The 43,547-nt window shown below is 68.8% G+C and carries 41 protein-coding genes, 1 tRNA gene and 9 pseudogenes; 27 read left to right on the top strand and 24 right to left on the bottom strand.

The window, feature by feature from the left end; translation table 11 throughout:
* Window positions 1-605: 605 nt before the first annotated feature.
* Window positions 606-2,112 (bottom strand): annotated as a pseudogene (locus tag ACIPSA_RS49245) (DEAD/DEAH box helicase family protein); the annotation flags it as partial.
* 155 nt (window positions 2,113-2,267) lie between these two features.
* On the opposite strand from ACIPSA_RS49245, the gene ACIPSA_RS49240 reads away from it, so the two are divergent.
* Both ACIPSA_RS49240 and ACIPSA_RS49235 read left to right on the top strand, forming a co-directional pair.
* Window positions 2,268-2,864, top strand: a complete 597-nt coding sequence (locus tag ACIPSA_RS49240; protein WP_402648257.1) for a hypothetical protein — start codon at window positions 2,268-2,270, stop codon at window positions 2,862-2,864.
* A 310-nt stretch (window positions 2,865-3,174) separates the two neighbouring features.
* A tRNA-Gln gene (locus ACIPSA_RS49235) sits at window positions 3,175-3,249 on the top strand.
* Between the two features lie 121 nt (window positions 3,250-3,370).
* Here ACIPSA_RS49235 and ACIPSA_RS49230 read toward each other — a convergent pair.
* Window positions 3,371-4,843: a protein kinase gene (locus ACIPSA_RS49230; protein ID WP_402648255.1), complete on the bottom strand. Its 1,473-nt coding sequence runs from the start codon at window positions 4,841-4,843 to the stop codon at window positions 3,371-3,373.
* Between the two features lie 401 nt (window positions 4,844-5,244).
* On the opposite strand from ACIPSA_RS49230, the gene ACIPSA_RS49225 reads away from it, so the two are divergent.
* From ACIPSA_RS49225 to ACIPSA_RS49215, 3 genes and pseudogenes are all read left to right on the top strand, one after another.
* The gene (locus tag ACIPSA_RS49225; RefSeq protein ID WP_402648253.1) at window positions 5,245-5,454 is read left to right on the top strand and encodes a hypothetical protein; all 210 of its coding nucleotides are present in this window, start codon (window positions 5,245-5,247) and stop codon (window positions 5,452-5,454) included.
* Window positions 5,451-6,177: pseudogene (locus ACIPSA_RS49220) on the top strand (restriction endonuclease). Before ACIPSA_RS49225 ends, ACIPSA_RS49220 begins: the two are co-directional and overlap by 4 nt.
* Window positions 6,178-6,358: 181 nt before the next feature.
* A complete protein-coding gene (locus tag ACIPSA_RS49215; protein WP_402648250.1) occupies window positions 6,359-6,865 on the top strand; it encodes a suppressor of fused domain protein in 507 nt (168 codons plus the stop codon).
* An 18-nt stretch (window positions 6,866-6,883) separates the two neighbouring features.
* Here ACIPSA_RS49215 and ACIPSA_RS49210 read toward each other — a convergent pair whose 3' ends face one another.
* The 3 genes from ACIPSA_RS49210 to ACIPSA_RS49200 all read right to left on the bottom strand — a co-directional run bounded on the left by ACIPSA_RS49210 (window position 6,884) and on the right by ACIPSA_RS49200 (window position 9,030).
* Window positions 6,884-8,230, bottom strand: coding sequence for a hypothetical protein (locus ACIPSA_RS49210; protein WP_402648247.1), 1,347 nt, complete (start codon window positions 8,228-8,230; stop codon window positions 6,884-6,886).
* Window positions 8,231-8,353: 123 nt separating this feature from the next.
* Window positions 8,354-8,680, bottom strand: coding sequence for a helix-turn-helix domain-containing protein (locus tag ACIPSA_RS49205; protein ID WP_402648245.1), 327 nt, complete (start codon window positions 8,678-8,680; stop codon window positions 8,354-8,356).
* Window positions 8,680-9,030, bottom strand: coding sequence for a tyrosine-type recombinase/integrase (locus ACIPSA_RS49200; protein WP_402648242.1), 351 nt, complete (start codon window positions 9,028-9,030; stop codon window positions 8,680-8,682). The genes ACIPSA_RS49205 and ACIPSA_RS49200 overlap by 1 nt, the downstream gene beginning before the upstream one ends.
* A 487-nt stretch (window positions 9,031-9,517) precedes the next feature.
* Here ACIPSA_RS49200 and ACIPSA_RS49195 point away from each other — a divergent pair, with 487 nt between their 5' ends.
* From ACIPSA_RS49195 to ACIPSA_RS49180, 4 genes are all read left to right on the top strand, one after another.
* Window positions 9,518-10,105, top strand: a complete 588-nt coding sequence (locus ACIPSA_RS49195) for a hypothetical protein (protein WP_402648240.1) — start codon at window positions 9,518-9,520, stop codon at window positions 10,103-10,105.
* 389 nt (window positions 10,106-10,494) lie between these two features.
* Window positions 10,495-10,761 carry a hypothetical protein gene (locus ACIPSA_RS49190; RefSeq protein ID WP_402648238.1) on the top strand — a complete coding sequence of 89 codons (267 nt, stop codon included), beginning with the start codon at window positions 10,495-10,497 and terminating at the stop codon, window positions 10,759-10,761.
* A 419-nt stretch (window positions 10,762-11,180) separates the two neighbouring features.
* Entirely contained in the window at window positions 11,181-11,555 is a 375-nt protein-coding gene (locus tag ACIPSA_RS49185; RefSeq protein ID WP_402648235.1) for a PadR family transcriptional regulator, read from the top strand.
* 92 nt (window positions 11,556-11,647) lie between these two features.
* Window positions 11,648-12,373, top strand: a complete 726-nt coding sequence (locus ACIPSA_RS49180) for a hypothetical protein (protein ID WP_402648232.1) — start codon at window positions 11,648-11,650, stop codon at window positions 12,371-12,373.
* A 449-nt stretch (window positions 12,374-12,822) separates the two neighbouring features.
* Here ACIPSA_RS49180 and ACIPSA_RS49175 read toward each other — a convergent pair whose 3' ends face one another.
* A complete protein-coding gene (locus tag ACIPSA_RS49175) occupies window positions 12,823-13,101 on the bottom strand; it encodes a hypothetical protein (protein ID WP_402648229.1) in 279 nt (92 codons plus the stop codon).
* A 136-nt stretch (window positions 13,102-13,237) separates the two neighbouring features.
* Between ACIPSA_RS49175 and ACIPSA_RS49170 the strand changes: the two genes are divergently transcribed.
* Complete coding sequence (locus ACIPSA_RS49170; protein WP_402648226.1) at window positions 13,238-13,873, top strand: hypothetical protein; 636 nt, start codon at window positions 13,238-13,240, stop codon at window positions 13,871-13,873.
* A gap of 56 nt (window positions 13,874-13,929) precedes the next feature.
* On the opposite strand, the gene ACIPSA_RS49165 is transcribed toward ACIPSA_RS49170, so the two are convergent.
* A complete protein-coding gene (locus tag ACIPSA_RS49165) occupies window positions 13,930-14,379 on the bottom strand; it encodes a transposase (RefSeq protein WP_402648223.1) in 450 nt (149 codons plus the stop codon).
* Window positions 14,301-15,083 carry a transposase gene (locus ACIPSA_RS49160; protein ID WP_402648269.1) on the bottom strand — a complete coding sequence of 261 codons (783 nt, stop codon included), beginning with the start codon at window positions 15,081-15,083 and terminating at the stop codon, window positions 14,301-14,303. The genes ACIPSA_RS49165 and ACIPSA_RS49160 overlap by 79 nt, the downstream gene beginning before the upstream one ends.
* 46 nt (window positions 15,084-15,129) lie before the next feature.
* Here ACIPSA_RS49160 and ACIPSA_RS49155 point away from each other — a divergent pair, with 46 nt between their 5' ends.
* Window positions 15,130-15,279, top strand: coding sequence for a hypothetical protein (locus ACIPSA_RS49155; protein WP_402648274.1), 150 nt, complete (start codon window positions 15,130-15,132; stop codon window positions 15,277-15,279).
* 77 nt (window positions 15,280-15,356) lie between these two features.
* Here the strand turns inward: ACIPSA_RS49155 and ACIPSA_RS49150 are convergent.
* The 5 genes and pseudogenes from ACIPSA_RS49150 to ACIPSA_RS49130 form a co-directional block, all read right to left on the bottom strand.
* Window positions 15,357-16,177, bottom strand: a pseudogene (locus tag ACIPSA_RS49150) (YceI family protein).
* Between the two features lie 139 nt (window positions 16,178-16,316).
* Complete coding sequence (locus ACIPSA_RS49145) at window positions 16,317-18,695, bottom strand: MFS transporter (RefSeq protein ID WP_402648268.1); 2,379 nt, start codon at window positions 18,693-18,695, stop codon at window positions 16,317-16,319.
* A 464-nt stretch (window positions 18,696-19,159) separates the two neighbouring features.
* Window positions 19,160-19,417 (bottom strand): annotated as a pseudogene (locus ACIPSA_RS49140) (alpha/beta fold hydrolase); the annotation flags it as partial.
* A complete protein-coding gene (locus ACIPSA_RS49135; protein ID WP_402648221.1) occupies window positions 19,315-19,854 on the bottom strand; it encodes an alpha/beta fold hydrolase in 540 nt (179 codons plus the stop codon). The gene ACIPSA_RS49135 and the pseudogene ACIPSA_RS49140, both read right to left, overlap by 103 nt.
* Window positions 19,855-20,017: 163 nt before the next feature.
* Window positions 20,018-20,533 (bottom strand): alpha/beta hydrolase fold domain-containing protein, encoded by a 516-nt coding sequence (locus ACIPSA_RS49130; RefSeq protein ID WP_402648265.1) that lies wholly within the window; start codon window positions 20,531-20,533, stop codon window positions 20,018-20,020.
* Here ACIPSA_RS49130 and ACIPSA_RS49125 point away from each other — a divergent pair.
* Entirely contained in the window at window positions 20,416-20,964 is a 549-nt protein-coding gene (locus ACIPSA_RS49125; RefSeq protein ID WP_402648263.1) for a hypothetical protein, read from the top strand. The two genes, ACIPSA_RS49130 and ACIPSA_RS49125, sit on opposite strands and share 118 nt — an antisense overlap.
* On the opposite strand, the gene ACIPSA_RS49120 is transcribed toward ACIPSA_RS49125, so the two are convergent.
* Entirely contained in the window at window positions 20,921-21,562 is a 642-nt protein-coding gene (locus tag ACIPSA_RS49120) for an IS5 family transposase (RefSeq protein WP_402648218.1), read from the bottom strand. The two genes, ACIPSA_RS49125 and ACIPSA_RS49120, sit on opposite strands and share 44 nt — an antisense overlap.
* A gap of 102 nt (window positions 21,563-21,664) precedes the next feature.
* Here ACIPSA_RS49120 and ACIPSA_RS49115 point away from each other — a divergent pair, with 102 nt between their 5' ends.
* Window positions 21,665-23,020, top strand: coding sequence for an IS4 family transposase (locus ACIPSA_RS49115; RefSeq protein WP_402648215.1), 1,356 nt, complete (start codon window positions 21,665-21,667; stop codon window positions 23,018-23,020).
* Between the two features lie 17 nt (window positions 23,021-23,037).
* On the opposite strand, the pseudogene ACIPSA_RS49110 reads toward ACIPSA_RS49115, so the two are convergent.
* From ACIPSA_RS49110 to ACIPSA_RS49085, 6 genes and pseudogenes are all read right to left on the bottom strand, one after another.
* Window positions 23,038-23,199 (bottom strand): annotated as a pseudogene (locus ACIPSA_RS49110) (transposase); the annotation flags it as partial.
* 20 nt (window positions 23,200-23,219) lie between these two features.
* Window positions 23,220-23,357, bottom strand: coding sequence for a hypothetical protein (locus tag ACIPSA_RS49105; RefSeq protein WP_402648213.1), 138 nt, complete (start codon window positions 23,355-23,357; stop codon window positions 23,220-23,222).
* 201 nt (window positions 23,358-23,558) lie between these two features.
* Window positions 23,559-23,846: pseudogene (locus tag ACIPSA_RS49100) on the bottom strand (hypothetical protein); the annotation flags it as partial.
* Entirely contained in the window at window positions 23,834-24,130 is a 297-nt protein-coding gene (locus ACIPSA_RS49095) for a hypothetical protein (RefSeq protein WP_402648210.1), read from the bottom strand. The pseudogene ACIPSA_RS49100 and the gene ACIPSA_RS49095, both read right to left, overlap by 13 nt.
* A gap of 229 nt (window positions 24,131-24,359) precedes the next feature.
* Entirely contained in the window at window positions 24,360-25,004 is a 645-nt protein-coding gene (locus tag ACIPSA_RS49090; RefSeq protein WP_402648207.1) for a response regulator, read from the bottom strand.
* Window positions 24,992-26,248, bottom strand: a complete 1,257-nt coding sequence (locus ACIPSA_RS49085; protein ID WP_402648205.1) for a histidine kinase — start codon at window positions 26,246-26,248, stop codon at window positions 24,992-24,994. Before ACIPSA_RS49085 ends, ACIPSA_RS49090 begins: the two co-directional genes overlap by 13 nt.
* A gap of 103 nt (window positions 26,249-26,351) precedes the next feature.
* On the opposite strand from ACIPSA_RS49085, the gene ACIPSA_RS49080 reads away from it, so the two are divergent.
* Both ACIPSA_RS49080 and ACIPSA_RS49075 read left to right on the top strand, forming a co-directional pair.
* Window positions 26,352-26,858, top strand: coding sequence for a hypothetical protein (locus ACIPSA_RS49080; protein WP_402648202.1), 507 nt, complete (start codon window positions 26,352-26,354; stop codon window positions 26,856-26,858).
* Window positions 26,859-26,915: 57 nt separating this feature from the next.
* A complete protein-coding gene (locus ACIPSA_RS49075; RefSeq protein ID WP_402648199.1) occupies window positions 26,916-27,551 on the top strand; it encodes a class I SAM-dependent methyltransferase in 636 nt (211 codons plus the stop codon).
* Between the two features lie 65 nt (window positions 27,552-27,616).
* Here ACIPSA_RS49075 and ACIPSA_RS49070 read toward each other — a convergent pair.
* Window positions 27,617-27,721: pseudogene (locus tag ACIPSA_RS49070) on the bottom strand (helix-turn-helix domain-containing protein); the annotation flags it as partial.
* Window positions 27,722-27,748: 27 nt separating this feature from the next.
* On the opposite strand from ACIPSA_RS49070, the gene ACIPSA_RS49065 reads away from it, so the two are divergent.
* From ACIPSA_RS49065 to ACIPSA_RS49055, 3 genes are all read left to right on the top strand, one after another.
* On the top strand, window positions 27,749-28,651 hold the full coding sequence (locus ACIPSA_RS49065; protein ID WP_402648197.1) for a helicase associated domain-containing protein: 903 nt from the start codon (window positions 27,749-27,751) through the stop codon (window positions 28,649-28,651).
* A 1,258-nt stretch (window positions 28,652-29,909) separates the two neighbouring features.
* Complete coding sequence (locus tag ACIPSA_RS49060; RefSeq protein WP_402648195.1) at window positions 29,910-30,269, top strand: trypco2 family protein; 360 nt, start codon at window positions 29,910-29,912, stop codon at window positions 30,267-30,269.
* A gap of 41 nt (window positions 30,270-30,310) precedes the next feature.
* Window positions 30,311-34,249, top strand: a complete 3,939-nt coding sequence (locus ACIPSA_RS49055; protein WP_402648194.1) for a trypsin-like peptidase domain-containing protein — start codon at window positions 30,311-30,313, stop codon at window positions 34,247-34,249.
* A gap of 100 nt (window positions 34,250-34,349) precedes the next feature.
* Here ACIPSA_RS49055 and ACIPSA_RS49050 read toward each other — a convergent pair whose 3' ends face one another.
* Window positions 34,350-34,766, bottom strand: a complete 417-nt coding sequence (locus ACIPSA_RS49050) for a Wadjet anti-phage system protein JetD domain-containing protein (RefSeq protein ID WP_402648191.1) — start codon at window positions 34,764-34,766, stop codon at window positions 34,350-34,352.
* A gap of 296 nt (window positions 34,767-35,062) precedes the next feature.
* On the opposite strand from ACIPSA_RS49050, the gene ACIPSA_RS49045 reads away from it, so the two are divergent.
* From ACIPSA_RS49045 to ACIPSA_RS49020, 6 genes and pseudogenes are all read left to right on the top strand, one after another.
* On the top strand, window positions 35,063-35,533 hold the full coding sequence (locus ACIPSA_RS49045) for a carbamoyltransferase N-terminal domain-containing protein (RefSeq protein WP_402648188.1): 471 nt from the start codon (window positions 35,063-35,065) through the stop codon (window positions 35,531-35,533).
* 143 nt (window positions 35,534-35,676) lie between these two features.
* Entirely contained in the window at window positions 35,677-36,183 is a 507-nt protein-coding gene (locus ACIPSA_RS49040; RefSeq protein WP_402648186.1) for a carbamoyltransferase C-terminal domain-containing protein, read from the top strand.
* A gap of 31 nt (window positions 36,184-36,214) precedes the next feature.
* Window positions 36,215-36,688, top strand: a complete 474-nt coding sequence (locus tag ACIPSA_RS49035) for an NUDIX hydrolase (protein ID WP_402648184.1) — start codon at window positions 36,215-36,217, stop codon at window positions 36,686-36,688.
* A gap of 151 nt (window positions 36,689-36,839) precedes the next feature.
* Window positions 36,840-37,838, top strand: a complete 999-nt coding sequence (locus ACIPSA_RS49030; protein WP_402648260.1) for a hypothetical protein — start codon at window positions 36,840-36,842, stop codon at window positions 37,836-37,838.
* Window positions 37,835-38,086, top strand: coding sequence for an FAD-dependent oxidoreductase (locus ACIPSA_RS49025; RefSeq protein ID WP_402648182.1), 252 nt, complete (start codon window positions 37,835-37,837; stop codon window positions 38,084-38,086). Before ACIPSA_RS49030 ends, ACIPSA_RS49025 begins: the two co-directional genes overlap by 4 nt.
* Before the next feature lie 48 nt (window positions 38,087-38,134).
* Window positions 38,135-38,307, top strand: a pseudogene (locus tag ACIPSA_RS49020) (BRCT domain-containing protein); the annotation flags it as partial.
* A 194-nt stretch (window positions 38,308-38,501) separates the two neighbouring features.
* Here ACIPSA_RS49020 and ACIPSA_RS49015 read toward each other — a convergent pair.
* Window positions 38,502-41,438, bottom strand: a complete 2,937-nt coding sequence (locus tag ACIPSA_RS49015) for an AfsR/SARP family transcriptional regulator (protein ID WP_402648179.1) — start codon at window positions 41,436-41,438, stop codon at window positions 38,502-38,504.
* A 150-nt stretch (window positions 41,439-41,588) separates the two neighbouring features.
* On the opposite strand from ACIPSA_RS49015, the gene ACIPSA_RS49010 reads away from it, so the two are divergent.
* Window positions 41,589-41,999, top strand: a complete 411-nt coding sequence (locus ACIPSA_RS49010; RefSeq protein ID WP_402648177.1) for a hypothetical protein — start codon at window positions 41,589-41,591, stop codon at window positions 41,997-41,999.
* 216 nt (window positions 42,000-42,215) lie between these two features.
* Here ACIPSA_RS49010 and ACIPSA_RS49005 read toward each other — a convergent pair whose 3' ends face one another.
* Complete coding sequence (locus ACIPSA_RS49005; protein WP_402648271.1) at window positions 42,216-42,344, bottom strand: hypothetical protein; 129 nt, start codon at window positions 42,342-42,344, stop codon at window positions 42,216-42,218.
* On the opposite strand from ACIPSA_RS49005, the pseudogene ACIPSA_RS49000 reads away from it, so the two are divergent.
* Together ACIPSA_RS49000 and ACIPSA_RS48995 are read left to right on the top strand one after the other, a co-directional pair.
* Window positions 42,334-42,639: pseudogene (locus tag ACIPSA_RS49000) on the top strand (transposase); the annotation flags it as partial. The gene ACIPSA_RS49005 and the pseudogene ACIPSA_RS49000 overlap by 11 nt on opposite strands.
* A gap of 11 nt (window positions 42,640-42,650) precedes the next feature.
* Entirely contained in the window at window positions 42,651-43,355 is a 705-nt protein-coding gene (locus ACIPSA_RS48995; protein ID WP_402648175.1) for a transposase, read from the top strand.
* The last annotated feature ends 192 nt before the right edge of the window (window positions 43,356-43,547 follow it).

The following is a 43,547-nucleotide window of genomic DNA, read 5'->3' as shown; positions in this document are numbered from 1 at the left end:
AACCGACGACACCGCCCTGCCCACCGAACTCACTGCATAGCCTCAAAACGAGATCACCGAGTGGCCGTCGATACACCACTCCAACGGACGTGACCTGGCCGCGGACCTGGGGGTCGACGCGGAGCAGTTGGAGAAGATCCGCGAGGGTAAAGCGCGTGAGCGGGGCGGGTTCGCCCAACGGATCGTCTGGACGGGCAATCGCTGACCCACGGGGCCGCTTCGCCCGTTCTTTCGGCGTCGTACGCGAGCGGGGAGCTGCGCTGGCAGGGCTGCGGGTGTTCACGGGTGCGTGTCTGACGTCTGGGGCTTTGTCAGGACGGCGTGGCAGACCCCGTGCAGTGGCAGCACGGGTGCGTCAGTGGCGGGTACGAGTCCGGCCTGCCGGGCGAGTGCGGTGATCTCGCCCGGGCCGATGCCGCGTTGGAAGGTCCCCTTGCTCTGGCTGGACCAGAAGCCGTCGTGGTGGGCCATCCAGCCGCCGTCGGCGGCGGCCTTGGCGATCTCCTCCGGCGAGCGGGTGACGACCACGACATGCGCGCCGGGCCGGGCGAAGGACGCTGCGTCTCTGCGACGGGGGAGTGTCTAAATTGACACACCCAGCGGACGTCTGAGTGGCTGCGCAGGCCGTTGAGGACGGCGGCCAGCGGGGCGTAGCTGGCGCTGGCGACCATGTCGGTGGGGTTTTCGCCGGGTTGGAGGAAGACGGGGACGAGGATCCGCGCGGTCTTTGTCGTCCCGTCGGGGTTTGGCCGCAGGGCTCGGCCGATGTTCTGGATGATGTCGATTTGGGAGCCGCGCGTGTCGGCGAAGCAGATGGCTTCCACGCCGCGTTCGCCGACGATGTCGACGCCTTCTCCCAGGACGCGGACGGAGGCGAGGAAGGCGCGGTGTACCCGTCGCCCGTCGGTGTCGATGCCGTTGGCGAACTGGTGGATGGTCTCGCGGCGTTCGGCGACGAGGTGGTCGCCGCACAGCCACGCCGACCACACCCGCTGCGGCGGCACATGCCGGCCTTCGTCGAGGTCGTAGAAGCGGGCGTCGATCGAGGACGGCGGCATCCGCTCCGCCGCGGCCAGAGCGTGGTCGGGCACCTCCGCCCCATATGCCGCGGCAGCCGTCTTCGGCAGGCTGTCCGCGAACGCCGCGGCTTCCTCGACCCGGTGATGGAACGTCATGACGGTGCGCAGGTTGTGCTGCGCGGCGTGCTCGAGCAGCGCGGTCTGCAGCAGTGCCAGGCGCCGGCCGCGCACCGCCTCCTCCGAGCCCTCGGACGCTTCGGCAACTGGGTCGGGGTCGTGGATCTCGAGGACGTCGATCTCGAAGGGGGCGAGGATGCCCCGCTCGATTGCCTCCGACAGTCCCAGCTCGTAGATCCACTCGCCGTAGGTGCCGTAGGTGCCGTCGGGGTCGGAGGTCATGGAGGCGATCTCCAGCTCCTGGTCGTCTGCGCTACGTAGGGGCTGGGGGGAGGCGAGGATGCGGGGCGTGGCGGTCATGTACAGCCGGAACCCGGCCGGGATGCGGGCCTGGTCGTGGATCGCCGACCACGGCCGGCCGACGTCCCCGGCCGTACGGTGCGCCTCGTCGATCACGGCGAGGTCGAAGCCGTCCATTCGCTGCCCGTACAGCCGCGGTCCGCCCGCCAGAGCCGTCTCCAGCGGCCCCAGGACGGCTGGCTGGCCTTGTGGGGTCGTCGGGGTCGTTCCGGTCCACCAGGGAGGCGTACGTCGCCAGGACCACCACCGGCCCGGATCCCGCCCACAGCGCGAGCTGGATCGCATTGGTAGTCGTGCGCACCTCAAGTGCGTCCAGGACGGCGTCGCCCTCCAGGGAACACACCGCGACCATGGGCCCGTGGTGGCCGACCCTGCGCCACGCCTGCGCGGTCTGCACCAGCAGGTCGAGGGTGGGCACCGTCACGAGGGTCCGCCCGCCCCGAAAACAGTCGAGCGCGGCTGCGGCAGCCGTGATCGTCTTCCCCGACCCGGTCGCGGACACCAGCGTGGCCCGCCGCCCCTCCTCGCCGATGGCTGACCGCGCGGGAAAGCCCGCCCAGGCACGGACCCGCGCGACCGCGGCCACCTGGTGCTCCCGCAGCTGAATCCCCGGCATAGTGGAATTCTCCCAGACCGCGTCCCTCCCCTCGGGGAGTACCGGTTCATCGCCTGCTACAGAGTCCGCCTGCTTCGTACGGGTGGCACAGCTGCGTCGCGTCTTCGTGTTCTTGATCCGGATGACGGGCGGCTCCCGCTCCACGGTGATGCGGTGTGCCCAAGAGCGGCTCCTGGGTACACCGCATCACGCGCCGCGAGCAATCAGCCGATACCGAAAGGCTGACCCATCTGGCCGAAGCCAAAGCCAGGCTGCTGGTACTGCTGCTGGTACGGCTGGCCGAACGACTGCTGACCGAACCCGCCGCCCCACTGCTGCTGGCCCTGCTGGCCCTGCTGGCCCTGCTGGCTCTGCTGCACCAGCGTCAGGATCGCGGTCGGCAGCGCCTGCTGCACCGACTGCTCGACAGCGCTGCGCACGCCCTGGAGCAGCGTCCTGTGCAGCGCCACAGCCAGGTACGGGTGGGCCTGGTGGGCCAGGCCCTGCTGCTGCAGCTGCTGCTGGACCTGCTGGATCTGCTGCAGCGTCTGCTGCATGCGCTGCGCGATCTGCTGGCTCGCCTGCTGGCAGGCCTGCTGGATCGTCTGCTGGACGACCTGCGCGAGCTGCTGCTGCGGCCCGGCGATCTGCTGGCCGAACTGCTGCAGGGGCGGGGTACCAGTCATCACCGACATGAATGCTCCATTCGATGCCATGGGAAAGCCAACATAAGAGATGATGTTGACCTTTTCGGAACGATTCCGACGCGCTGAAGCTAAGTTGACGTCGTGCTGCCCGCAACCGGGCGAGCCGCTCAGGAGGAGGAATCCTCCCGATCGGATTCGTGCGCCGAGCCCGCCCAGCAACCCAACCCGGATGACCACTTCCCGGGACCGACTGGGTCATCGACATGCTCCAAGTGCTTCACCCCCATAAAGGCAACCCAAGAGTCTGATCGACACGCCTGGCACGCAGCTGAGCAGCACGGCCGAAAATGTATAGATTAGGTACATGTCCACACTGCGTTGCCGGACGCGGTAGGGCGCGCTTCGACTGGCCGTGGCTCCCGCGGTTCGGGGCAAATGGGATATGGGGTAATTGGCAGCCCGACGGTTTCTGGTTCCGTTAGTTCAGGTTCGAGTCCTGGTATCCCAGCCAACTGGATGCCGCCCATCACGGCAGGCATCGAGTCAGAAGGGGCTGCTGTTCGGTTGCTAAGAGCAGCTGTTTCTGAGCCCTGCATGCCAAATTGAACCTGCCTGTGCCGTGGCGTCTACTGTCATGTCTGCACCGCGTACAGGTTGTGGTCGTTGCTGCCGACGTAGACCACGCCGTCGGCCACCGTCGGCGACGAATCCAACTCGCCTTTGGTGGGGAAGGCCCAGAGTTGTATGCCGGGCGTGCGGGTGGGACTCGGGGTGGCGGAGGAGCTGCTCTTGCCGCTGGAGTGCGAGCCGGAAGAGCCGTTGTCGAGAAACCTCCAGGTGGTGAGGGTGGTTGCGGCGGCGAGGGTGGTGCCGGTCAGAGCGAGCAGGGCGCGGCGCCGGGATATGAGGGGCCGGCGTTCGGGCGTATGGCCGTGCGGCGGCGGGATGGGGTCTGCGTGATGTTCTGACGGGCCGGATTCGCTGGTGCCGGGGGCGGGTTGTTCTCCGGTCTGGGTGGCTGCCTGGTGCGCCTCGGGTGCCGCGGGGGCGGTGGGAGATGCGGGTGGTGGGGGTGGCTCGGCGGACGGCGGGAGGGGTGCCTCCGACGGGCGGGGGTTCGCGGCGTCGGGCTGGGTGGCCGGGCGTGGCGCGGAGAGCGTCTCCGGTGGTGTCGGGGATGGGGTGCGGGGCAGGTCGGTGGAGGTGTGTTCCCTGACGAGTTGGGCGATCTGGTCGGGCATCCAGCCGGGTTCGGCGAGGAGCAGCGTGGCGGCGCTCGTCTGCCCGTCTGTGTCGTATGCGGTGCTCAGCCGGTCGAACAGGTCGGCCACGGTGGGCCGCTGGTCGGGCTGTTTGGCAAGGCAGGCGGCTACCAGGTGGCGCAGTTCCGGCGGGAGGGAATCCAGGTTCGGTTGCTCGTACACCGTGCGGAAATGCAGCGCATGCGCGGAGCCGGTGCCAAACGGGCCGACTCCGGTTGTGGTGTAGGCCAGTACCGCGCCGAGTGCGAAGATGTCGCTGGCGGGTCCGACGGTGTGGCCGGTGAGCTGTTCGGGGGACATGAAGCCGGGGGTGCCGATCGTCATGCCGGTGTGGGTCAGCGCGCTCGCCTCGCTCGCGACCGAGATGCCGAAGTCGATCACGCGGGGGCCGTCGGCGGCCAGGAGCACGTTGGAGGGCTTGAGGTCGCGGTGGACGACTCCGGCGGTGTGGATCGCCTCCAGGGCCTCGGCCAGTGCGGCGCCGAGTGCCAGGACCGGTTGGGGCGGCCAGGGGCCGTGCCCGGCGACCGCCTCGCCCAGCGAGAGGCCGGGGATATAGACGGTGGCCAGCCAGGGCGGGGAGCCGTCCGGGTCGGCGTCGACCACGCCGGCGGTGAAGGCCCCGTTGACTCGCCGGGCGGCGGTGACTTCGCGGGCGAAGCGGCGTCGGAAGTCGAAATCCCGGGCCAGGTCGGGGCGCACCACCTTCACCGCGCGCGGTGATCCGCCGGGCGAGCGCGCCAGGAACACCTGGCCCATGCCGCCGGCGCCGAGTCGTGCCACGATCCGGTAGCGCCCCACCCGCCGCGGATCCTCTGGCTCCAGGGCTTCGAATAATGCCACCCCACGCCCCCCTTGCCCTGTTCTGCGGCCCCCGGCCGTTAGCGTAGATGCCGCATCATTCCTGACATTCCCCTTCTGCTCAAACCACAGGAACGCGGGCGCGGACCGAGGTGACTCGGGCCGGCCGGACGTCCAGTTGCCCAGAGTGCGACCCCTTCAGAAGGTTCGGATCAGAGAACGGCCCTGGGAAGTACGACGGTGCGCCCAGAGCCCTGTACGTGACCGTGCGCGTCGCCGACCGACAGTCCGACCGCGTGGTATCCGGCCCAGGTCCGACTGCTTTATGTCATTCGTCGCCAACCCGCCTCCGCCGTCATGGAGGCGCGGCTACACAAGAAGGCTGGGGCGCGCACTGTCGTCCCTGCGGGGTGGTGTCCGGTCGTTGGGGGAGGTCTGGACGGTTGCTGACCATCGACGTGGCGGTGCTGCTCGCGGTCATTGTCGTCCTGCGGTTGCGGCGGCGTACGGAGGCCCGCAGCCGCTTCGACGAGAAGCTGACCGTCGTCATCGTCCTGGCGCTGGGCGTCCTGATCGCACCCACCCCGGCAGGCCATGGAATCGTGAACCTCCTGGGGCAGCCTGCGAGCGGCGTCACGCAGGCCGGCCGATGAGCCCCCGTCCGCGCAAGGGGCGCGGGGCGACCAGGCGCTCGCCGGCGCGGCGGCGTACCCGGAGGCCGGGTAGGCGGCGGCAGCGGACAGACGACCGGTTGATCGGTCTCCTCATAGCGGTGGCCCTGGTCATTGCTCTGGTGGTGGCCGTCGTCAACTGGCTGCTTGCCCACTGGTGGGTCTGATCGTCATCGGGACACTCGCTGTGCTGGCCGGCGGCGGCTGGCTGTACCAGAAGCAGCAGCGCGCACGGTGGGCAGCCATCCGCGCGCAGGGCCTGCGGTACGGGCTGTCCCACCTGGACGCCCTGCACCACTCCCGCTCGAGGACGCGGTACGGGACCTGATGCGCCGTGACGGCTGCCAGGACGCGGTGCGCGTCGGGGGCGGCGGTGATCTGGGCGCCGATGTGAAGGCCACCGATCCCTATGGGCGGCGCTGGGTGATCCAGTGCAAGCACCGCCGCAATGGCCTCGCCGGTTCCGCGGTGGGCACACCGGACCTGCAGGTCCTCAACGGAACCGCCCGCCAGGTCCACGGCGCTGACGTCGCGGTGATCGTGACGAACGGCCGGGTCACCGCGCCGGCCACGGCCTTCGCCAGGCAGCAGCGCCTCCACGTGGTCCGGCCGTGGGGACCAATCGAGCAGCCATTAACGGTAGCGACAGTTCCGCTTGTTGGCCGAGCGGGCGGTGACGCGAGACGCCTCCAAATCGGCCCGTGAGACTGGTGGGCTCGCATGTTGAGGTGTCGCGTATTCGTAGCTGACGTCGGCAGCCCGTGACGCTGAGTGAGCCGCCAGAAGTGGTCGATCGCGGTGGGATGATCGCGTGGTGAGTGATGCGAGGGTGTTGGCCGCGGAGGCCGTTGAGTCACATGTCCGGGCGTTCTTCGAGGGGCACTCCGTGGAGGTCGTCGACTACGACCTCGGGCCGGAACGGCGAGAGGTGGTGCCCGATCTGCGAGTTCTCGTTGTGGGGCCCGGTCCCCGCAGCGACGGCTGGGCCTATGTGACCGCCGGGTGCTGGGCCGCGATGGAGAAGGACGGTCATGGACTTGAGTTCGTCATGACGGCCCACGTCCGCGACCAGCGGTTCATCGAGCTCATGGCGATGATCACCTACTACCACTGCGGAGGACATCAGCTCGACCTGGAGCACAGCATGCCGATCGGTGAACCGTGGGTGCCGGGGTCAACCTGCGATCACCTGCTGATCAGCCTGCCCTATCTCCACGGACCAGACCTTGAACACTGTCCCGTTCCCGGGGGCCACGCGCGCATCCTGTGGAGCCTGCCCGTAACGACAGCCGAGATCGAGTTCCGCAGGCGTCACGGGCACGAGGCGTTGGAGCAGCTCTTCGACGAGGCAGAAATCATCCCCACCGATCCTTTCAGGGCGTCGGTTGCCTGAGTTTCCGTCCTCCGGCGGTCACCGATTGTGGTCGCCAGGAGCGTATCGGCTCCAGGTTCCGCCAGCCTCGGTGACCAGCCGGGTGGCGGTCTTGTCGTGATAGCCCAGTGCCTTCGCGATGACGGGGGCCGGGGCCTGCAGGACGAGCTGGCGGATCGCGGAGGCCCTGCCACGCTGCGGCGGGACGCCGATCTCACGCAGATGGACCTGGAGGCTGACCGGGTTCATCGGCTGTCCGGGCTGGCGGCCGGGGAAGAGCCAGTGGGAGCTTCTGCTGCTGGCGTAGGGCAGATGCTGGCGGGACAGGATGTATGCCCGCATCAGGTCCGCAACGGGCTCGGGGAGCGGGGAAGGCGGATCACCCAGCCGGACAGTGACAGTGACTCCGTCGTCGGTGATGTCGTCGATGGTGAGGCGAACGATGCGGCTGACGGGCTGGGCATAGACGAGAACGAGTGCGGCAACGACGCGGCTCCGCAGAGGTAGGGAGTCGTCGTTGAGGACCCGTCGGAGCATGGCGAGTCGGCGGTGCTGGTGCAGTGGCGCCTGGTCCTGGGTGATGACCTGGGGTGAAAGGGTGAGACGGGGCATACGGCCCGTCTTCATGCACAAGCGGAGGAAGGTCTGGGCTGGGCGCCGGGTGGCGAGCTTCTCGGTGTGCCAGGCGTCGAGGTCGGCCTGCCGGCAGTGCTCGATGGTGCGGCCCCGGCCGGCGAGCCAGGTAAGGAAGGCGCCAGCCTGGGTGGTCTCCTGCTTGGCCTGGTGCGTCTGAGAACGTCCCAGCGGCCCCTTCTCCGCCGTGGCCCGTAGTCGGCGCATCTGGTGCCAGGTAGCGAAGTGCCGGACAAGCCGGTGGTGTTCGGGGTCCTCAATGGTGGCGAGCCGTTCGGTCAACCAGCGCTGGTAGAGCAGGAGCTGACGGTCGACGCGTGGGAGGACACTGCTGTCCATCAGCAGGTCGCGCAGGTGAGTAACGGTTCGCCAGGGTGCTTCCTGGTGCAGCCCTTCATGGGTGAGCGGGATGCTGCCGGTGGCCAGGCCCCGCAGGAGACGGACGACGTTGGGATTGCGAAGCCAGATCAGTCGGCTCTTGGGCCGGTCCATCTCCAGCAGGGAGGTGATCAGTGGTTGCAGTGAAGGGGCGACACGGCCGGTGCCGTCGTCGAGGAGTCCGCCGAGGGTGTCGGCTAGGGTGCAGCGTTCGCAGAGGCGCCCGCCGAGCAGGAGTCCTTCGAAGCCACACCGGTCGCAGAAGAAGTTGCGGGTAATGCCTGCGCAGTCGCGACAGATCGGTGTGCCTGCGGTGTCCAGTCCGGGCAGCAGCCGGTCGGCTCGGCAGCTTGGGCAGCGGCCGTGGACGCGCATCGCGCGTTCGTAGCAGGTCCGGCAGACCGGACCGTCCGACCACTCTGCAGACTTCGCCGCCCGACGTCCGCAGCGTGCGCAGTTCCGGACGTGCCACCGCTCGTATTCCTCGGGAGTCATCGCTCACGCCTCGGGCGTCAGCCGGACCCGTGTGGGTCGGCGGGCGGCCAGGTTGATGGGCGCCTCCTCGCCGACGGCCCGGCGGACCGGAAGGTTCTGAGCCGAGGTGGCGATCAGGTCGGCAGGCGTGCAGTCGAGGATGTCGCAGAGGGTGGCCAGCACCGGTAGGGACAGCCGTTCCGGGGTGCCTGAGACCAGACGGTGGACCTGGGAGGAGGACAGCGTGATGCCGCGTTCGGTCAGGTGCGGCATCAGCTCGGCGACGGTGAACATGCTGCGGGCGGCCATCAGTTCGCGCAGGCGCCACCGGTAGCTGATCTGGCGTGGCATCAGGAGGTCCTTTCCGGCCGCAGAGCGGCCTCGATGGTGGCGTCCAGGACGCGACGCAAGGAGCGGGTGCGAAAGTCGGAGGAGACGCAGGTGTAGATCGCAGTGGTCGAAGCATGGTCGTGGCCGACCTGCTGCTGGACGAACAGTGGATCGTGGCCGTCCTCGATCAGGTGGGTGATGTAGGACCTGCGCAGCGAGTGAAACTCCAGCGCGGGGTCCAGGCCAACGGCGTCCCGGTAGGCGGCGAAACGGGAGTCCAGCCGCTGGACCCCGGCCCGCGGGCCTCTCTCGGACGGCCAGAGGCCCGGCCGGTCGAATGCCGCATCCCAGGCCGCACCTCGCTGATCCATTCCTCGATCGTCCCGGGTGTCCACTGCCAGACGGTCAGCACGCTGCGACGCTTCGGTGGCGACCCCTTCTTGGCTTTGCCGTAGCGGACCAACACGGTGCCGTACTCACCGAACTCCCGGCCTAGTTCGAAGGTGACGAGCCCGGTGTCCTGCCAGGAGTCCTCAGAAGCTGTCCTACGTTTTAGGCGCGGGCCTCAGCCGGCTCCGTGCTGCCTTCGCTGTACGTGCCGGAGGCGCGGCGGTGGCTGTCGACCTCGACGGGCCGTATCGCGCTGGAGGGCTACTCGTGGATGCAGGCGGTCCACTGGGTCGCGGGGGCCGGCCTGTACGAGCCGCGTCGACACCGGTCGCACGGGCCGCGCAAGTTCGGCGTGACGACCGTGCGCGTTGCCCAGGAGCTCCCGCAGCTGTTCCCGTGCCGCCCGGGCATCGAGTACCTGGTGCGCCGCACTGGCCTGTCCGAGCGCTCGGTGGAGTACCACCTGGGATGCTGCGGGAGGCGGGGCTGCTCGCGTACATCGTGCGCGGGACCCGGGTGTCCGGTGAGACGGCGCAGGCGAGCGAGTTCGCGCGGATGATCCCGGTGGAGTTCGACCGGGCGCTGGGGATCCGTACGGCGCTGCGGGACGAGACCGCTCCCGTGTACACGCGCGCGATGACCGGTATCGCGGACGCCGGCCGGGAGTTGATGGCGAAGCTGTCGAAGATGGCGGCCCGCAAGGTCCGCAAGCCTCGGGCGAAGTCGTCCTCGAAGGCCCCTGCGAAGGGTGCCCGGAAGGGTGCTGATCAGGGCTCTGTGACGGCTGTTTCGGATGAGGTCCGTTGCACCCCAATGCGGGTCGGTTCCTCAGCTGTTTCCACTGCGGGTACTACTTCCTTCCCCCCTGAGAGCAAGCTCGCAAGCGGGGTCAGCAAGTCCCCCACCCCGAAGAAGTCCAAGGGCAAGGCCGGCGGTCGCCGGAAGCTGAACAAGACCGGCCCGCTTCCAGCTGGCGAGGGAGCTCACCCAGGAGCTGGGCTGGCTGCGCGGCTGCTCGGTGCCCCGGATCGCCTGGGTAGCACGGGAGGTCGCTGATGCGGGCTGGACGGTGACCGATGTCAGGGGCTGGCTGTACCTGCGGGGCGAGGCGGCCCACGTCCGTCGGGGGTCCGGTCTGCTCGCCGTGCTGCTGTCGTACGCGGTGACGGTCCTGGACACCCCCGCCAAGCGTGCCGCCGCGGTGGAGCAGTGGCGAGGCGCCCAGGAAGCCGCGCGCCGCCACCACATTCAGCGGGTCCGCGCTGAGCGCGAGCGGTACGAGGGCGACTGGGAGGCACCGTCCAGCCTCTCCGTCCGGCGCGAGGTAGAGGCCGCCTTCCGGGTCCTGCCGGCCGGCGCCGCGCCCGCGCCGCGCCCGCGCCCCGTACGACGGAGCCCGCCCGGCGGCCGCGGCCACGCCCGAAGCGCCGTTGAGGACAGGCGAGTTGGCGTCCGAGGGCTACCACCAGGCGCTCGCCGCGCACCAGGCCGTCGCGCCCGCGCGGCGGGTGGACCCGGGCATCGCCAAGGCAGTCGAACGGCAGACCAGGGCGATGCGCGAGCTGAGCAGACGCGCGTTCCCGCATCCGGAGACGTCCTCGCAGGAGCAGCCGGCCCCGATCGAGCAGGCCCGCCTCCAGCGCCGCCGCGAAGCCGAATCCACCCGCGCCCTGGCATTGCGGCGGGCCCGTGCCGAGCGAGCGGCCCGGTAGGACAGGCCTGCGGCCGGACAACTCGAGGGCGCAGGGGGCGCGGTGGGGTTGGAGCGCATGCTGCCTCAAAACACGTTGGTTGAGGCTGCTACGCCTGATTCGACCGATCCGAGTGCGCAGGATGCGCAGGAGCAGGGCGGACTGTGTCCACGAAGGAGACTGCGTCGGCACGGGGGTGGACGTGACATCGGCCCGTAAGCAACGTCCCCGGGGGTCAAGGCCCAGGCTCCATGGGGCTTCAGCCGGACGATCGTCCCCATGGGCTATAGGTGAGGCCGGGCAGACTGTCCCCTCCGTAACTGCCTACAGATGAACCGCACGTTGACCTGGCACGACTACAGGCCCTTCCCCTCCATGCGCCGGCCTGGGAGGTACACGTGCAAGGTTTATCTCTACCTAGCCCTTGGTAGAGATAGAGCATGGTTGGGAAGAAGGAAAAGGCCGAGGAGCCGCCGAGCCCGCGTGCGATGCGGATGACACCGCAGACGCAAGCAGTGCTGCGGGCGTTGCTGGTGAATCCAGCGGAGGAGTTGTACGGGTTGCAGATCTGTTCTGCGGCGGAGCTGCCGTCGGGCACGATCCATCCGATCCTGGTCAGGTTGGAGTCCGCGGGGTGGCTGGATTCCCGGTGGGAGGATGCCGATCCGAGTGAGCAGGGCCGGCCGCGGCGCCGGTACTACCGGCTCAACCCCGATGGCGTGGAGCGGGCGCGGAGCGCTCTTGCGTTGGCCTCTGCGAAGCGCAGTGCGTTGCGTGCCCTGCAGCCGGGGCTCGCCACAGGGACCGCCTCGTGAACCGCGCTCGTGGTGGTCTCGTTCTCTGTCTCTGTCTCTGTCTGGTCCCCTTTCTGGCCCTCTGGCTGAGTGTGGGACACACGGTCGTGGTCATGGCCATGATCGGTGGTTGGGTCGGCGGGCTGCGTCTTGCTCGTGGCCTCGGCGGGCTCGGTCTCACCCGCAGTCTCGGTTTTGTCCGCGGGTTCACTCTCTGCGCGGGTGTTGGCTTTGTCGGCGGGCTCGTTGGGGGCGGGGCCGTCGACTTTGGTGACAGCCTCAGCGATTTTGTTGGCGGCCTGATCTACTTCCTTGCCCTCAGCTTCGGCTTCGGGCTCGTTCTTGGCCTGGCCGGCGGTCTCACTCGCACCCGCACCTGCGGTCTCGGCCTCATGCGCAGCCTCGGCCTTGCCCCGGGCGTGGCCCTCGGTATCGGCTGCGTCTTCGGATCGTTCGGCGATATTGCCGCAGCCTCTTCCGCCCTTGGTCTGTTCCTCGCACTGTTCCACGGGCTTGTCCGTGGTTTTGATGGTGTTCGGCGTGGGGCCGCGAGGCTGTTCACGGCTCTTGAGGTGCAAGGAGCTGACCCGCAGCCCGGTGATGTGCTGGTACGAGTGGCGTGGTGCGCAGGATGGTTAGTGGGTTTGGCAGTGCGAGTGGTGCCAGTGGAGGAGCAGGCGCGGTACGGGGAGGAGTGGCGGGGGGAGTTGTGGGATCTCGCGGGCGATGCCGGTCGGCGACGCCACCAGACGGTGCACGCGATGCGGACACTCATGGGTGCATGGCCGGTCCGGCGCAGTATCGGTGAGGGACGTCGGAGCACGGCGGGCGGGAGCTGAGTGCGGTGAGTGCCAGGACTGCAATCAGTGCCGGGGTGGGGGCGGCCACGGGAGTGGGAGGGGCGGTAGTCGGCGGCTGGCCGGCTGTAGTAGTACTCGGTCTGCCGGTCGTGGCAGTTGCGGCGCTGCTGGTATGGGTACTGGTTGATACTGGCCGCACCCGCCGGATGATCGATCTGATCCAGGCAGCCCGTACCCCGGTTACCCAGCCCCCGCCGACATCTCCCGGGACTCCGGCGCTACCTCGTGCAAACGTCCGCGCGAGGGAGACGTCGTGGCATCTCTCCCGGGCCACCACCGGACTTGACCGCGATGTGCAACACCCTGGCGACGCCACCATCGACGGCCTCTCCTGACAGCGCACACGCCGTGAAGCCTCGTGGGCTTGATCCCCCGGAGCTCGCCTGATGGGGCTCCCTGAATTCGGCCACCCCGTGATCGGCCCCGCCTCAGAGTTGCTCGGCTTGATTCCCCATCCAGAACCGCGCTGACCTGCGGACGGGCGTCACAAAAGAGGAGCCGCCGCGGTCGGCTTCCAGGAGAGCCTTGTAGCCGACCGCGATCTCCTCGGCACTCAGGTGCGGATCGGAGCTGGTCAGCAGGTATGTGCCGTCGAGACGCTCCTCGGCTTTGACCTTGGCACGGTCGATGGCCAGCTGCCCGTTCTTCGACGTTCTCAACCACCGCTTCAGGGTGGGGTGTTCGATCAGCGCGCACTCGGCGCGCACGTGGGTCTCCGCCCGTTCGCGTGCCTTGGCTGTGGCCGCGCGTGTGGCATCGCGTTCACGCTGGACACGGATCCGCTCCAGTTCGACACCGCGTGATGCTGCAAGGAGGCCTGTCTGATCTCTCTGGAGCGTGAACATGCCCCGGCAGTCCCGTATCGCGCACACGGTGCTGCCGGAGCTGCGCGAGCGCGGCGTACTCGGCTCGACCGAGACGACCAGTGCGGCCGGGCGGATGACGGGCCTGGAGTGCGGGGTGATCCCGATGTACCGGGCGCAGCAGGCCGGGGACGGGCGGCATGTCCTGGCGCTGTCGCGGGTGGAGCTGGCGGTGCTGCTGAAGCTGATCGAGGTCCTGTTCGCGCCGGGCTGGACGCACAAGGACGGGCGGATGACTCCGGCCGGGATGCTCGCGGACCGTGCGGGGCGCGGGGCGGCCACGGACCGGCTCGGGATGCTGCTGATGGTGCTGTCGACGAACTCCAAGGTCTATGTGCCCTCCGACACGCATGATGCGCTGTGGAGCGGTCTGCTGCACAGCGACGACCGGGAAGCCACCATTGAACGGATCGTCGGCGTGCTCCCTGAGCTGCTCCCGGACGATGCGCGCATCGACGGAGTCGACTGCCTCACCGAAGTTCCGCCCGCAGGCGGGACGCTGCCTCGCTTCGCGTACCGCTACCGGATCCCGGTCTCGGGCGTGGTGGCTTTGTACACGAGAGCGGGAGTCGTTTGTCGACGGCTTCGGGAGTCACCGCGCGGGCCGGTCCCTTGATCAATGTCGACGAGTTTGGGGTTCTGGCACAGATCTTGGGGAGCGGTCGCGGAGCGTCACTGGAGCAGGATCATCTTGCGGAGTAGTTCGAATCCGGCGCGCCCGTAGAGCTGCCTCTTGATCTTCTTGATGCGGTTCACGGCGCCTTCGGTGCCGCCGGAGCTCCAGTGCAGGGTGAGGCCGGCGGTCACGGCGTCGAAGTCCCGGAGCAGGTGCAGTGCGAAGTTGGTGAGGCCGGGCAGGTGGCTGGCATCGACGGCATCTATCCAGGTGGGAAGCGTGGCACCGAGCCGGTTGGTGAGGATCTCGCCGAAGCCCCGGACATGTTCCGCCGTGGCGTCCAGTTTGGGGCAGCGCGCCAGGACGTCCTTCAACGCAGCGCGTTCGTCCTCGCTCAGGGCTGTGGGATGGCGGGTGAGCCAGCCGGTCACCTGCCGCACCGATGGCGGCGGGGGCGGTGCTTTTGGCGGTGTGGTGGGCGAGGTGGCGATGTAGGCGCGGACCATCTGGTAGGTGACGGGAGCATGCTCGGCGAGGAGTTCGCCGTGCAGGCGGGTGACGCTGGTGCAGCCCCGCGGCGAACCGTCGCTCGAGATAGGGCTTGTAGGGGTCCAGTCGACTGGGCCGTGGCCGGTTTTCGCAGGGTCTCTTGCCAGTTCGCGGCGCGGGCATACCGCAGCACGGTGTTGAGCCCCCATCCCAGATGCCGGGCGATGGCCCGACGTGAGTGTCCCTGCGCAAGCAGATCGTGGACCAGGGCGTGCGCGGCCTTCTTGCGCTGAGCCCTGCGTCCGTCAAGGTCTGGGCTGACACGCACTGCTCCGTCGTGCGGCGTGTCAACTCCTTCCGATAGAGGAAGAGTTGGGGCGCGTAGGCAGTCGCGGTGGGCGGCGACGCAGGTCTCCACGGCCCGGCCGATCCCCTGCCGCAGATGGAACCGGTCGGCGACCTGCAGGGCGTCGGGAGCGCCGAGCCGGGCGCCTTCGGCAGAGGCATAGGCACCGGCGCGGTCCCGGTAGATGATCTCCACACTCGGGTGGGTGGTGAGCCACGCAGCCAGCGGACCCGCCTCGCGGGTCGGGAGCACATCGATCACGCGGTGGGTTTCACCGCAGGTCAACACGGTGGAGTAGGTCTGTCCCCGGCGGGTTGCGAAATCGTCCACGCCCAGCACGCGCGGCGTGCTGGGCTGCGGGTCCGGCAGCGCCATGACCCTGCGCAGCAAAGTCATCCGTCCTGCATGGAAGCCCAGTTGAGTGGCCAGCCGGGCGCCGGCGGTCCTGTTCATGGAGTGGTCCGCCGACTCTGAGGCGAACACGGCCGAGCACGGCGTGGACACGTTCGTCTTCCGTGACGGCCTGATCCAGACCCAGACCAACCGCTACGCGCTCACCTCGAAGTCCTGAGCCCGCTGGAGTTCAAGTTCGCCTCCGTGTCGAGGGCATCGCACCTCGTACTGGCGGTGGACGGGGCGCGGATCGGGTCAGTGGGTCGGCAGTGAGGTGCCTTGTGCTGCTTGGATGTCCAGCTCCACCCGCAGTGTGGTGCCGATGCCTGCCTGCAGTACTTGCTTGTAGGTCATGGCGAAGTCCTCGCGCCGCAATTCAGTGGTGGCCCGGAACGCCGCGCGGGTGCCGCCCCAGGGGTCGGGGCCGGTGCCGAGGTAGGTCACATCGAGGTCCACCGGGCGGGTCAGCGCGTTCATCGTCAGCTCGCCGCGGATTGTCCAGCAGTCCGGGTCGGCCGGGGTGACGTCGCCTGTGCCGCGGTAGGTGATCTCCGGGTGCGTGTTCACGTGCAGGAAGTCCGCCGAGCGCAGGTGGTCGTCGCGCATCGTGTTGCCGGTGTTGATGCTGGCCGCGGTGATCGTGGCCTCGATCTGTGACTGCCGGACGTTCTCGGCGATCTCGATCCGGCCGCGAAATTGCGTGAAGTGCCCCGCACACTGGAGATTCCCAGGTACTGCACCGTCGCGCCGACCGCGGAGTGCGCCGGGTCGATGGTCCAGGTACCCGGTGGTGGCAGCTCGACGCCACCCTGCCGGGCCAGCACCAGATTGCCCAGATCCGCCCGGCCCGACGACGGGACGATGGCGGTGGAGGCGGTCGGCTGGTAACCGACTGCTGTGACGATCACCGTGTAGGTACCCGGCGGCAGCGGCTCCGTACGCACCACCCCGTCGTCATCGGCGCTCGCCCGAAGGACCTGACTACCCGTCATGTCTGTGACGGTGAGCATCGCGTGCTGGACCGCCCAGCCGTCCTGGGTCCGTACGCGGACACGAAGGCCGCTGTCAAAGGTCATTGCTGCTCCTGATCGTGCTCTTGGTTCCGGCCCGACGGCCTGGTCGTCCCGGCCGCCGGCGGCCGGCCGGAACCCGCTTTCTCCCGAAACCGGCCCCGGCATGTCCGCGTGGGAGTGCGCCGGCCGGTCCTCTGCCATCTCACTGGTCCGGGTGGGCCAGCTCCATGTCGTAACCGCTCCGCCCGGGGCCCTCCAGGGACAGCGAGGTGGCCACGGGCGCGTATCCGCCGGCGGTCAGTGTGTACTCGCCGCTGTCCAGATCGGTGAAGGCGTACGAGCCGTCGTCGTCGGTGATCGCCGTGCCCGCGACATTGCCCGCGGCGTCCACCAGCGTGACCCGCGCGTCGGGCAGCGGCCGACGGCCGGCCCCCGCCCGCACCGTGCCCCGCAGTACGACACCGCGGCTCAGGTCGACCTCGAGGTGGGTGACGCCCTGGTCACCCACCTCCACCGGCAGCGCGAGCGGCTGGTAGGAAGCGGCGCTGACCGCCACGGTGAAGGTGCCCGCGACCAGCTCGTCGAAGGTGAAGGCACCCGACTCCCCGGTCGTGTCCGCGGCCAGCACCTCGCCGCGGACATCAGTGACGACGACCATGGCTTGGGCCACCGGCTTCCCGTCGGCCGCATCGCGCACCAGGCCTTTGAGGCCGCCGGCACCCGACAGGACGACGTCGTAGCCGAGCGGTTCCTCCCCCACGACCAGGGTGGACGCCTGCGGCTGACGCCCGTCGGCCGCCGTGATCAGCACGTAGCTGCCGCCGGCCGGAGCGGTCAGTGCGTATCCGCCGTCCGGGCCCACATGGGCGCGGCCCAGCTGTGTGCCCTGCAACGAGATCAGGGTCAACGTGGCCGCTGTGACCGCGGTGCCCGTGCCGTCGCGCACGAATCCGTGAACGACCGTGCCGGTCATGTCGTTCAGGGGAGTCTCCCGGCCGGACGGACCCGAGAGCGCCGCGGTGTACCCGGTGGCCGGCTGCCCGACAGCGGCAGCGCCCGCATGCACGAGCTGCGGCTCGGAGCCCGGTTCCCGGACGGTGACCCGGGTGCTTCCTGCCGCGACGGGCGAGGCGGCCGGCTGTCCCGGCCGGTTGCGGATGAGGAGGACAGCGGCCGCGCCGCCTGCCAGGATCGCCGCACCCGGGATCAGCACGGCCAGGTGCAGTGCCCCGGAGAACGCCTCGCCGACGGCCGCGGTGATCGTCTCCCGCAGGGCGGCGGAGGCGTGGGATGCGGGCGCCCCGCTGCTGACCGCGGCGGTCAGCTTCTCGGCGACGGACCGCGGCAGGCCCCGGCCGGTCAGCTGGTCGGGCAGTCGGGACGTCAGCCCGCTGGTGAGGATCGTCCCGGTGACGGTCGCCCCCAGCGTGCCGCCGACCTGGCGGAACAGGTTCACGGTCCCGCTGGCCATGCCGCCGTCGGCGTGCGGCACGCTGATCACCGACACCGCGGTGACCAGGGGAAGGATCAGCCCTGCCCCGGCCCCGAACATCGCCATCAGGATCCCGGCGGTCACCAAGGACGTCGACGGGTCCTGGTTGATCATCAGCAGGTTGCCGGCCGCGGCGAGCAGCGCACCGATCCCCAGCGTCGCCTTGAAGCCGATCACACGTGCCAGCGGAGCGGCCACGAAGCTGAAGATCACATAGGCCAGCATCAGCGGCAGCAGCAGAAGACCCGCCTCGAGGATCGTCTCGTGCCGGATCCGCTCGAGGTAGAGCACCTGGGCGAACGCCGTGGCCACGAACCCGTACTGCGCGAACAGCGCGACCACGTTCGCCGTGGCGAACGACGGAATGCGGAACAGGCGGAGCTTCAGCATCGGCGTGCGTGTACGCGCCTCGACCAGGATGAATGCCACCAGCGCCAGCGCGGCCACGACGAACGCCCAAACGGCCCGGGCCGACCCGAAGCCCGAGTGGCCGCCGTCGATGACGCCGTAGTTGAGAGCGCCGATGGCTGCCACCGCGAGCACCAGGCCCGGGGGATCGAGATGGCGGCCGGGGTGCCTGCTTTCGGCGACGAAGCGGGGGGTGAGGAGCAGCACGATGGCCGCCAGGACCACATTGACCAGGAACACCGCGTGCCAGGAGTAACGCTCGAGGATCACTCCGGCGGCTATGGGGCCGAATCCCAGGCCGATGCCGGAGACCGCGGCCCAGATGCCGACTGCCCTGGTCCGCTCGTGCGTGTCGGTGAACAGGTGGGTGACGATCGACAGGCTGTTGGGAAGGACCGCCGCCCCGCCCAGACCCATGATCGCCTCCCCGGCGAGGACACCGGTCGAACCCTGCGACAGGGAGACGGTCAGGCTTCCCGCGCCCAGCAGCAACGCGCCGAGGGCGAAGATCCGGCGGCGTCCCACGATGTCGCCGACCGTCCCGGCGGACAGGACGAAACTGGCGACCATCACGGAGTAGATGCTGGCCATCCAGACGAGGGTCGAGCTGGGGACGTGCAGGTCCTGCTGGATCGGCGTCAGGATCGCCGTCGTCTGTGTGATGTTCACGAACATCACCATTTGTCCGAGGCAGGCGACGAGGAGTCCGATCCACCGCCCTCGGGCCCGCTGGGGCGTCGACCTGTCGACAATCGCCCGGGTGACAGGCGCTTCGGCGGCGTGGCTCGCCATGCACGATCCTTTCCAGGTTGGTTTGCTTTTCAAACTCTTGCGCCGACCAACCTAGCCAGCTGAGTTTGAAAAGCAAACTCAGAAGGTTGGGAGATGCCGCGGTCGGGCGCGCACCCCCGTCCATCCCGGGTGCGGCTGCGGCGGCGCGAGACGCAGGTCACCGACCGGCGACGCGGCACGGGGGACTGCCGTAGCTGGATCGCCGCCGCGATGCCGGCCTGTCCGCGGGCCTCGTGGCGCACGGTCGGCCGCGTCCTGGGCATCTCGGAGCGCCTCGTGGTGCGCCGTGCGGCACCGCTGCTCCGCGGCGGAACGCTGCGTGCCACAGCCGTGCGCAGTCCCGTACGGTTCCCTCATCGCTCTGGTCCGCGCGGGCAAGCCCACGTCGATGCGGTCGACGAGGCTCCGTGCCCGGAGTCCGGGTAGATGATCAGCTGGGCGTTGGGCAGGTGCTGCTGCAGGATGAAGGAGTTCACGGTGGGAACCATCACGTCCTTGTGCCCATGGATCACCAGGACGGGCTGGGCGATGAACGCGAGGTCTGCGTACGGCTCGCCGTGCGGCTCTTTCCAGTCGGCGATTGCCGCTCCCTGCGCCTTCGCCGTCTGCCAGGTCGTGTTCTTGTCCCGGTTGACCGTCCGCTCCTGGCGGCGACGCCAGAAGGCCTCGCCCGCGGCCTGACCCGCGCAGAGGGCGGGAAGAAGAGGAACTGGAAGTCTTCCAGCTGGTCGACCTCGTTGCGGGTGGCGACATGGTTGACGTCGAGGTGGCGTTCTCTGGTGTCCCCGGCCCGCGGCTGGGTTCCGGCCAGAACCACGCGGCGCACGGTGTGCGGTTGCTGCAGCGTCAGAGCCTGGACGACGTAGCCGCCGATCGAGAAGCCGAGCACGTCATAGTGGGTGAGCCCGATGGCGGCGGCGAAAGTCGCCGCATCCTTTGCCTGGGTCTCGACTCTGTCCGGGGTCTGGCTGTTCGTCTCGCCGACGCCGACGTTGTCGAAGAGGACGACAGGCCGGCCGCCAGGCCGTCGGTAACCATCGGGTCCCAACTGTCCATGTTCCCGCGAAAGTGCGGTAGGAACAGCACCGGTGTGCCCTGCTCCGCCCCGAACCGGCGGTAGGCGAACCTCACCCCGTCGGCCTCCACGTACCGGGTGGAGGCAGTGACGTGCGTCTGACGTTCAGTTATGGATTGCGTGGTCATCCTCAGCCTCACTGATCGATCGACTGCGCCAGCGTGCCGGCACTTTGGCCCGCGTTCGCCTGCACGAAGCTGGCGATGCTACTCAGAGCCTTCGCCGTCTCGGGCAGCTGGGCGATGTTCTGGAACACGTGGAAGGCGTCGTCGTACTGTTCGAACGCGACGTCGTTGCCATAGCGCTTCAACGTCTCGACGAGCCGCTGGACTTCGTCGAACAGAGCCTCACTGGCGGCAACCTGGACGAGCGTCGGTGGCAGGCTGGTGAGGTCCGCATAGATCGGCGAGACGTACGGCTCAGAAGCTGTTGTCTTTCCGAAGTTGAAGACTGCGTTTCCGCTGGTCGGGCGTAGGGTCGGTGGTCCCGTGGGAGGAGTGGCCTGTCGTGCTGTCGCTTCCCGGGAGGTCGTGGATGCCGTCGGTGGTTGGGTTGTTGGAACAGCGTGAGCTGGGTGCTCGCCGTCGTGTGGACGAGCTGCGGGAGGAGGCCGACCGCATCCAGGCCGAGCTGGACGTGGCCGAGCGGGAATGGAAGGAGTGGGCCATCGCCCGCTCGCGGGTCGGCGAGGTGCTGGCCCCGGCGGACGAACCCATGCAGGACCACGCCCGGGCCGCGCAGGCCGCCGAGGAGCGGACCGGGAAGAACGCGCAGGTGCCGGATGCGGCGAAGGCGAAGGCGAAGTCGCAGGTGCCGGTGTGGCGTGAGGGGCTGGACAGGTCGGTGCCGTCGGTGGACTACCAGCGCATCCTGCAAGTGCTCGCGGACCGGTGTCGGCTCGGTCAACGGCCGCTGACGTGCCAGGAGATGGCCGCCTTGTTCGGAATGGACCTGGCGCCGGCGCGGGTGGAGGCGCTGCGTTCGAAGGCGAAACGCCTGGTCGCGCGCGGCTGGCTGGCCGAGCCTGCGCCGGGCCGGTTCACGCCTGCTGCGGGCGTGAACGGGCAAGGCGGCGGGTCATGAGCAGGGTCATCGACCAGTAGACCATCACCTCGGCGCTGGTGGTGCGCCGCTCGTAGTCGCGGGCCAGGCGGCGGGTGCGCATCAGGTGGGCGAAGAGGCGCTCGACGATCAACCGCTTGGGCAGGACTACGAAACCGTGCATGTCGTCGCTGCGTTTCACGATCGCCAGGACCAACGCGAGCGTGGCCAGGCAGTACTCGACGAGGCTGCCGGTGTAGCCGCCGTCGGCCCAGACGAGGGCCAGTCGGTGATGCACGTCGGCCACCTGCTCAAGCAGCACCCGGGCGGCGGCGCTGTCGCCGACATCCGCGGCGGTGACCATCACCCCGAGCAGCAGGCCGAGAGTGTCGACCACGACGTGCCGTTTGCGCCCGTTGACCAGCTTGCCGCCGTCGAACCCGCGACTGTCCGCACCGACAACAGCGTCCGCCTTCACCGACTGCGAGTCGATCACTCCTGCCGTCGGCTCCGCGTCGCGGCCCACCTTCTCGCGGACCTGGGCACGTAGCCGGTCGTGGAATTCCTTGACCAGGCCATGGTCGCGCCAGCGGCGGAAGAACGCGTACACCCGGTCCCACGGCGGGAAGTCGGTCGGCATCGCCCGCCACTTGATGCCGTTGTCACAATGCCGTTGCTTGAGAGGTGCAAGTAGTTTCTCCCAGGCCCGGTGACCGCCGGGGTGCTGGTTCGTTGACCGGACATGCATCCATGGATCGGTTTATCCGATGAGGTTCGGCTCGGGTTGCTCACCGAGTGGATCGTTCCTGAGCTGGTGGACGAGGTGCTGACCGCGTGCGGTCGGCGGGATACCAAGCCCCGTCCTCTGTCGAGCCGGTTCATGGTCTACTTCGTGCTTCCTCTGGCGCTGTTCCAGCAGGACTCCTACGACGATGTCGCGGAGAACCTGGTCGGCGCCCTGGGCGAGATGGATCAGTCGGTCCCGAACAAGCCCTCCTTCACCAGGGCCCGGCAGCAGCTTGGGGCCGCACCGCTGGAAGGAGTGTTCCGCCGAGTGGCCGGGGCGATCGCTCCGCCCACTCTCGAGCCCGCGTTCTGGCGCGGGACGAGAGTTGCCGCGGTCGACGGGTTCTTGCTGGACGTACCGGAGAACAACACGACACGTGCCGCTTTTGGTGGGCAGGTGGACAGTGCCGGTCGACCCATCGGGTTCCCGCAGGCCAGGGTCGTGACGCTGACCGAGACCGGTACGCACGCGACGATCGACGCGCGAATAGGCAGTTTCAAGGGCGGTGGTGGCGAGCCCGCGCTGGCGACAGAGATGGCCGGCAGTGCCGCCGGCATGCTGGTGATCACGGACCGGGCCTTCCCCGGTGTCGCACTGTGGAAGGCATATACGCAGGCCGGAGCGCACTTACTGATCAGAGCCCGCACCTTCGTCGCCGCGAAGCCTATGGAGATCTTGCCTGACGGGACCTATCTGACCCGGATGAATCTCGCCGGGCAGCGGCGCTCCCATCCGGGCGGGGTGACAGTCAGGGTCATCGACTACCAGGTCGACGACGGCGAGACAACCAGGCTGCTGACCGACCTGCTCGATCCAGAGTCCTGGCCCGCTGAGGAGCTGGCGGCCCTGTATCACGAGCGCTGGGAGGTCGAATCCGCCTACCGGCAGCTGAAGACCTTCCAGCGGGGAAAGACCGAGGTGCTTCGGTCGGCGTCGCCGGAACTGGTACGGCAGGAGATCTGGACTCACCTGACCCTCCATCACTGCCTGAACCGGATCATCATGCGGCTGGCCGACGGCGAGAGTCTGGACCCCGACCGGATCTCATTCGTCAAGGTCCTCAAGCACACACGACGCAGCGTCGTCCTCCAGGCAGGCCAATCAACCCGACGTCTACGTCAGTTCATGAAGCGGATGGCCGCGAAAGTCGTGCGCAAGCTCGACAACGGTCGCCGGCGACTACGCGCAGCGGACCGCTACATCCGCCATCCGGTCCCGCAGTACATCGTGCGCAAGAAAGACCAGGTCAGGCGAGGCACACGACAGGTTCCGGAAAAGATCATCACCCTTACGCCCGCGATACTTCAGTAGCTCAAGCAACGGCATTGGCCGTTGTCGACGATGTAGCGCAGGGCGTCGACGATCTCGCGTCGGGGATGTGCCTCCGGGCGGCCGCCGCTCGGGGTCTGGCAGGCCGGCACCGGCAGCAGCGGCTCGATGAGCGACCACTGAAGATCGGTTGTGTCCGAGGGGTAGCGGCGCTGCCGCATTGCGTCCGCCTCCCCTTCCATCAGGCGATCAGGCCGGGGGTCGACTCGACGGAGTTGAGCTGGGCGACGATGTGGCGCAGGCGTTTGTCGTCCGGGTCCAGGGCGGCGTGCGGGGCGATGGTGCCGGTGATCAGGCGGCGGACCTCAGTGAGCAGCACGTGCACCCGGGCCGTCTCGTAGGCCTCCAGGTCGACTGGGGAAGAGTCGGTGTTCCAACCCTGCGCTATTCGGCTCGGAAGCTAGATGATCAATTCCAAGGGATGCCTGCGGAGGGTGTGGGATGGGCGGTGGCCGAAGCCACCGCGAAACGGTCAGCGCGGCGGGCTGCTGGCCCTGGTTGTCGAGGTGGCAGCGGGCGGTCAGGCGTCAGGGTCGACTTCGGGGTGCGTGAACCGCACGGGCTTGCCCAGCGACCGGGCGTAGGCGATTTCGGCTCGGGTGCTGTCTCCGATGTAGTCGCCGACTACGAGCACCTCATCAGCGAGCCGGATCTTCGCCCGGTGCAGATCGTCGAGTCGAACCTTCAGCGCCTCGGCCTCGACAGGATCGGACCAAAGTTCGTGCGGCGACTTCATGTTAATGCCCGGTTTGACGACAATCTTTCCGGCTTTGGTCTCCCGCAGATCGGCCTCGTTCATCTCAACAGGACCTCGGTCGTGGCCGAGCGGGCGTCCGGCTCCGGCTCCGCCCGGTCCGCGTACGCCGGCGAGCCGCAGTCCAGATAGATCACCGGCACACTGGCGGCGAAACGGTCCCGGACCGCGCGCAGCAGCCGCCCCTTGCCCATGCCCGGGCCACCGGTGACCAGCACCACGGGACGGTCGGGCCCGTACAACGGTTCGCGGTCGGCGCCCGATGGTGACCGTCCGAGCAGGCGCGCGAAGAAGCCCTCCTCGTCGAGGAGTCTTTCGAATCCCAGGGCTTCACACACGGATCCCTCATGGAGGCTCTCCCGCCCGGGAGCGGGGTGACGGTGGAAGGAGATTATTGGAGCATAGGTCCTCTGTTCGGACACCGGTGGTTACAAGGCAGGAAGTTGGCGATATTGGGCACGGAGTCCCGGGACGCGCCGGCACCACCTCGGACGCCCGGATGTCATGCCGGAGAAAGGCCGGAAAGGCCCAAGTGGAAGGGGATGCGGTCCGCAGGGTCGGCCGGGATCAGGCCACGCCGAGGAAGCTCAGTACGGCGAGCACCCGGCGGTGGTCGGCGTCCGCCTTCGGCAGGTCGAGCTTGGCGAAAATGTTGTTGATGTGCTTGGCCACCGCGCTCTCGCTGACCACGAGTTGCCCCGCTATCCCGGCGTTGGACCGGCCGCCCGCCATCAGCTCCAGGACCTCGCGTTCCCGCGGGGTGAGCCGGTCCAGCGGGCCGCTGTGGCGGCGCACCAGAAGCTGCGAGACGACCTGCGGGTCCAGCGCCGTCCCGCCGGCCGCGACCCGGCGTAGCGCGTCCACGAACTCCTCCACGTCCGCGACGCGTTGCTTGAGCAGATAGCCGATGCTGGAGGTGTTGGCGGACAGCAGATCGGCCGCGTACCGCTCCTCCACATACTGCGAGAGCAGCAACGCCGCGGTCTTTGGCCACTGTTGCCTGATGACCAGCGCGGCACGCACGCCCTCGTCCGTGAAACCGGGGGGCATGCGGACGTCCACCACGGCGATGTCCGGTCGGTGCTCCTCCACCGCGGTCAACAGCGCCTGCCCGTCGTCCACTTCGGCGACGACCTCGAAGCCGGCCATCTCCAGGACCTTGACCACCCCGACCCTGAGCAGTACGGAATCCTCGGCGATCACGGCACGCACGGCAGCTCCACGGTGATGACGGTCGGCCCCCCGACGGGGCTGTCGACCGACAGCGTGCCATCGACCGAGGCGACCCGCTTGGCCAGCCCCGCCAGCCCGGTACCACCGGTGGGTTCCGCGCCGCCCACCCCGTCATCGCTGATGACGACCAGCAGCGTCTTCCCGAAGCGCTCCACGGTGACCTCGGCGCTGGACGCCTCCGCGTGCTTCACCACGTTCGTCAGCGCTTCGGAGACGACGAAGTAGGCGACCGCCTCGATCGTGGGCGACGGCCGCGACGGCAGGTCCACCTTCACCCGTACCGGGAGGGGGGCCCGGGCGGCGATGCCGGACAGTGCGGCGTCCAGGCCGCGGTCCTCCAGCACGGCCGGGTGCAGCCCGCGCACCAGGCCGCTCAGCTCCTCTATCGCCTCCTTCGCCTCCCGGTGCGCCTCGCCGATCACCTGGCGGGCCTCCTCGGGCAGGTCGGTGAGCGTGGCCTTGGCCAGGCCGAGGTTGACCGCCAGGGAGACCAGCCGCTGCTGGGCACCGTCGTGCAAGTCTCGTTCTATACGCCGTCGTTCGGCATCGGCCGCGTCCACCAGGCCGGTCCTGCTCTCGGTCAGGTCCTCGACCCGGCGCGCCAACTGCTCCTCGCGGCTGGGCCCGAGCAGGACGGTGGCGGTGCGGGTGTCGAGCCGGGAGAGGGCGTCGGTCGACAACCGCGCGATGTGGAGCAGGGCGAGCCCCGCCGCGGTGACGTACGCCGCCCAGGTGTAGTAGCCGGGATGGTCGACGCGCCAGTCCAGCGGCACCAGCCAGATCCACAGGTAGATCGAGGTGGCGGTGACGGCCACGACCCATGCCAGGAGGGTGAAGGACCCCGCGAGAGCGAGCAGCGGCCCGTCCAGCAGGTGGTACCTGAGCTGCCGGTGCCCCGCCCGGGATCGCAGCCACTCCGGCAGCCGGGGCCGCTGTCCCGCGTAAGGCGAGGGGATGGCCACGTCGAGCCGGGTGCGGAAGCGGCCGCGCTGCACCTCGGTCAGCAGCGGCCCGCCGAGCACGATGGCCGTGAACGGGATGAACACCGCGAGGAGCAGTTGGCCCGCCGGGTCGAGGACCGGGAGGAAGAGCAGCCACGGCAGGGACACGACGAAGAGGACGCCGAGCTGGACGAGGACGCCCGTGACGAGGAACGAGACCGGTCGTCCGGCTCCCTGGAACGGGAACAGAAGTAGGCGCCGCAGGCGGGCGGTTGTGTGCATGGGGAAACGGTAGGTGTCCGGGCCGGGGGCGGGCCATGGCAAGAGCATCCGCCTCGGGGTGTAGCTAGTGCCACCCCCACAACGGACATTCGCGTTACTGACCGTGAGCGCCTGGCGGGCGAGGCTGGAGGCCGTGAAGGAGCACCGGGAACGCGAGGAGACCGATCCGATGAGCACGCTGAGCGTCTGCCGACTTCAGGACGAGGCCCGCGGCTCGGCCGGCCTGCGCATCGGCCGCCGGTACCGCCTGGAACACGTCCTGGTCGGCTGCGGGCTGGCCCTGCTGCCGTGGCTGGTCGTGCTGGCCAACGGTCTGCCGGGGACCGCCATCGCCTCGAACTGGTGCACCGCCTGGATCGGCTTGGACGCCTTGGAGGCGCTGGGTCTGATCGCCACGGGGCTGCTGGCCGTACGCGGCCACCAGCTGCACGCCCTGACGGCCACCGCCACCGCGACGCTGCTGGTGGTCGACGCCTGGTTCGACACGATGACCGCGGCACCGGGCGCGGATCAGGTCTCGGCGATAGCGATGGCGCTCGGCGCGGAACTGCCACTGGCGGTGGTGTGCGTCGTGCTGGCGGTACGAGGGGCTGCCCGCCCGACGGCCTGATCCTCGCTCCCGGCCCCGCTCACTTCCCGTACGCCACCGTCCCACCGGAGGAGATCCATGTCTCACGCTGTCCTGACCAAGCCCGCCGTCCGCTGGGCGCTCGCCGCCGGTGCCGTCGCCGCCGGCGCCCTGTGGTTCGGCGACAAGGCCCCTTACCCGTACGCCCAACACAAGCTGCTGGACCTGCCGTTGCCGTATCTGACCGCGAACCGCCTGGACGCCGTGCTGCGGCCCAGGCCAGGTGAGCGGGTGCTGGAAGTCGGTCCCGGCACCGGCCTGCAGTCGCTGCACGTCGCTCCCCAACTCGGCCCGGACGGACGGCTGGACGTCCTGGACATCCAGCCGGAGATGCTCGACCACGTGATGCGCCGCGCGGAACGGCACGGCGTCGCCAACATCACGCCCACCCGAGGTGACGCTCGTGAACTCCCCTTCCCTGACCGCACGTTCGACGCCATGTACCTGGTGACCGCACTGGGCGAGGTACCGGAGCCGGAGCGGGTGCTGGCCGAGGCGGTCCGGGTGCTCACCCCCGGCGGCCGACTGGTGGTCGGCGAGTTCTTCGACCGCCACTGGATCCCCTTCGGCACCTTGCACCGCCTCGCCGACGACTCCGGCCTCCACCTGGCCGCACACCGTGGCTCCACCCTCGCCTACCTAGCCCGCTTCCGCCCCTGCGCCGCGGCAGCGTAGGGACGGGCCCGGGTGTACTGCCCCGGGAGGCCGGGGACGCGGCCGGGCGGCTGGTTTTTTTACCCGCGGAGCAGGATGCGCAGGCCCTCGTGGCTGATGTCGTCGACCACCCCCTCGGCGACCAGGAAGTCGGCCAGTTTGGTCAGGCTCCAGGTAGAGAACGGCAGGCCGTCCACCCCGAACGCATCGCCCGCGCCATGGACTTTGCCTCCTTCGACCCCCGCGACGAGGCAACCTCCCGCTCCCGACGCCTGGGAATCGCCGCAGCCCAGGCTTACCGCGACCAGCACGGCTACCTCGACGTCCCCGCCGACTACACCGACCCCACCGGCTACACCCTCGGCACCTTCATCACCACCATGCGCGAAGCCCACAGCGCAGGCAGTCTCAAACCGGAGTGGATCGCCGACCTCGACGCCCTCGACATGATCTGGGACAAGCACGACGCCGCCTGGCGCGTCCACTTCGCCGCCGCCGACTACCACCGCACCCACGGCCACCTCGCCATCCCCGTCACCACACCCCTCGGCGCCTGGCTCGCAGAGCAACGCCACCTCGCCACCAAGAACACCCTCGCCCCCGCCCGCGCCATCGCACTGAGCACCCTCGACCCGCACTGGCAACTGCCGCACGGCGCCGACTGGCAGCGCAAATACCACCTGCTGCGCACCCACCTCGCCGACGGCGCCGACCCGGCAGCCCTCACCCGCACCACCCACCTCGGGGACGTGAAGATCGGCTCCTGGCTGCACCGTCAACTCACCACCTGGAACACCCTCCATACCGGCCAGCAGCACCTGATGACCGCCCTCGGCCTGACCCCCGACACCAACCCCCTCAACCCCGCCCCCCGGACCCGCCGCACCTTCGAACAGACCACCCAGATCCTGGAGCTCTTCCTCCACCGTGAAGGCCGCGCACCCGCCCCCCGCGAAACCATCCGCGTCGATGGCGACACCGTCCGGATCGGCGCCTGGCTCGCCAAGAATCGCACCCGACACCGCACCGGCCAGCTTCCCAGTGAGCAAGCCGGACTGGTCTCCGCCCTGTTCGACGGGGACTGGACCTACGAGGACGCCGCGCCCGCAGCCCAGGTGTGACTGGTGCAGACTCACAGCTGAGCCAGTCTCGGATTTCCACGGTGCGATCGACACCGGCAGCCCGAGCTGCCCGCGAGTTCGTGGGCAGCGGACGTGACCCGTTCGGGAGAAACCCAGCTGTGCCAGACCAGCTCATCCGCGTGGAGAACCCACCCACGAGGTGGCGGACCTAACGAAGCAGCCGTCGGTGCGACATGGCCTCTCTGCAGCCGCGACGCACCGACGAAGACCGGGCCGGATGCCCCGAATTTCCCGGACACGGGCGCATCGGCCTGCGCGGTCGTTCGGTCGGCGGCGGCTCGAGGCCGACGCCTAGGTCCTCCAGTCTCGCAGATTCCTCTTGCACCGCCGGTTCAGCGCTCGAGGAATTCGCTGCCGGTCGAGCAGGCAGCGCAGGCGGTGAAGACGGCCGTCCCCAGGGCAGTAGCCCAGACAGGGCTGAGATGACATGGCTCAGCCCCAGCAGCGTCTCAGCAACATCTGCCCGCTCGGTTCGATTCAGCGCCGCAACAGCGACACCAGCGCACAGCACAGCGATGGCCGCCACGGCGACAGCACCGAGAACAGCCAACCAGATCGGTATTCCCGACGCGGCGGTGCCGACAGGAACGGACAGAGTGGTCAATGAATGGCCTCCAAAGGACGACGAAGGCCCCCGGCGACTTCCGGGGGCCTGTGACAGCGCATAAGAGAAAAGGCCCCCACTCCTCGAATCCGAGGAAAGGACAGCCCGGCAAGCAGTTCGGGCGCTCTGGGCGCCCGATGGAGCAGTACTGTAGCACCTTCTCGACGAGGGTCAACTGACCAGCTCAGCAAGCCTGTTGGCCGCTCAGAGTGAAACGGGGGAGTGCACTGTGATGCCGCAGTGCCGACGGCGCCGCGCACGTGCAGCGCCAGACTGCTCCGCCGCGCGACTATCCGACTTCGCGCCGCGGACGGGTGAGTTGCGGTCGTGAGTCCGGGCGGGTCGCCGAGGAAACGGCTACGAAGATCACGACAAGTTCTTGATCTTCGAGGGGGCGTCTCATGCGTTTCCCCCACACTGCCGTCGCCGCCTTTGCCATGCTCATCACCCAGGCTGGCGCTGCACACGCCGCTCCGGCGGCACCCGACCGCGCCGGGAATCCCCAGGTGGGCGACGCAAATCGTGTCGATATTTAGGTTCAGCAGAGAAAGAGCAAGCGCAGACACTACTCTCGGCATCCATCCGGTCACTTGTGGTTCAGGTGGGCGTATGGCTCTGCATATAGGGGGGACGATGAGCGGGGATTTTGAAGGCGTTCAGCTGGGGGACGCCGTCCAGTCGCTGCGTGACGAACTGCTGGACGCCGCGGGCCGGGGTGCCGGTCAATCGGTCCGATTCGCGGTCGACTCGATCGAGTTGGAGTTCACTGTCGAGCTCCGCAAGGGCGTCTCGGGCAGCGCTGGTGTCAAGGCGTGGGTAGTCACCGCCGGATCCGACGTATCGCGGACCCGGGTCGACACGCATCACGTGAAGCTGGTTCTGCGGCCCAAGGACGCAACGACGGGACGCGAACTGGAGATTGGCAGTGCCGACCTCGGCGGCACCGCCAATTTCGGCCGGGCCGCGTCCGCGAACGGTGGCGGGTCCAGGTGAAGCTGGCGCCTCTCCGATCTGCCAGGAATTACAGGTAGGCCGTGAACCCGCACATGCAGCGCGTCGCGGCCGTCTTTAGCTCGCAGCGGCAGGGCAGCGGCTATCTTCTCGGGCCGCGGCTGGTTCTTACCGCCGCGCATGTGGTGAAGACGCGACAGACCGCCGACGTCCGGGTGGCCGGCTCAGCCAGCCCGGTGGAGTGCGACGTTGTATGGCTGCCCAAGAACGACGAATGCGACGCGGCTTTGCTGTGCGCCCGAGAGGACATCGTCCCGGGCCCCTTAACCCCGCTACGCTGGGGTGAGCTGACCAGCCTGGAGATTCAAGCCAACTGCCAGGCCATCGGCTTCCCGGAAGCCCAGCGAGACGAGGGAAACAACCTCGACAGCGAGCAGCTCGCGGGCTCGGTCCTCCCAGGGACGGGAAGGCTGCGAGGCTGGTACGTGCTGGAGACTCGGGGCGTCCCGCCCGAGACTGGAGGCGACCGGTCGCCCTGGGCAGGCATGTCGGGGGCTGGGCTCTTCTGTGACGACGCGCTGATCGGCGTGGTGGTCAGGGCACCACGCGGCTGGCACAACGGCCGGGTGGAAGCGGTGTCGATGCGGGAGATCGCCGACGAATCATTTTGTGAAGCCCTGCGCCGACACGGCGGCCCTCAGACCGTCCTGGAGGCACTCGACGGGCGCAGGGAATCGGCCTACCGGCAGGGAGTGGTAAGCAGTCTCGCGCCCACCAAGTTGGTCGGCCGGGAGGCCGAGCTTGCCCAGCTGCACCGCTTCTGCACCGGCGACGGGCGATCCATGTGGTGGCGAGGGGACGCGTGGTCCGGCAAGACGGCCTTGCTCGCGACGCTGGTCATGAATCCACCACCTGACACCGACCTCGTGGCGTTCTTCGTCAACTCACGACGGCCGGGGCACCACGATATCCAGGCATTCTCCCGCTGGACGTTCGAACAGCTCTGGGCCCTGCTCAACCGTCAGGGAAGTCCACCGGTCGGCGAACACGCCGACCCTGTGCTGCTTCCCCAGCTTCTGCGTGAGGCGAGAACCCGCGTCGCCGGCTACGGCCGGCGGCTGGTCCTGGTCGTGGACGGTCTCGACGAGGACCTCGGCCCGGTGATGAGCTGGCCCAGGCAGAGGAGCATCGCGAGGCTGCTCGCCGAACTCGCCGAGGACGGAACCGCGGTGATCTGCGCCGGACGGAGCACCGTGAGCCTCCCTTCCGATGTCAACCGCTCGGACATGTTGTGGCGCGAGGGCTCCGCCGAGCTACAGGCATCGCCACACGTCCGGGAGCTGCAGGTCCTGGCCGAGGCCGAGGTCGACCAGATCGTGTCGATCGACGGGGCACCCGAGCAGGTGCGCCGCAGCCGTGAGGTGGTCGCCTACATTGCCGCGGCTGGCGGTGGCCTGACCGCGAACGACCTCGAAGAACTGGTGGGGTGTGAGCTTGCAGTCGTTCATACCGCGCTCCAGGGTGTGGCCGGACGGGTCCTGGCCTCGTCAACACTGGACGGCACCACGACCCATTTCTTCGCCCACGAGTTGCTTTATGCGAGTGCCCTCACCAAATTCGGTCTGGCACTCGACCGGTACCGGGAGCTGATCCACACGTGGGCGGACGTTTATGCCCAAAGCGCCCCGGCGTGGCCGACGGCGACGCCTGCCTACCTTCGGTTCGGCTATCCCGAGCTGCTGATCTCCAGCCAGGACCTTGACCGGCTCACTCGACTTGCTGGCGATCCGGGCCGCCAACGGCTCCTCCTGGAAACCCTCGGCGGCGATGGGGCGAGCCTCACAGAGGTGACGGCGGCTCTTGGAATGCACGCGGCAACGTGCGACCCGGAATCCGAGACCGAGCCCGATCTCGTGGCACTATTCCGGCTGGCCCGGCGACGCGACCATCTCGATGGACGCGCCAGCGGGCTGCCGGTGTCACTGCCGGCGGCGTGGGCGGCGCTCGACGACGAGAGACGAGGCAGGTCGCTAGCCGCCAGCTTCGTATCGGACTGGCATCGTACGGAGGCGCAACGCCGCCTCGGGGAAGGATTCCCCGTCCGGTCGCCGCGATCGCATACCAGGCAGGACCCGGTCCGTCAGGCAGTCGTGGACAGCGGGCTGCTTCCCCGGCGTGACCCGCCCCATGATGGTCTGACCGGCGTCTTCCGCATCACTGATCCGCGGGATCGTCTGGGGGCGTTCGCAGCCCTGAGCGTGGCGGCCGCGGAACAGGGCCGGAGGGCAGAGGCAGCGGAGTTCGCGTGCGCAGCGCAGTCACTGCTGACCGAGACCCCCCGGTACCAGCTCTCCGAGGCCTTAGTTGACGTTCTCGACGCGTTCCGCGCCGCCGGTGATCAGCAGCAGGTTGTGGCGGTGGCACGGCAGTGGACCATGCGTGTTGACTTCACATGCCCGGAGAGCTTCGATGTGTTCCTGCCGGTGATCCTGCGCGCGGAGCCTGCGGACACCGTGCTCAAGTGCGCACACCGCGCCGAGGATCCGGCACAGGACGAGGAGTCACGCTGGTACCGGCGGCGCGCTCTGCGGGCTGTCGTGCGGTGGGCGCTGTTCACTGACCAATACGCTGCGGCTTGGGACGCCGCGTCGGACATCTGGTTCGAGTTCAGCACCGAACGCGCCCTGAACGCCGTCGCCGACGCCGTGGTGCGTGCCGGATCGACGGCCGACGACGTCCAACGCCTTGTCGCCGGAGCCAGCTCACCGGGCTGGGAACGGATCGCTGCCTCCCTCATCAAAGCCGGGCGGCTCGGTGACGCCGAAAGCATCATTCGGGGCCGGCTCACACGGCCGGAGGAGCGCGCTCGGGCGTTGACCGACCTTGCCGTCGCAGTGGGCACGAGTGCCCCGGAACGCGGCAGGAAGCTGCTGGACGAGGTGCACGAGGTCGGTGGGCGCAGCGGTCTCTCGGACGAGGTGCAGTACCGGGTCCGCGCCCTTGTCGCTCTGGGCGAACGCAGCCGGGCCGAAGCTGTCACCAGGGCGATCATCCCCTCCTCCCAGAGGTCCGACCTGCTCGCTGAGGTCGCAGTGTCCTGGGCAGAGGCAGGGGACGCGGAAGAGGCCGAACGGGTCGCCCTCACGATCCACCCACCAGAGGTACGGGCCTGCGCGTTCGGGTCCATGGCAGTCCGCTCACCGCAGCTCGTGAGCCGGTGGTACGCCGCCGCGCTCCGCTCGGCCAAGGAGCTCTCGACGCCTGATTCGTTCGCCGTTCGGACGCAGCTTGCGCGGGCAGCAATCTCGGCCCGCGAGTTCGGCGCCGTTGACAGCATCTTGCGAAGGACCAAAAGGAAAGATGCCCCCAACTTTTCGACCCTGCTGCAGATTCTGGCGGAACCGCTGGTGGCTGCAGGGGCCGAGCATGTTCTGGAGCCATGGTTCGAGTCCGACTTGTTCGTGGCCTACGACCCGGTCCACTGTCTGGCTGCGGCCGCGAAGGGCGCCGCGAGCCGACATGACCTCGCAGCGGCCACCGCTTACGCTGACAGGGCGGCGGACATCTGGCACGAGAAGCTCCAGGCCAACGCCTTTGTTCTCGCACAGTTCGATCTGATCGACGACTCCTTCGTCTCGGAGATGTCCGATTCCGAGCTTGAGGAGGCCCGCTGCGCCCTGGCCGAGGCGCTGACGGCCGCAGGCGACCTGGCCGGCGCCGAGGAACTTCTCGCCTCCTCGACCAGCGCGATCGGCACAGACGCCGCACTGACCGAGTTGGCCTGTGGGTACCTGACGGCAGGCCAAAGCGCGCAGGCCCTGGCCATCGTGGAGAGCGCCGATCCGGACGAACGCCCGGCCATGCTGGCCGTGTTGGCCCGTCGGGCGGCCTCCCTCGGCAGGATGGGAATGGGGCGGCGGATGGCGGGCCGGGCGCTGCTGCACGGCAAGGCGATCGCGGCGCTCGAAGCCATCGCCCGAGTGGCACCAGACGTGGCCCGTGACCTGATCGACGACATCTGAACGATGTGCTGGGTCCGGCGCCCGACAGGCTCGTCTTGGTGGGCTGGGCATTCGACCGGATCTGTCCATCGGGTTGGCAGGGAATTGGAGAGGAATCGGCTCAGCGGGCGTTCTCGGTGTCATCCCGCACCTCAGTGCTCCCGATGATCTGCTCGAGTACGACGGACAGCGAGGGCAGGACGTCGTCGTAGAGGGTCTCGTGCTCACACGCGTCCCCACCGTTGCGGGCGATCTCGGCGGCCAGAGCACGCAGCGGGAGCGGCCCGCTGACAGAGAGTTCCTCTGCGATCTTCAGATTCTCTGCCCGCTTTTCGGGTTTCTGACGGTACTTGGTTCCGTTGCGGTAGAGGTCGACGTTCATACCCACGGGAGTGATGCAACGGCCGGTGCGGTCGGTGAGGTTGGCGATGATCCGGATGCCGTGGGCGTCCAGGTCCTGCCAGGCGGCCACGGGCAGGGGAGCCATGGCCTTGAGGAACGCGACCAGACCATGTGTGGCGTAGCCGGCTCCCCACACGCACAGCCAACGGTCTGCGACGTCCGGGGGAGGCGTCCTTGTTCTCGATCAAGAGGACACCGGCGGCAGTGCTCTCGATCAGACCGAGGCTGAGTAGACCGTGGGCGGGCAGGCCCAGCCATGGCCTGCAGGCAGCAGCGTCAGCGATGACGGTGCCGACGCTCCAGCGCAGCGGTCCCCGCATCCGTAGTTCGGTCTCGCTTCCTTCCACGGCTTGGTCGAAGGGCATGCCGACGAGGTTCGTGAAGGCCTGTCGACGCTGCAGGGTCCATGGGTTCTTCGTGTCGCGCAGCGCTTTGCCAGCCAGCACCTTCGCGGTCAGCGGCTGCGGACTCGACCGCGCACGCCACCACACAGCGGCCGCTCTGACCGTCACCTCGTACACCCGCCAGTCCTCGGTGCCGGCAGTGCTGCTGGGGGGAACTTTGAGGGCGCGGCCTGGGGGAGTGGCGGCCAGCAGGGTCTGCTCTGCGGACAGCTCGGGGACTTGTGACATCAACTGGACAAGTGCGGCCGCCTACGTCCAGGCCGAGACCGAGCACGCCCTGTGCGCGCTCGCCGAACAGACCATCGCCGCGACCGGGCTGGGCAACCTGTGCTTCGCCGGCGGCGTCGCCCTCAACTGCGTCGCCGCCGACAAACTCCGCCGCCTGGACACGGTCACCAGCTACTTCGCCCCACCCGCCGCTCCGACCGCGGCCAAGCCCTCGGCTGCGCCCCGTACGCCTGGCACCGGCTCACCGGCAACCTGCCCCGGCGGCCCCTGACCAGCGACTACTTCGGCCGCGACTACACAGGCGAGGAGATCGAACAGGCACTGCGCCGCGATCCCCGCTCCGGCCTGGTCGAACGTCGCCGGACTCCGTTCACATGGCGGCGCGAGAACGACATCGCCCGCACGGCCGCACAGATGATCGCCGACGGGAAAATCATCGGCTGGTTCCAGGGCGGCAGCGAGCTCGGGCCCCGCGCACTGGGAGCCCGCAGCATCCTCGCCGACCCCCGAACCACCGCCAGCTCCGACGCCCTCAACCAGAGGATCAAACACCGCGAGCCATTCCGGCCATTCGCGCCAGCCGTCCTCGCGGACCACGCCTCCACCTGGTTCGACCTCGACGTGGCCAGCCCGTTCATGCTGCTCGCCCCGCCAGTCCACTCCGACCACGCCGACAAGATCGCCGGAGTCGTACACGTCGACGGGACCGCCCGCGTCCAGACCGTCGACACGGCCGCTGCCCCCGCCTACGGGCAGCTCATCAGGCACTTCCACCAGCTCACCGGCGTGCCCGTCGTCCTGAACACATCCTTCAACGACCGCGAGCCCATCGTCGAAAGCCCCGCCGACGCCCTCGCCACGTTCCAGGCCTGCGACCTGGATGCAGCGTGCATCGGCGAATACCTCGTCCAGCGGCCCTGACCCCGCTTGCGGGACTGCCACACTGAAAGGCATGACGACCTCCACTCCGCCGCTGAGGGAAGCCGCCCGTGCCATCCTGCTCGACTCCGACGACCGCGTCCTGCTGCTGCGCTACGACGAGAACGGCGGCTTCTGGGCCACACCGGGCGGTTCGCTGGAGCCGGGGGAGGACGACACCACGGCAACGCTCCGTGAGCTGCACGAGGAGCTCGGCATCGACAAGCACGCGGTCGAACTGGGTGTGCAGCTCGCGGAGCGCAGCAAGGACCACTTGGTCGGCGGACGCCAGGTCCGCCAGGTGGAGAAGTACTTCCTCGCCCGGGTCGGCGCGGACGCGGTCGACCCGGCCCGTGCCACGCAGCCCGACAACATCCGCGAATACCGCTGGTGGACCGTCACCGACCTGCGCCGCACCCAGGAGACGGTGTATCCCGTAGGCCTCGCTGACCTCGTTGCCCGCGTCCGTGATGGCCGCATCCCCCAACATCCCGTCGTGCTGGCCTGACCCTTTGACCGATCGCACCGGATCAGCCAAGGAAGCACGAGCGGCTCGACTCGATGGCGAACTCGTAGACCAGGTACGTAGGCTGCCTTCGCTTCCGACGCCGAAGCACAGAACGGCGAAGTAGCCGGCGGCATGCAGCGGGCACTGTTCGCTGACCTGCCGGGACGCGCGAGGAGGGACGCCGACCTACGCTGAAGGTCCCGCAGGAGGTCCCCGTGCCGCCCTTCACTCTGCCCGCCCGCTCGCACTGGCCCGCGCAGTCGACACCATTCCCGAGGCGCCGGGCTGGACGCTCGAGCCGAAGTGGGACGGCTGGAGATGCCAGATCCACACCGCTACCTGGCGGGTGTGGAGCCGACACGGCACTGACCTGTCCCGGAGTTTCTCCGACATCACAGAGGCGGCCGCCGGCTTGCCGGACGCCGTCCTCGACGGTGAGCCGGTCGCAGTGCTCAACGATGGCTCGGGTGTGGCGTTCGACCGCCTGCAGACCCGAGCTGGACGCCACGGCCCGCGGCGCGGCGCCGACTTCACCGTCCACGTCGCCCTCTTCGACATCCTCGCCATCGGCGAAACCGACTGGCGCCCCCGCCCCTACGCCGAGCGGCGCGTCGGGCTGCTGCGTCTCCTCGAAGGCGGCCCGACCACCCTGCGCGCGGTGCCGACAACCGAGGACGTAGGGCAGGCCCTCGATTGGGTCGGAGCACTTGCGGGCGTGGAAGGCCTCGTAGGCAAGCGGACCGACGCACCGTGCGTGGCCGGCCTTGCTTCGGGCTGGGTGAAGTGGCGCCAGCGGCACACCACCGAGGCCGTGGTCATCGGGGTGACCGGAGCGACTCCGGCGGCGCAGGCCCTCGTGCTGGGCCTGCCGAAGGGCGGCCGGATGAGGGCCGGCGGCGTGAGTCTTCCGCTTGCCCAGCAGGTGCGCCTGGCTGTGGCGCCGCTCTTGCGCGCGGCCGGTGGGGGCATGCAGGAGCTGCCGGGCACTGTGGGCGGGCTGCCGGGCGCGGATCCCGTGCGCTTCCTGCCGGTCAAGCCGGAGATCGTGGTGGACCAGGAGCGACTGGAGTTCGGCCGTTATCGGCACAGGCCGCGTGTCCGCCGGGTTCGTGGCGACCTGTCGCCCGGGCTGGTCGATGAGGGGCAGTGATCAGGAAGCGGTGGAGGGACTTCCCGGAAGAGGTATTCGCCAAGGCCCAGTCGTGGATGCGCGACCACTACGCCTACGGAGAGGCTTCCGTACTCCTGCCCGGCCAGCACACGGAACTGTTCCCCGACATCCCCACATCCGAGGGACCGCTGCATTTCGCGGGAGACCACACGCCCATCAAGCCCGCCTGGATCGAGGGCGCACTCGAATCCGCCGTCCGGACAGCACTGCAGGTCCACACGGGCTGACAGCCGCTTGCTGGCGGCGGCGATCGCCACCGCCAGCAAGCGGTCTCCGAGAAACTCAGCCGCAACCAGATGACGGAGTTGATCGAACGGGCCGGTGGCCACTCTTGCTCCAGCGTCTCCAGGAAGACCACCCCGTCGTGGCCGGCGACGACGCAGGATCCAAGCGGGCCAAGGCTGAAACCCTCGGCATCCGCCTGTCGACCCCGGACGAAGTCGCCGCCCAGGGTTACCCCGGGCGACAGCACCGTCGCCATGCGGGACGGCGCCGTCGTCCCCCCGAAACCGCCGGCCACCAGGTACAGCTTCGTCAGCCCATCCCGTACGCAGTGGCCGACGCGCGGTCTGTCCGGCAGGCCGGCCGGAGGTTCAGTGATCCCTGATCAGACAGACATCTCCGATCAGGGACATGACCACCTCACGGCGACGATGGCCGCGCCGGAGCGTTCGTCTGGTTGATGTCGCCGATCGTCTGCCACAGCCGCATCGCTCGCTCTCGGTGATGGTTCGCCAAGTGGTGGACGCCGGCGGCGGCGTCCAGGTCGCCGATCAGTTGCCAGCAGGTGGCCTCGTCCTGACGGTCGCCGTGCCGGTGGAACAGGCCCGCCGCGCGCTCCAACGCAGGGCTCGCCCGGTCCCGGTCGTGCTGACCGGCGTACACGCGGCCGACTTCCAGCAGCGTGTACGCGGCGCACCGCTCGTCGGCCAGTTCCTCGAAGGTGGCCAGCGCCTGCCCCAGACAGCGCAGCGCCTCGTCCGGATCACCACGCCGATCGTGCAGCCGGCTGAACCGCCGCAGAACCACGGCCACGCGATGCCCGTCGCCCAGCGCCCTGGCCTGGCTCAAAGCCCCGTCGAACCATGACTCCGCCTCGTCGAGCTCGCCCTGCATTAGCTTCATCACGGCCATGGAGCAGGACAGCTGCGCTTCGATGTGCCGGTCGCCCTCACCGACCGCGATGGACAGTGCGTGCTCGACACGTTCGAGGGCTTCGTCGTCACGGCCCTGCACCCGACTGACCGTAGCCAGCATGGCAACCGACAGCGCCTCGCCGCGTTTGTCCCCACCGTCCTGGCACAGCCCGAGGGAGGACTCAAGGGCCCGGGTGGCCCGACCGAACTCGTCCTGGTAGATGTGCAGTTGGCCAAGACCGCGTAGCAGCACCGATGCGCCGCGCCCGTTGCCGGCGGCCTCGGCCGCGTCCAACGCGAGCCGGTGCCCGTGCTGCCAGTCCTGATAGAGGCACCGGTGGTCGTAGTAGGTTGCCGCGCCGGCCGCCAGCTCCCAGGCCAACTCGTCCCGGCCCCAGTCCACGGCCAGTTTCACCGCGCCGAGCAGGTTGTCGCGCTCCGCGTCGAACCAGCCGGCCGGGTCGGCCATCAGCCGGTCCACGACCGCATCGGACAGCGACCGGCGCGGTGCCGAACCGGGCGCGGCGGCCAGCAGCCCGGCTGCCGGCAGCCGATCGGTGCCGCGCCCGATCAGCTCAAGCCAGACGGACAGCACCCGGATGATCGCGTCCCGCTTGTCCTCCATGGGCAGCGGAGCGGCGTTCTCCACGGCACAGGTCCTGATCAGGTCGTGCAGCCGGTAACGCGGCTGGCCCAGGGCGTCGGTGGCGGTCAGCCGCACCAGGCTGGCGTCGACGAGGGTGTCCAGCACCTCTTCGCCGTCCGCGCGGTCCAGCAGCGGTCCGACCACCCAGCCGGGCAGGGTGTAGGGGCCGAGCAGACCCAACAGGCTCAGCGCGCGCACCGCGTCGGCCGGCAGCAGCCGCAAGCTCAGTTCGACACTGGCTCGCACGCTGAGGTCCCCGATCCTCAGCTCTGCCAGCCGCCGTGACTCGTCCTCGATCCGTTCCCGCAGTACCCGCAGCGACCAAGCCGGGCGGCCCGTGAGCTTGCCGCTGGCGAGGCGGATCGCCAGCGGCAGATTGCCGCAGCAGTCGAGGATCCCGTCGGCCTCCGCCGGTTCCCGTTCGACCCGCCGCCGGCCGACGATGCCGGTGAACAACTCCCGTGCCTCTGCCGGGCTCAGCACGTCCAGGTCGATGTGCCGGGCGCCGGGAAGTTGCGTCAGCAGAGTGCGGCTGGTGATCAATACGGCACAGCCCACGGCGCCGGGCAGCAACGGCATCACCTGATCGGCGTGACCGGCATCGTCCAGCACCACCAGCATGTGACGGTCCACCAGCAACGATCGGTAGAGCGCGGCTCGCTCGGACAGGCCGCTCGGGATCGCGCTGCCGGTGATCGAGAGCGCACGCAGTGCTTCGGCCAGCATCAGCCCCGGGTCCCGTGGCTCGTTGGATGTTGCCGCGAGGTTGAGGTAGAGCTGGCCGTCGGGGAAGTCGGCGCTCGCCAGCCGCGCAGCGTGCGTCACCAGGCAGGACTTGCCGACACCGGGACCGCCCACGATGACGGCCACCCGGGCCCGGTTCGGCGCCGACCCGTCGAGCAGCCCGGCGATCTCGGCCAGTGCTTCGGCCCGGCCCACGAAATCGGGTACGTCGAGGGGAAGTTGACGCACCGGCATCGACATTGCCGGTCCGGGGGCCGCCGGGGCAGGGCTCTCCGGTCGCGTGGCCGAGGGACCGTCTGCTGGGATCGTAGCCGCCAGGGCGGGATCTGCGGTCAGGATGCGCTGATGCAGCGCCTGCAACGGCGGGGTGGGGTCGACGCCGAGCTCGTCGGCCAGTGTCCGGCGCAGCCGCTCGTACACCTGCAGCGCCTCACCTTGTCTTCGACACCGGTAGAGGGCGACCATCAGGTGCTCGGCGACCTGCTCGTCGTAGGGGTGCTCGCAGAGCAGAGCGGTCAGTTCATCAATGACCTCTCGATGACGCCCCAGGTCGAGTTCGATGGCCAGGCACTGTTTGTGCGTGGCCGCGCGTCTCTCGTTCAGCCGTGCCGCATCGATCTCCAGGGCTTGGCTGGGAGTGTCGGCCAGGGCGTTTCCGCGCCAGCAAGCGAGCGCCCGCCGCAACGCGGCTGCTCTCTCGAACGGGGCCGTGTGCTGTTCGGAGAGGTGTCGCTCGTGGTCGAACTCCAGCAGGTCGAGCTGGCCTTGAGCCAGGTGGATCTCGTAGCCGCCGCGCCGCGTACTGATCAAGGAGCCGGGTGCTCCGCACGCGGCGAGGTTGCGGCGCAGCCCGGAGAGAGCGTCCTGGATTTGACGGACCGCGGTGGCGGGCGCTATCGCGTCCCACATCACGGCGATAAGCCGTTCCATGGCGACGACGTTGTTGGCGTCGATCAGAAGCGCGGCCAGCATCTTGGCCTGCCGCGGTCCGTCTAATCGGACCTCGCGTCCGGTGATCTGGGCATGCAGCGGCCCCAGTACGCCGAATCTCATCTTCCCCCCGGCACTTCATGATCAGCGTTGGTCATCTCGCTGACCTGGCACTAGGACGAATCTAGGACGGCCGAAGGACCCGTGTCCATAGCGTCACTGTGAGGCACTCAGCCGTGCCGCGACGTTGTCAGGCGATCAGGAGGAAGTCTCATGTACATCGGCAAGAAGCTGGCTGCGACCACGGCGCTGGTCGGCGCCATAGCCACGGGCGGGGTGTTGGCCGCCACCCCGGCGAGCGCGGCCATCACGGATATGGGAATCCACCTGACCACCGGGCACAACGTGGGTCTGTACAACGACTACAACGTCATTGACAACGCCGACAAGGCCACTCAGCAGGACCTCATCTACAACGCGAATCCGAACGTCACGGACGGTATCGAGGTCGACTGCTGGAGCGACAAGGGAAAGATGCTGGACCAGGGGAACCGCTGGTACCACACGAAAACCGAGTACTACAACCACCTCGGGTACTCGCTGCACATTTATGCGTGGACCTACGCCCCCTACGTGGACGGCGAGGCCGGCATCCGGGCCGGCCTGCAGAAGTGCGGCTACTAGTAGGACACCGTTACTGAGGTTTTCACGGTGGGGTCGGTGTGCGAGGGTCAGGCCGGTGGCGGTGAGGCAGCCGTCGATCAGGTGCATGAACCGTCACCACCCGACGACAACCCGAAAACCTCAGTAGGAACCTGCCGGACCGTGCAGCGGCGCGAGCCGCACAGCACTGCTGCCCCCGACCATTTTGGTCGGGGGCAGCAGTGCGTCGGGGGTCGGTCAGCTGGCTGCCGTGGCCTTGGCGAGGGCCTTGTCGAGATGGCGGTCGACAAGGGCCGGGGAGCCGGAGACGACCAGCAGCAGGCTGCCGTCGCGGATCGCGGTCTGCTTGACCACGGCCGTGGTCAAAGAGTTAGCGGGCCGAGCGGGATCACGGTTGCTGGCGATACTCGCGGTGGGCCTGTCCCGTCACACAGCCCTGCGCACCCTGCTGCGCATCCCGTTGCCCACCGGGCGGGTGCCCCGCGTGATCGGCGTCGACGATTTCGCCCTGCGCCGGCGGCACCGCTATGCCACCGTGGTGATCGACGCCGAGACCCATGAGCGGATCGACGTGCTGCCTGACCGTACGGCCGACATGCTGGAAGCGTGGCTGCGCGAGCATTCGGGTGTCGAGGTCGTGTGCCGCGACGGCTCAACCTCGCCAAAGGCAACTTGGTCAAAAAGAAGCCGGCCCTCATCGAGGCCCTGACCGGGCAGTTCGAAGACCACCACGCCCGGCTGCTGAGGGTGCTGCTGGGCACCGTCGACCACCTCACCGCACAGATCCACGAACTCGACTGGCTGATCGCCAGGACGCTGGAGCAGATCACCACCCCGCCAGACCGCTCGGGAACCGGGAGCAAGCCCGCTACAACAGTCAGTGCACTGGCTCTGGCCGAGAAGCTGGACGCCGTCCCCGGGATCGGACCGGCCACTGCGCAGGTCATCCTCGCCGAGATCGGCGCGGACATGAGCCGGTTCCCCACGCCCGAACACCTCGTCTCCTGGGCAAAGTTGTGCCCCCGCGCCATCCAGTCCGGCGCGAAGAGCAGCACGGGTCCGGCCGGGCAGGGCAACCCCTGGCTCAAGGGCGCCCTCGGCGAGGCCGCCAACGCCGACGCCCGCACCGACACCTTCCTCGGCGCCCGCTACCGCCGCATCGTCAAACGCCGCGGCCAGGCCAAAACCCTGGTCGCCGTCGCCCGCTCGACACTCGTCATCGCCTGGCACCTGATCAACGACCCAGACGCCTCCTACCAGGAGCTCGGCGCCGACTGGCACCGCCGCCACCTCGACCCCGCCCGCAAGACCCGCGATCTCGTCCGCCAGCTCCAGGCCCTCGGCCACCAAGTCGCCCTCACACCGGCATCAGCCTGACTGGCCCGTCTCACCGCCATCCGGTCCGCAGGCGGCCCGGATGCTGGCGCCTGCCCTCCCGAACATCGATTTTCCGATCAGCTTCAGGGTTGAGCTCAGTAGCTGTTGTCGTTCCGATCTTGAGGGGTGTGCGTCGAACGGGAGTCTCGATCGGGTGGTTGCCGCTGGCTGCGGGCATGAAGGCAGGGCCTC

The organism is Streptomyces sp. NPDC086549, assembly GCF_044746205.1.
Taxonomy (GTDB): domain Bacteria; phylum Actinomycetota; class Actinomycetes; order Streptomycetales; family Streptomycetaceae; genus Streptomyces.
The sequence above is the reverse complement of the archived record's forward strand: the minus strand, read 5'-3'. Positions and strand labels throughout refer to the sequence as shown.

Coding starts and splice junctions, on each gene's coding strand:
- ACIPSA_RS49210 (WP_402648247.1), bottom strand. CDS start 8,230: ATGCGCGTCCACGGCCGCTGCCCAAGCTGCCGAGCCGACCGGCTGCTG.
- ACIPSA_RS49205 (WP_402648245.1), bottom strand. CDS start 8,680: ATGCCACGCCAGATCAGCTACCGGTGGCGCCTGCGCGAACTGATGGCC.
- ACIPSA_RS49200 (WP_402648242.1), bottom strand. CDS start 9,030: ATGGATCAGCGAGGTGCGGCCTGGGATGCGGCATTCGACCGGCCGGGC.
- ACIPSA_RS49195 (WP_402648240.1), top strand. CDS start 9,518: ATGCTGCGGGAGGCGGGGCTGCTCGCGTACATCGTGCGCGGGACCCGG.
- ACIPSA_RS49185 (WP_402648235.1), top strand. CDS start 11,181: ATGGTTGGGAAGAAGGAAAAGGCCGAGGAGCCGCCGAGCCCGCGTGCG.
- ACIPSA_RS49180 (WP_402648232.1), top strand. CDS start 11,648: ATGGCCATGATCGGTGGTTGGGTCGGCGGGCTGCGTCTTGCTCGTGGC.
- ACIPSA_RS49170 (WP_402648226.1), top strand. CDS start 13,238: ATGCCCCGGCAGTCCCGTATCGCGCACACGGTGCTGCCGGAGCTGCGC.
- ACIPSA_RS49165 (WP_402648223.1), bottom strand. CDS start 14,379: ATGGTCCGCGCCTACATCGCCACCTCGCCCACCACACCGCCAAAAGCA.
- ACIPSA_RS49160 (WP_402648269.1), bottom strand. CDS start 15,083: ATGGCGCTGCCGGACCCGCAGCCCAGCACGCCGCGCGTGCTGGGCGTG.
- ACIPSA_RS49145 (WP_402648268.1), bottom strand. CDS start 18,695: ATGGTGATGTTCGTGAACATCACACAGACGACGGCGATCCTGACGCCG.
- ACIPSA_RS49125 (WP_402648263.1), top strand. CDS start 20,416: ATGCCGTCGGTGGTTGGGTTGTTGGAACAGCGTGAGCTGGGTGCTCGC.
- ACIPSA_RS49120 (WP_402648218.1), bottom strand. CDS start 21,562: ATGCCGACCGACTTCCCGCCGTGGGACCGGGTGTACGCGTTCTTCCGC.
- ACIPSA_RS49115 (WP_402648215.1), top strand. CDS start 21,665: ATGCATCCATGGATCGGTTTATCCGATGAGGTTCGGCTCGGGTTGCTC.
- ACIPSA_RS49085 (WP_402648205.1), bottom strand. CDS start 26,248: ATGCACACAACCGCCCGCCTGCGGCGCCTACTTCTGTTCCCGTTCCAG.
- ACIPSA_RS49075 (WP_402648199.1), top strand. CDS start 26,916: ATGTCTCACGCTGTCCTGACCAAGCCCGCCGTCCGCTGGGCGCTCGCC.
- ACIPSA_RS49065 (WP_402648197.1), top strand. CDS start 27,749: ATGGACTTTGCCTCCTTCGACCCCCGCGACGAGGCAACCTCCCGCTCC.
- ACIPSA_RS49060 (WP_402648195.1), top strand. CDS start 29,910: ATGAGCGGGGATTTTGAAGGCGTTCAGCTGGGGGACGCCGTCCAGTCG.
- ACIPSA_RS49040 (WP_402648186.1), top strand. CDS start 35,677: ATGATCGCCGACGGGAAAATCATCGGCTGGTTCCAGGGCGGCAGCGAG.
- ACIPSA_RS49035 (WP_402648184.1), top strand. CDS start 36,215: ATGACGACCTCCACTCCGCCGCTGAGGGAAGCCGCCCGTGCCATCCTG.
- ACIPSA_RS49015 (WP_402648179.1), bottom strand. CDS start 41,438: ATGAGATTCGGCGTACTGGGGCCGCTGCATGCCCAGATCACCGGACGC.
- ACIPSA_RS49010 (WP_402648177.1), top strand. CDS start 41,589: ATGTACATCGGCAAGAAGCTGGCTGCGACCACGGCGCTGGTCGGCGCC.